The sequence below is a fragment of the Streptomyces sp. NPDC029836 genome, from assembly GCF_055574495.1.
The window spans coordinates 510082-566920 of the sequence record NZ_JBVHZI010000001.1 but is presented as its reverse complement, the minus strand read 5'-3'; the positions used below and the strand labels follow the sequence as shown (position 1 = coordinate 566920).

51 protein-coding genes and 1 tRNA gene (2 of these 52 running past the window's edge) are annotated in these 56839 nt (G+C 72.6%); 27 read left to right on the top strand and 25 right to left on the bottom strand.

The genetic code is table 11. The features are described 5' to 3' along the window. Together ACZ4XJ_RS02645 and ACZ4XJ_RS02640 are read left to right on the top strand one after the other, a co-directional pair. A protein-coding gene (locus tag ACZ4XJ_RS02645; protein ID WP_362876220.1) for an acyl-CoA dehydrogenase family protein crosses the window boundary here: on the top strand, positions 1 to 1142 show its 3' portion. Its footprint begins 49 nt before the window's first position; the window shows 1142 of its 1191 coding nt (coding positions 50-1191); the start codon falls outside the window, past its left edge; the stop codon is at positions 1140 to 1142. Then, positions 1139 to 2260: an acyl-CoA dehydrogenase family protein gene (locus ACZ4XJ_RS02640; RefSeq protein ID WP_362876221.1), complete on the top strand. Its 1122-nt coding sequence runs from the start codon at positions 1139 to 1141 to the stop codon at positions 2258 to 2260. The genes ACZ4XJ_RS02645 and ACZ4XJ_RS02640 overlap by 4 nt, the downstream gene beginning before the upstream one ends. A 356-nt stretch (positions 2261 to 2616) precedes the next feature. Here the strand turns inward: ACZ4XJ_RS02640 and ACZ4XJ_RS02635 are convergent, their stop codons facing one another. Next, positions 2617 to 3747, bottom strand: coding sequence for an NADH:flavin oxidoreductase (locus ACZ4XJ_RS02635; RefSeq protein WP_362876222.1), 1131 nt, complete (start codon positions 3745 to 3747; stop codon positions 2617 to 2619). A gap of 232 nt (positions 3748 to 3979) precedes the next feature. On the opposite strand from ACZ4XJ_RS02635, the gene ACZ4XJ_RS02630 reads away from it, so the two are divergent. Then, positions 3980 to 4462 carry a MarR family winged helix-turn-helix transcriptional regulator gene (locus ACZ4XJ_RS02630; RefSeq protein ID WP_362876311.1) on the top strand — a complete coding sequence of 161 codons (483 nt, stop codon included), beginning with the start codon at positions 3980 to 3982 and terminating at the stop codon, positions 4460 to 4462. A 90-nt stretch (positions 4463 to 4552) separates the two neighbouring features. On the opposite strand, the gene ACZ4XJ_RS02625 is transcribed toward ACZ4XJ_RS02630, so the two are convergent. Next, complete coding sequence (locus ACZ4XJ_RS02625) at positions 4553 to 4855, bottom strand: heavy metal-binding domain-containing protein (RefSeq protein ID WP_468495029.1); 303 nt, start codon at positions 4853 to 4855, stop codon at positions 4553 to 4555. A gap of 112 nt (positions 4856 to 4967) precedes the next feature. Between ACZ4XJ_RS02625 and ACZ4XJ_RS02620 the strand changes: the two genes are divergently transcribed. The 4 genes from ACZ4XJ_RS02620 (at position 4968) to ACZ4XJ_RS02605 (ending at position 7148) form a co-directional block, all read left to right on the top strand. Next, on the top strand, positions 4968 to 5156 hold the full coding sequence (locus tag ACZ4XJ_RS02620; RefSeq protein ID WP_468495028.1) for a hypothetical protein: 189 nt from the start codon (positions 4968 to 4970) through the stop codon (positions 5154 to 5156). Between the two features lie 16 nt (positions 5157 to 5172). Then, positions 5173 to 5739: a GNAT family N-acetyltransferase gene (locus ACZ4XJ_RS02615; RefSeq protein WP_468495027.1), complete on the top strand. Its 567-nt coding sequence runs from the start codon at positions 5173 to 5175 to the stop codon at positions 5737 to 5739. A gap of 59 nt (positions 5740 to 5798) precedes the next feature. Beyond that, complete coding sequence (locus tag ACZ4XJ_RS02610) at positions 5799 to 6170, top strand: tyrosinase family oxidase copper chaperone (RefSeq protein WP_362876224.1); 372 nt, start codon at positions 5799 to 5801, stop codon at positions 6168 to 6170. Between the two features lie 114 nt (positions 6171 to 6284). Further along, the gene (locus ACZ4XJ_RS02605) at positions 6285 to 7148 is read left to right on the top strand and encodes a tyrosinase family protein (protein WP_362876225.1); all 864 of its coding nucleotides are present in this window, start codon (positions 6285 to 6287) and stop codon (positions 7146 to 7148) included. Positions 7149 to 7227: 79 nt separating this feature from the next. Here the strand turns inward: ACZ4XJ_RS02605 and ACZ4XJ_RS02600 are convergent, their stop codons facing one another. Then, a complete protein-coding gene (locus ACZ4XJ_RS02600) occupies positions 7228 to 7518 on the bottom strand; it encodes a chaplin (protein ID WP_362876226.1) in 291 nt (96 codons plus the stop codon). A 95-nt stretch (positions 7519 to 7613) separates the two neighbouring features. Further along, positions 7614 to 7943 carry a hypothetical protein gene (locus ACZ4XJ_RS02595; protein ID WP_362876227.1) on the bottom strand — a complete coding sequence of 110 codons (330 nt, stop codon included), beginning with the start codon at positions 7941 to 7943 and terminating at the stop codon, positions 7614 to 7616. 245 nt (positions 7944 to 8188) lie between these two features. Here ACZ4XJ_RS02595 and ACZ4XJ_RS02590 point away from each other — a divergent pair, with 245 nt between their 5' ends. Beyond that, positions 8189 to 9658 (top strand): carboxylesterase/lipase family protein, encoded by a 1470-nt coding sequence (locus ACZ4XJ_RS02590; RefSeq protein WP_468495026.1) that lies wholly within the window; start codon positions 8189 to 8191, stop codon positions 9656 to 9658. Here ACZ4XJ_RS02590 and ACZ4XJ_RS02585 read toward each other — a convergent pair. Next, complete coding sequence (locus ACZ4XJ_RS02585) at positions 9636 to 10910, bottom strand: alpha/beta hydrolase (RefSeq protein ID WP_468495025.1); 1275 nt, start codon at positions 10908 to 10910, stop codon at positions 9636 to 9638. The two genes, ACZ4XJ_RS02590 and ACZ4XJ_RS02585, sit on opposite strands and share 23 nt — an antisense overlap. Before the next feature lie 231 nt (positions 10911 to 11141). After that, a complete protein-coding gene (locus ACZ4XJ_RS02580) occupies positions 11142 to 11828 on the bottom strand; it encodes a GNAT family N-acetyltransferase (RefSeq protein WP_362876229.1) in 687 nt (228 codons plus the stop codon). A 140-nt stretch (positions 11829 to 11968) separates the two neighbouring features. Between ACZ4XJ_RS02580 and ACZ4XJ_RS02575 the strand changes: the two genes are divergently transcribed. After that, a complete protein-coding gene (locus tag ACZ4XJ_RS02575) occupies positions 11969 to 12775 on the top strand; it encodes an alpha/beta fold hydrolase (RefSeq protein WP_468495024.1) in 807 nt (268 codons plus the stop codon). A gap of 246 nt (positions 12776 to 13021) precedes the next feature. Further along, positions 13022 to 13702, top strand: coding sequence for a (2Fe-2S)-binding protein (locus tag ACZ4XJ_RS02570; RefSeq protein WP_468495023.1), 681 nt, complete (start codon positions 13022 to 13024; stop codon positions 13700 to 13702). Between the two features lie 210 nt (positions 13703 to 13912). Here ACZ4XJ_RS02570 and ACZ4XJ_RS02565 read toward each other — a convergent pair whose 3' ends face one another. Then, positions 13913 to 15715 carry a S8 family peptidase gene (locus tag ACZ4XJ_RS02565; RefSeq protein ID WP_468495022.1) on the bottom strand — a complete coding sequence of 601 codons (1803 nt, stop codon included), beginning with the start codon at positions 15713 to 15715 and terminating at the stop codon, positions 13913 to 13915. Positions 15716 to 15970: 255 nt separating this feature from the next. After that, entirely contained in the window at positions 15971 to 17398 is a 1428-nt protein-coding gene (locus ACZ4XJ_RS02560; RefSeq protein ID WP_468495021.1) for a cation:dicarboxylate symporter family transporter, read from the bottom strand. A 104-nt stretch (positions 17399 to 17502) separates the two neighbouring features. Here ACZ4XJ_RS02560 and ACZ4XJ_RS02555 point away from each other — a divergent pair, with 104 nt between their 5' ends. Beyond that, positions 17503 to 19275: a sensor histidine kinase gene (locus ACZ4XJ_RS02555; protein ID WP_468495020.1), complete on the top strand. Its 1773-nt coding sequence runs from the start codon at positions 17503 to 17505 to the stop codon at positions 19273 to 19275. Continuing rightward, positions 19272 to 19976: a response regulator gene (locus tag ACZ4XJ_RS02550; protein WP_468495019.1), complete on the top strand. Its 705-nt coding sequence runs from the start codon at positions 19272 to 19274 to the stop codon at positions 19974 to 19976. The genes ACZ4XJ_RS02555 and ACZ4XJ_RS02550 overlap by 4 nt, the downstream gene beginning before the upstream one ends. Here the strand turns inward: ACZ4XJ_RS02550 and melC2 are convergent. Then, positions 19931 to 20779: a tyrosinase MelC2 gene (gene melC2, locus ACZ4XJ_RS02545; RefSeq protein ID WP_468495018.1), complete on the bottom strand. Its 849-nt coding sequence runs from the start codon at positions 20777 to 20779 to the stop codon at positions 19931 to 19933. The two genes, ACZ4XJ_RS02550 and melC2, sit on opposite strands and share 46 nt — an antisense overlap. Beyond that, a complete protein-coding gene (melC1, locus tag ACZ4XJ_RS02540; RefSeq protein ID WP_362876236.1) occupies positions 20776 to 21165 on the bottom strand; it encodes an apotyrosinase chaperone MelC1 in 390 nt (129 codons plus the stop codon). Before melC1 ends, melC2 begins: the two co-directional genes overlap by 4 nt. Positions 21166 to 21441: 276 nt before the next feature. Here melC1 and ACZ4XJ_RS02535 point away from each other — a divergent pair, with 276 nt between their 5' ends. Continuing rightward, the gene (locus ACZ4XJ_RS02535) at positions 21442 to 22833 is read left to right on the top strand and encodes a glutamate decarboxylase (RefSeq protein WP_362876237.1); all 1392 of its coding nucleotides are present in this window, start codon (positions 21442 to 21444) and stop codon (positions 22831 to 22833) included. 21 nt (positions 22834 to 22854) lie between these two features. Here ACZ4XJ_RS02535 and ACZ4XJ_RS02530 read toward each other — a convergent pair whose 3' ends face one another. The 3 genes from ACZ4XJ_RS02530 to ACZ4XJ_RS02520 form a co-directional block, all read right to left on the bottom strand. Next, complete coding sequence (locus ACZ4XJ_RS02530) at positions 22855 to 25347, bottom strand: helicase associated domain-containing protein (RefSeq protein WP_468495017.1); 2493 nt, start codon at positions 25345 to 25347, stop codon at positions 22855 to 22857. Positions 25348 to 25525: 178 nt separating this feature from the next. Continuing rightward, on the bottom strand, positions 25526 to 27208 hold the full coding sequence (locus tag ACZ4XJ_RS02525; RefSeq protein ID WP_468495016.1) for a sigma-70 family RNA polymerase sigma factor: 1683 nt from the start codon (positions 27206 to 27208) through the stop codon (positions 25526 to 25528). Positions 27209 to 27369: 161 nt separating this feature from the next. Then, positions 27370 to 28209 carry an IclR family transcriptional regulator gene (locus tag ACZ4XJ_RS02520; protein ID WP_468495015.1) on the bottom strand — a complete coding sequence of 280 codons (840 nt, stop codon included), beginning with the start codon at positions 28207 to 28209 and terminating at the stop codon, positions 27370 to 27372. Between the two features lie 88 nt (positions 28210 to 28297). On the opposite strand from ACZ4XJ_RS02520, the gene ACZ4XJ_RS02515 reads away from it, so the two are divergent. Continuing rightward, a complete protein-coding gene (locus tag ACZ4XJ_RS02515; protein ID WP_468495014.1) occupies positions 28298 to 28933 on the top strand; it encodes a bifunctional 4-hydroxy-2-oxoglutarate aldolase/2-dehydro-3-deoxy-phosphogluconate aldolase in 636 nt (211 codons plus the stop codon). Continuing rightward, positions 28903 to 29952: a PfkB family carbohydrate kinase gene (locus tag ACZ4XJ_RS02510; RefSeq protein ID WP_468495013.1), complete on the top strand. Its 1050-nt coding sequence runs from the start codon at positions 28903 to 28905 to the stop codon at positions 29950 to 29952. Before ACZ4XJ_RS02515 ends, ACZ4XJ_RS02510 begins: the two co-directional genes overlap by 31 nt. A gap of 601 nt (positions 29953 to 30553) precedes the next feature. On the opposite strand, the gene ACZ4XJ_RS02505 is transcribed toward ACZ4XJ_RS02510, so the two are convergent. Further along, a complete protein-coding gene (locus tag ACZ4XJ_RS02505; RefSeq protein ID WP_468495012.1) occupies positions 30554 to 31879 on the bottom strand; it encodes a glycoside hydrolase family 18 protein in 1326 nt (441 codons plus the stop codon). A 196-nt stretch (positions 31880 to 32075) separates the two neighbouring features. Between ACZ4XJ_RS02505 and ACZ4XJ_RS02500 the strand changes: the two genes are divergently transcribed. Then, on the top strand, positions 32076 to 33155 hold the full coding sequence (locus ACZ4XJ_RS02500; RefSeq protein WP_362876244.1) for an NAD(P)H-dependent amine dehydrogenase family protein: 1080 nt from the start codon (positions 32076 to 32078) through the stop codon (positions 33153 to 33155). After that, positions 33152 to 33631 carry a carboxymuconolactone decarboxylase family protein gene (locus ACZ4XJ_RS02495; protein WP_362876245.1) on the top strand — a complete coding sequence of 160 codons (480 nt, stop codon included), beginning with the start codon at positions 33152 to 33154 and terminating at the stop codon, positions 33629 to 33631. The genes ACZ4XJ_RS02500 and ACZ4XJ_RS02495 overlap by 4 nt, the downstream gene beginning before the upstream one ends. Before the next feature lie 72 nt (positions 33632 to 33703). Here the strand turns inward: ACZ4XJ_RS02495 and ACZ4XJ_RS02490 are convergent, their stop codons facing one another. Together ACZ4XJ_RS02490 and ACZ4XJ_RS02485 are read right to left on the bottom strand one after the other, a co-directional pair. Continuing rightward, on the bottom strand, positions 33704 to 35359 hold the full coding sequence (locus ACZ4XJ_RS02490) for a GMC oxidoreductase (RefSeq protein WP_468495011.1): 1656 nt from the start codon (positions 35357 to 35359) through the stop codon (positions 33704 to 33706). A 142-nt stretch (positions 35360 to 35501) separates the two neighbouring features. Then, positions 35502 to 35912: a hypothetical protein gene (locus tag ACZ4XJ_RS02485; RefSeq protein ID WP_468495010.1), complete on the bottom strand. Its 411-nt coding sequence runs from the start codon at positions 35910 to 35912 to the stop codon at positions 35502 to 35504. Between the two features lie 101 nt (positions 35913 to 36013). On the opposite strand from ACZ4XJ_RS02485, the gene ACZ4XJ_RS02480 reads away from it, so the two are divergent. From ACZ4XJ_RS02480 to ACZ4XJ_RS02470, 3 genes are all read left to right on the top strand, one after another. Next, complete coding sequence (locus ACZ4XJ_RS02480) at positions 36014 to 36751, top strand: ankyrin repeat domain-containing protein (RefSeq protein ID WP_468495009.1); 738 nt, start codon at positions 36014 to 36016, stop codon at positions 36749 to 36751. Positions 36752 to 36806: 55 nt separating this feature from the next. Further along, positions 36807 to 36883: transfer RNA gene (locus ACZ4XJ_RS02475), tRNA-Trp, on the top strand. A gap of 196 nt (positions 36884 to 37079) precedes the next feature. Then, on the top strand, positions 37080 to 37865 hold the full coding sequence (locus tag ACZ4XJ_RS02470) for a tRNA(His) guanylyltransferase Thg1 family protein (protein WP_468495008.1): 786 nt from the start codon (positions 37080 to 37082) through the stop codon (positions 37863 to 37865). A gap of 77 nt (positions 37866 to 37942) precedes the next feature. Here the strand turns inward: ACZ4XJ_RS02470 and ACZ4XJ_RS02465 are convergent, their stop codons facing one another. From ACZ4XJ_RS02465 to ACZ4XJ_RS02440, 6 genes are all read right to left on the bottom strand, one after another. Next, the gene (locus tag ACZ4XJ_RS02465) at positions 37943 to 38176 is read right to left on the bottom strand and encodes a hypothetical protein (RefSeq protein ID WP_362876250.1); all 234 of its coding nucleotides are present in this window, start codon (positions 38174 to 38176) and stop codon (positions 37943 to 37945) included. Between the two features lie 156 nt (positions 38177 to 38332). Further along, positions 38333 to 38713, bottom strand: a complete 381-nt coding sequence (locus ACZ4XJ_RS02460; protein WP_468495007.1) for a VOC family protein — start codon at positions 38711 to 38713, stop codon at positions 38333 to 38335. A gap of 319 nt (positions 38714 to 39032) precedes the next feature. Next, entirely contained in the window at positions 39033 to 41426 is a 2394-nt protein-coding gene (locus ACZ4XJ_RS02455) for a polysaccharide lyase 8 family protein (RefSeq protein WP_468495006.1), read from the bottom strand. A 61-nt stretch (positions 41427 to 41487) separates the two neighbouring features. Further along, positions 41488 to 42327 (bottom strand): sugar phosphate isomerase/epimerase family protein, encoded by an 840-nt coding sequence (locus tag ACZ4XJ_RS02450; RefSeq protein WP_468495005.1) that lies wholly within the window; start codon positions 42325 to 42327, stop codon positions 41488 to 41490. Next, positions 42324 to 43484 carry a dihydrodipicolinate synthase family protein gene (locus tag ACZ4XJ_RS02445; protein ID WP_468495004.1) on the bottom strand — a complete coding sequence of 387 codons (1161 nt, stop codon included), beginning with the start codon at positions 43482 to 43484 and terminating at the stop codon, positions 42324 to 42326. The genes ACZ4XJ_RS02450 and ACZ4XJ_RS02445 overlap by 4 nt, the downstream gene beginning before the upstream one ends. Then, complete coding sequence (locus ACZ4XJ_RS02440) at positions 43481 to 44605, bottom strand: Gfo/Idh/MocA family protein (protein WP_468495439.1); 1125 nt, start codon at positions 44603 to 44605, stop codon at positions 43481 to 43483. The genes ACZ4XJ_RS02445 and ACZ4XJ_RS02440 overlap by 4 nt, the downstream gene beginning before the upstream one ends. Positions 44606 to 44842: 237 nt before the next feature. Between ACZ4XJ_RS02440 and ACZ4XJ_RS02435 the strand changes: the two genes are divergently transcribed. Together ACZ4XJ_RS02435 and ACZ4XJ_RS02430 are read left to right on the top strand one after the other, a co-directional pair. Continuing rightward, positions 44843 to 45916, top strand: a complete 1074-nt coding sequence (locus ACZ4XJ_RS02435; RefSeq protein ID WP_468495003.1) for a LacI family DNA-binding transcriptional regulator — start codon at positions 44843 to 44845, stop codon at positions 45914 to 45916. Then, a complete protein-coding gene (locus ACZ4XJ_RS02430) occupies positions 45913 to 46710 on the top strand; it encodes a sugar phosphate isomerase/epimerase family protein (RefSeq protein WP_468495002.1) in 798 nt (265 codons plus the stop codon). Before ACZ4XJ_RS02435 ends, ACZ4XJ_RS02430 begins: the two co-directional genes overlap by 4 nt. Positions 46711 to 47163: 453 nt before the next feature. On the opposite strand, the gene ACZ4XJ_RS02425 is transcribed toward ACZ4XJ_RS02430, so the two are convergent. After that, positions 47164 to 48369 (bottom strand): LacI family DNA-binding transcriptional regulator, encoded by a 1206-nt coding sequence (locus ACZ4XJ_RS02425; protein ID WP_468495001.1) that lies wholly within the window; start codon positions 48367 to 48369, stop codon positions 47164 to 47166. 225 nt (positions 48370 to 48594) lie between these two features. Here ACZ4XJ_RS02425 and ACZ4XJ_RS02420 point away from each other — a divergent pair, with 225 nt between their 5' ends. The 5 genes from ACZ4XJ_RS02420 (at position 48595) to ACZ4XJ_RS02400 (ending at position 54840) form a co-directional block, all read left to right on the top strand. Continuing rightward, complete coding sequence (locus ACZ4XJ_RS02420; RefSeq protein ID WP_468495000.1) at positions 48595 to 50439, top strand: glycoside hydrolase family 35 protein; 1845 nt, start codon at positions 48595 to 48597, stop codon at positions 50437 to 50439. A 14-nt stretch (positions 50440 to 50453) separates the two neighbouring features. Continuing rightward, positions 50454 to 51512: a galactose-1-phosphate uridylyltransferase gene (gene galT / locus ACZ4XJ_RS02415; RefSeq protein ID WP_468494999.1), complete on the top strand. Its 1059-nt coding sequence runs from the start codon at positions 50454 to 50456 to the stop codon at positions 51510 to 51512. Further along, complete coding sequence (gene galK / locus ACZ4XJ_RS02410) at positions 51509 to 52666, top strand: galactokinase (RefSeq protein WP_468494998.1); 1158 nt, start codon at positions 51509 to 51511, stop codon at positions 52664 to 52666. Before galT ends, galK begins: the two co-directional genes overlap by 4 nt. A gap of 240 nt (positions 52667 to 52906) precedes the next feature. Continuing rightward, positions 52907 to 53854, top strand: a complete 948-nt coding sequence (locus ACZ4XJ_RS02405) for an aldo/keto reductase (protein ID WP_468494997.1) — start codon at positions 52907 to 52909, stop codon at positions 53852 to 53854. Further along, a complete protein-coding gene (locus ACZ4XJ_RS02400) occupies positions 53851 to 54840 on the top strand; it encodes a D-2-hydroxyacid dehydrogenase family protein (RefSeq protein ID WP_468494996.1) in 990 nt (329 codons plus the stop codon). The genes ACZ4XJ_RS02405 and ACZ4XJ_RS02400 overlap by 4 nt, the downstream gene beginning before the upstream one ends. Before the next feature lie 125 nt (positions 54841 to 54965). Here ACZ4XJ_RS02400 and ACZ4XJ_RS02395 read toward each other — a convergent pair whose 3' ends face one another. Next, positions 54966 to 55829, bottom strand: coding sequence for an ABC transporter permease (locus tag ACZ4XJ_RS02395; protein ID WP_383998386.1), 864 nt, complete (start codon positions 55827 to 55829; stop codon positions 54966 to 54968). Further along, on the bottom strand, positions 55826 to 56839 hold the final stretch of the coding sequence (locus ACZ4XJ_RS02390) for an alpha/beta fold hydrolase (RefSeq protein WP_468494995.1). It continues 1701 nt past the right edge of the window; 1014 of the gene's 2715 nt are visible here — the last part of the coding sequence; the start codon falls outside the window, past its right edge — the gene reads right to left on this strand; it ends in the stop codon at positions 55826 to 55828. Before ACZ4XJ_RS02390 ends, ACZ4XJ_RS02395 begins: the two co-directional genes overlap by 4 nt.

Here is a 56839-nt window from a genome sequence, read left to right as displayed (position 1 = left end):
CCGCCCATCCGCCGGCCGGCACCGAACCGACCGACTTCCTGCGCGCCCGCTTCGACGCGGGCCTCGCCTGGGTGCACTACCCCGAGGGCCTCGGCGGCCTCGGCGCTCCCCGCTCCCTCCAGGCCGCCGTGGACACCGTGCTGGAAGCCGCCGGAGCACCCGACAACGACCCGCGCCGCATCGGCATCGGCCTCGGCATGGCCGCGCCCACGATCCTGGCCTACGGCACCGACGAGCAGAAGGCCCGCTTCCTGCGCCCCCTGTGGACCGGCGAGGAGGTCTGGTGCCAGCTCTTCAGCGAGCCCGGCGCCGGCTCCGACCTCGCCGCGCTCGGCACCCGCGCCGTCCTCGACGAGGAACACGGCGAGTGGGTCGTCGACGGGCAGAAGGTATGGACGTCCAGCGCCCACACCGCCCGCTGGGCCATCCTGATCGCCCGCACCGACCCCACCGTGCCCAAGCACCGCGGCATCACCTACTTCCTGTGCGACATGCACGCCCCCGGCGTCGAGGTCCGGCCGCTGCGCCAGATCACCGGAGAAGCCGAGTTCAACGAGGTCTTCCTCACCGGTGCCCGCATCCCCGACGCCCACCGCCTCGGCGCCGTCGGCGACGGCTGGGCGGTCGCCCGCACCACCCTGATGAACGAACGCGTCTCCATCGGCGGCATGCGCATCCCCCGCGAAGGCGGCATGATCGCCCCCGTCGCGGCGGCCTGGCGCGAACGCCCCGCCCTGCGCACCCACGCCCTGCACCAACGGCTGCTCGACCTGTGGGTCGAGGCCGAAGTCGCCCGGCTCACCGGCGAACGACTGCGCCAGCAGCTCTCCGCCGGACAGCCCGGCCCCGAGGGCAGCGGCATGAAACTCACCTTCGCCCGCCTCAACCAGGAGATCAGCGGACTGGAGGTGGAACTCCTCGGCGAGGAAGGCCTCCTGTACGAGGACTGGACGATGCGCCGCCCCGAAACCGTCGACTTCACCGGCCGCGACGCCGGATACCGCTACCTGCGCGCCAAGGGCAACAGCATCGAGGGCGGCACCAGCGAAATCCTCCTCAACATCGTCGCCGAACGCGTCCTCGGCCTGCCCGCCGAGCCGCGCGACGACAAGGACCTCGCCTGGAAGGACCTCTCCCGATGACGGCCGAGCGCGCCCCCTTCGACCTGCTGTACTCCGAGACCGAGGAGGAACTCCGCTCCGCCGTACGGGCCCTGCTCGCCGACCGCTGCGACGCCGCGACCGTCCTCGCCCGCGCCGAGACCGGCCGCCCCCACGACCCGCACCTGTGGCGCACCCTCGCCACCGGGATCGGCGCCGCCGGACTCCTCGTCCCCGAAAAGCTCGGCGGCCAGGGCGCGAGCCACCGGGAGGCCGCCGTGGTCCTGGAGGAACTCGGGCGTTCCGTCGCCCCGCTCCCGTACCTCACCAGCTCCGTCCTCGCCACGGAGATCCTGCTCGGCTGCGACACCTCGACCCCCGAAGTGGCCGCGCTGCTCGGGGAACTCGCCGCCGGACGGCAGATCTGCGTACCGGCCCTGCCGCTGACCCTGGCCCCGGGCGCCCCGCTACCGAACCCCGCGCGGGACGCCGGGGGAGGGGCGCTGACCGGCACGGTCACCTCCGTCGCGGACGCCGGGGCCGCCGACGTCCTGCTGGTCATCGCCGACACCGGACTCCACGCCGTCCCCGCGGCCTCCGTCACCCTCACGGCGCCGGTCCCGCTGGACCTGACCCGTCCGCCGGCCGGCGTCACCCTCGACGGCTCGCCCGGTACCCGCCTCGCGGACCCCGCCACCGCCCGCGCGGCCATCGCCGGGGCCCTGCTCAGCGGAGCGGGGCTGCTCGCCTCCGAACAGCTCGGAATCGCCGAGTGGTGCCTGACGGAGACCGTCGGATACGTGCGGGGCCGCCACCAGTTCAACCGGCCCGTCGGCTCCTTCCAGGCCCTCAAGCACCGCCTCGCCCGACTGTGGCTCGACGTGGCCTCCGCCCGCGCGGCGGCCCGGGCCGCCGCCGACGCCCTCGCCACCGGAGCCCCGGACGCACCCCTCACCGTCGCCGTGGCGCAGGCCTACTGCTCGGGCGTCGCGGTCCGGGCCGCCGAGGAGTGCGTCCAGCTCCACGGGGGCATCGGCATGACCTGGGAGCACCCGGCCCACCTCTACCTGAAGCGGGCCAAGGCGGATTCGCTGACCCTGGGCACGGCCGGCCACCACCGGGGCCTCGTCGCGGACTTCGCCGAACTCCCGGCCCCGTAGACCCCGCGACGGGACCGTCTCCCCCGGGCGGGGGAGACGCCTCCCCCGCCCGGGGGGCGCGGCCCTCCCCGCTGGTAACCGACAGTGGGATTCCTGGCGGAGGAGGGGGAGTTCGGATGAAACCGTGGGACAGGACCGGTCGTATCGCGGCCTACGGGGCGGCACTGACACGGGAAGGGGGGTTATTCTCCGCCCGGCGCCGGGTTCCTGCCGGACACCGTGAGGTGCGCCGAGCCGGCGTGGCGAGGATGTCCGTCCATGGCGCGGACCGGCGGGCGAGCGCCCCGGGGCGTCGGCGGATCGACTTCGCGGGGCACTCGGAGGCGGCCGAGCGAACGGCTGCGGGCGCCTGCGGGCTACCGGCTGAGCGACTTGAGTGCTGCCGCGTCGTACGGCTTCAGTTCGTCGAAGCGGTTGCCGAGGACCTTCGCCGCCCACTGGGGGTCCTGGAGCAGGGCCCGGCCGACGGCGACCATGTCGAACTCGTCGCGTTCCATGCGGTCCAGCAGGTTGTCGATGTCGCCGAGCGCCGCGCCCTCGCCTGCGAAGGCGCGGAGGAAGTCGCCGTCGAGGCCGACCGAGCCGACGGTGATGGTCGGCAGGCCGGTGAGCTTCTTGGTCCAGCCCGCAAGGTTCAGGTCCGAGCCTTCGAACTCCGGGATCCAGTAGCGACGGGTGGACGCGTGGAACACATCGACGCCCGCCGCCGCCAGCGGTGCCAGGATCGCCTCCAGCTCCTCCGGGGTCTGCGCGAGGCGGGCGTCGTACGCCTCCTGCTTCCACTGCGAGTAGCGGAAGATCACCGGGAAGTCGGCGGGGACGCGCTCGCGGACCGCCGCGACGATCTCCGCGGCGAACTTCGTACGGGCCACCGCGTCGCCGCCGTACGCGTCGGTGCGGCGGTTGGTCCGCTCCCACAGGAACTGGTCGAGCAGGTAGCCGTGGGCGCCGTGCAGTTCGACGCCGTCGAAGCCGATCCGTGCGGCCTCCGCCGCGGCGTCGGCGAACGCGCCGATGACGTCGTCGAGGTCGGCGCGGGTCATCGCGTTGCCGGTCCCCTCGGTGCCGTCGACGCGGATGCCGGAGGGGCCGACGGCGGGCGCGTCGGCGTACGGGGCCTCGCCGTGCTTGCGGACCATGCCTATGTGCCACAGCTGGGGCACGATCGTGCCGCCCGCCTCGTGCACGGCCGCGGCGACCTTCGCCCACCCGGCCAGCTGGTCCTCGCCGTGGAAGCGCGGCACCCGGTCGCTCTGCCCGGCGGAATCGTGGCCGACGTAGGTTCCCTCGGTGACGATCAGGCCCACACCCGCGGCTGCGCGGCCGGCGTAGTACGCCTGCACGTCCTCGCCGGGCACACCGCCGGGGGAGAACATGCGCGTCATGGGAGCCATCGCGATGCGGTTGGGGACGGTCAGTCCGTTCAGCGTGACGGGCCGGGACAGGATCTCGGCGGCGCGGGAGGCGGTGGACGTGGTGACGGTCATGCGGGCCCTCCGGTGTGAAGCTGTGGCTCGTCGGGTGACAACGAGGAGAAGTGCATAGTACACACGTTATGTATCATGCATATTGACGCCGTGGCCCCGATCCCCCTCCGCCGGGAGTCGTCCGTGGCCGCCCTGCCAGGGTCAGGCGGGATACGGGTCCGCGATAATGGAGCACCGGAAGGAGCGAGGAGGTGTGGGAGGCGCAGTGCTGGAGAAATTGGAACGGGAGCTGATGCTGCTCTCGCGGCACCAAGTGCTGGCCCGGCGCGAGCGCGATCCCGAGCGCCTGGAGCGGTCGGCGTACCTGTTGCTCTGTCGGATCGACACCCAAGGCCCCATGTCCATCGGGCAGTTGGCGGAGGCCTTCGCACTCGACACGTCCACCGTGAACCGCCAGACGGCCGCCCTGCTGCGCTGCGGACTGGCCGAACGCGTCGCGGACCCGGACGGCGGCATGGCCCGCAAGCTGCGCATCACCGCCGAAGGCGAGCTCCGTCTCGCCGAGGACCGCGAGGTCAACCGCTCCTGCCTGGCCCGGGTCGTCGCCGACTGGTCCCCGGAGGAGGTGCGGGAGCTGGAGGACGTCCTGATTCGCCTCAACCGCAGCGCCGAGGCCCTCGAAGGACGGTACTGGCCGCGCGCGGAGGAAACGGAGCAGGACACCTCCGCGGCGGCACCGGGCCCACACCCTCCCCGGGACCGGCAACGGCCGTGACCTGCCCGAACAACCCCTTGGGGATGCCCCCGGCTCCGGTCCGCCGACAGCGGCCCTGACCACCTGCTAGGGGCGTCCGCGTACTCCCGCCTATTCCGGTTGAGCCCATTGGACGGCAGTGCCATAGGCGACGAAGTAAGTACTGTGCGAAGTGACCTGCGGGATGACGGAAACGCCGAGCACACCGTCCGCGTCAAGTTTGCGGGCTTCGCTCTGCATGCTCGCCACCGCTTCCATGACAGTGGGTTGCTGGTATCCGGCGACGATGCCGAGAGCGGTGTGCGGGTCCGGCGGTGCGGGCACGGTCACACTGTAGAAGCTACGGCTGTCTTCACGGGCAGCCCATTCCCGCTTCCACCCTTCCTCGATTTCCCTCTTCAGCTTTCTGTCCATCGAGCCATCCTCTCGCGCCCCGAACGCGCGATCGTGGGCAGGGTGGTGGCAACCGACTTGCGTCGTGAAGCGGTCCCGGAGCCGCTCGTCGCTCGATCGCACGTTCCCCCCGTTGCCGCTCCGCGAGGAGGTCTACGCGACCGCCGCCCTGGCCCGTGCGGCCGCCCATCCGGGCCTGCGCGAGGTCGGAGCCCCTGACACCGAGGGCAGCGTGGTCGGCGCCGGCCGGTTCTTCGTCCTCTGCGCGGCCGCCATCTTCCGGGACCTCCACCTGCCCCGCCTCCAGCGGACCCCGCGCTGATCCCTATCCTCACCGGATGACGCACCGCACGACGCACCACATGACGGCCGGCATCACCCGGCTCTCCGCCACGGCCCTGCGCGCCCACCGCGACGAACTCGCCGCCCTCCTCGTGGACGTCGTCGAGGGCGGTGCCTCCCTCGGGTTCCTCGCCGGACTGGACCACGTGGGCGCCGCCGCCTGGTGGGACTCCCTGGCGCCCTCCGTGGAGGAGGGCGCCCTCGCCCTGTGGGTCTCCCGAGGCGTGGACGGCGGCCTCGACGGCACCGTCTCCTGGTACCGCGAGTCCAAGCCCAACGGACGCCATCGTGCCGAACTGCGCAAGCTGATGGTCCACCCGGCCGCCCGCGGCCGCGGTACGGCCCGGGCGCTGCTCGCCGAGGCCGAGGCGCAGGCCGCCCTCGCCGGAGTGGTGCTGATGTTCCTCGACACCGAGACCGGCAGCGGCGCCGAGCGGGTCTACCGGTCCGCCGGCTGGACCGAGGCAGGCACCATCCCGGACTACGCCGCCGACCCCGAGGGACGGCTGCGTCCGACCACCCTCTTCTACAAGCACCCGAAGGACGACGACCCCGAGAGGTGACCTCGCCCGCCGCTCCGCGTTAGACCCCGTAACGCGGACCACCGAGCGAGGGAGACCGTATGTACGCAAGCCCCGGCGCCGCACCCTTCACCCGTCGCGCGTTCCTCCGTACGGCCTTCACCGCGGCCGTGCTCGCCGGGACGGCCGCGGCCGTGGCTCCCGTACTGCGGGCCCGGCGTCCCCGTCAGACGCTGACCCCGGCCCCGCTCGCCGAGGAGACGTACCGCGGCCGGCACATCGCGGTCGACCCGGTCTCGGCGTCGGTCCGCATCGACGGCCGGCCCCTGCACGTGATGCGCCGCGCCGACGGCAGCTACCTGAGCGGGATCAACCACTTCCAGTCCTACGGGACCCCGATGGAGCTGGCCCGCGCCGCCGTCGACGAACTCGGCACGACCCAGCTGGCCCTCGCGGCCCCGCACCACGGCTGACGGACAGCACGCGGGCGCCCGCGCGCGGGCGTCAACAAGTAGGCGTCGGCACGAGGGCATCGGCAACGGGAATCGGCATGCGGGAATCGGCATTCGGGAATCGGGAGGAGCCCCTTGTACACCCGGCAGAACCAGAAGAACCTGACCAGCGCCCAGAAGAAGCGCTTCACGGCGGCCGTACTGGAACTCAAGCGCAACGGCACCTACGACTCGCTCGTGCGCACCCACGACAAGTACTTCGTCCCGGACCGGGACCGCAAGCTCCGCGTGGGCCACATGTCCCCGTCGTTCTTCCCCTGGCACCGGCGTTACCTGCTTGAGTTCGAGCGGCAACTGCGAGCCGTCGACCCGGGAGTCTCCGTCCCGTACTGGGACTGGACGACCGACACCAGCCCCGTCTCGTCCCTCTGGGCGGACGACTTCCTCGGCGGCACCGGCCGGGAGAGCGACCGCCGGGTCATGACCGGCCCCTTCGCGTACGACCGGGGCAACTGGACGGTCACCGTCGGCGTCTCCGAGGCCCGTTTCCTCACCCGGAACCTCGGCCGCCCGGGGAATCCGATCGCCCTGCCGACACCGGCCGAGCTGCGGTGGGCGCTGGACGACCCCGCGTACGACACCTCGCCGTGGGACTCCACCGCCACCGCGGGCGGCTTCCGCAACAAGCTGGAGGGTTGGGCGGCGCCGAAGAGCGAGCGCTGGCGCAACCACAACAAGGTCCACCAGTGGATCGGCGGCCACATGACCGGCGGGACGGCTCCCAACGACCCGGCCTTCTGGCTGCACCACGCCTTCGTCGACCTGATCTGGGACCGCTGGCAGCAGCAGCATCCGGGCTCCGGCTACCTGCCGGCGGCCCCGCTTCCGCTGGGCGACTTCCAGCGCGGCCGGGTCATCGCGCTGGACGAGCCGATGCCGCCGTGGGACGTCACCCCGCGCGAGCTGCTCGGTCACCAGGGCACCTACCGCTACGAGTGAGGTCCGTGCGGGGTCGAGGCCCCGCACACGCGAAGGGCCCCCGGCGCAAGCCGGGGGCCCTTCGATCAGTGGGGCGCGATCAGCCGCCGTAGCCCTCGGTGTGGTGGTCACCGGTGCTGTGGGAGCCGCCCGAGGCGTTGACGCAGGTGTTGCCGAAGGCCGGGTTCAGCAGGCCGATCACGTTCACGGTGTTGCCGCAGACGTTGACGGGGACGTGAACCGGAACCTGGAGCAGGTTGCCCGACAGCACACCGGGGGAGCCGACCGCCGCACCCTGCGCTCCGGCATCGGCGACGGCCAGACCCGCACCGGCGACCACGGCGCTACCGGTGACGGCGGTGATGGCGAATGCCTTCGCGATACGCGACATCAAGATCTCCTCGTGAAACGTGGGGCGCCGCAAGTAATGCGGCATTTGACATGGCATACAACGCCGCGACCGCCGAGTGGTCACGGTTCAGGGGCCTACCCGGTGACCGGAAAACGGGCGGAAGCGAAGTACGGACGCACCTGAGTGACCGTTCCCGGCCTCAGTTCCGCCACCACGGCGCCCCGACAGCCGGGCTCGCGGTAGAGGATCGCGGTGCCCCGCGTCCGGTTCGTGACGGCCCGGGAGCCGCCGCCCTCGGCCGTCACGCAGCCCTTCGGCGCGGTCAGGCCGTGGACCTGGTCGTCCTGGCCGACGTACTGGAAGTCGGGACCGGCCGCCGTGGCGGGACCGGCCGCAGCCGCCACGGCCAGCAACAGGAGGGGAAGGAGCCCGTTGAGGGCGCGGGGCCTGAGGATCGCTCGCATGGCCGGTCAACCCGAAGGGCCCCCGGAGGGGTCACGCCTTGTCACCCGTTGGACGGCTGTGCGACCGTGCCGCAAGGTGTGATGGGCACACGGTGTGGTGGGCACAACGTGTGATGGGCACATGGTGGGATGTCCGGGTGGGGTCGTGCGCGCGGGTGTGACGTACACGGGACACCCCGGCCGCCCTCCCGCCGCCGCACGAAGCCACACCACCACCGGGGCCACGGCGAACGCGGGAGGGACGCATGAGCGCAGCGGGCGGGGGCCGGCCCCGGGTCGTCACCGGACACGGCACCGTCGAGGGTCGGTGGGAGGCCGGCGGGACCGCCGTCTTCCGGGGCATCCCCTACGCGGCTCCGCCCGTGGGCGCCCTGGGCTTCGCCCCGCCCGAGCCCCCGGCACGCTGGGACGGCGTACGGGACGCCGGCACGTTCGGGGCCACCGCGCCCAAGGTCCCCTACCCGCCCACGTTCGCGGCGCTGCTCCCCGATCCGGAGATCCCGGGCGAGGACTGCCTCAACCTCAACGTGTGGACCCCGGACCCCGCCCCCGGAGCCGGGCTGCCGGTCATGGTGTGGATTCACGGAGGCGCCCACACCCGGGGGTCCTCCGCCGTCCCCGTCTACGACGGCGCCGCCTTCGCCCGTGACGGGGTCGTCCTGGTCTCGGTCAACTTCCGGCTCGGCGTCCTCGGCTACGGGCTCTTCCCCGACGCCCCCGCCAACCGCGGCCTCCTCGATCAGATCGCCGCCCTGGAGTGGGTCCGGGACAACATCGCGGCGTTCGGCGGGGACCCGGCCCGGGTCACCCTCTTCGGCGAGTCCGCAGGTGCGATCAGCATCGGCGCCCTGCTCGGCGCCCCCCGGGCCGCCGGCCTCTTCGCCCGGGCCGTCCTGCAGAGCGGCGCCCCCGAGGCGACGCCCCACGAGAAGGTGCGCGCGATGGTGCGCCGGATGGCCTCGCTGCTCAAGGTGCCAGCCACCGCCACCGCCTTCGCGGCGGCCGGGACGCCCGCCCTGCTCGCCGCCCAGGCCGTGGTGCTGCGCCGCTCCTCACCCGTGCTGGGCGGCCCCGCCTTCGGTCTGGTCACCGACCCGGACACGCTCCCCGCCGACCCGCCGGCGGCGGCCGTCGCCTCGGACGTACCGCTCCTGCTGGGCTGGACCGCGCAGGAGCACCGCCTCTGGCTCGCGCCCACCGGTGGCATGCGGCTGCTGGACCGGCTCGGTCCGCCGGCCGTGTCCCTGGCGCGGCTGCGCAGCGGCAAGGACCGGGCCGCCGTACGGGCGCTGCGCGCCGCGCATCCCGGGCTCGGAGCGGCCGACCTGGCCGGGCAACTGCTCACCGACCGGATCCTGCGCGACCCCCTGCGGCTGCTCGCCGGGGCCCCGCGGCGGGCGCCGAGCCACCTGTACGAGTTCCGGTGGAGCAGCGGCGTACCGGGCCTCGGTGCCTGCCACGCCCTGGAGCTGGGCTTCGTCTTCGACACGCTCGGCGTCCCCGAGTCCTCCTGGCTCGCCGGGCCCGACGCCCCGCAGGCCCTGGCCGACGAGATGCACGCCGCTTGGGTCGCCTTCGCCGTCTCGGGGGACCCGGGCTGGGAACCCTGGGACGGCTCCGGCCCGCCGAAGGCGTTCGGCGGACCGGAGCGGGCGGAGCGGGGCGTGGCGGACGGGTCCCGGGGGACGTCCGCTACTCGACCGGGCCCTCCATGACCTGGCTGATGAACTGGATGGGGCCCTCGCCCATGTTCGGCACGTAGGTCTTGGCGTTGTGCTTGCCGCCCGGGATGACCTTCAGGCTGGTGTGGATGGGGCCCTTGCCGTAGGTGGCGACGAACTTCTGCACGTCGGGCAACGTCTTCTTGTTGCTCTCGCTGTCGCCGACCTGGAAGGCCAGGTAGACCTCCGGGCCCTTCTTGTCGATGAGCTGCTTGGCGAGCAGCTCGGGGTTGTTCTCGGCCTTCTCCTTGTCGTGGCCCTTCCACAGGGAGGAGTCCGGGACGATGTCCGGCCCGGAGGCGATCACGGCCTTGAACTTGTCGGGGTGCTTGAGGACGGCCTTGAGACCCGCGAACCCGCCGGTGGAGGAGCCCATGAAGGCCCAACCGTCACGGGACTTCACCGTGCGGAAGTTCTCCCGCATCAGGTCCGGGACGTCCTCGGTCAGCCAGCTGCCCATCTTGGGCTGGCCGGGGATGTCGGAGCCGTCCCAGTAGACGCCCTTGTCGTCCGGTCCCGGGTTCAGCACGGGCATCGCCAGGATGAAGGGCTTGCTCTTGCCCTCCGAGTACCACTTGCTGATGCTCGTCTGGAGGCCGAGGTCGGTGCCCATCCAGTAGTTGCTGGGGTAACCGGCGCCGCCGGGCAGGGCGATCATGACGGGGAAGCCGCTCTTCGCGAACTTCGGGTCGTCGTACTCCTTGGGCGCCCACACCCAGACCTTGCCGGTGAACCCGGACTTCTTGCCCGTCACCGTGGTGACCGCGACGTGCGTGCCGTCGCCCAGGGTCATCGAGTTCTTGAACTCGGCCGCCGGACCGGTGGGCATGGACATCTTCGAGTTCGCGGCGGCCTTGCCGTTGCCCTTGCCGTTCGGCCCGCCGAACGACACGGCCTTGCCCTTGTCGGTGAACGGGGGTATCTCGAAGTGGTTCATCACGAGCGCCGCGATGCCCGCGAGGGCCAGCACGGTGACGCCCGCGATCACCCAGCGCCGGACCCGCGACGGTCGGCGGGGCGGCTCCTCCTCGTACGGGGACCCGTAACCGCCGTACTGGTCCCGCTGCTCGTAGCCCTGCTGCCCGTAGCCCTGTTGCCCGTACGGCACCCGGGGTTGGCCGTAGGGAGGCGTGGACTGGGGCTGCCGGGCGTGCGGAGGCTGACCCCAGGGCTGCTGCGGCGGCTGGGGAGGCTGTCCCTGCGGCCGGTACGGCGGCTGGTGCGGCCCGTCGGGCGAGTACGACATGTGCGGTGGCTCTCCGGCTGTTGCTGCCCCGTCGGGGGGTGGACGCTTCCGTTCGAATGATGAACGAAAGATCCCCGAGGTTCCGCATTTTCCCTTCTCTTGACATTCCTTGGGGGAGGCCATTGCCAACGACCCCGCAGGCCGCCGGCGCGGGGCCGTGGACGACGGGGTCGGAGGTGCTCGGGGGTAACCGTACGGCGCACCGACGTGCGCCGTACGGCGGCAGGAACGCTACGCCGGGATCAGTGTCTTGCGGCGCCGCTTGCGGGGCGCGGCGCCCGCGATCCGCAGTTCGATGACCGACCGGACGGTGGGCCATTCCTCGTCGAGCACCGAGTAGAAGGCCGTACTGCGCACCGCGCCGTCCAGCCCCCGCGAGTGGGCCCGGCGGACCCCTTCGCAGGTGAAGCCGAGACGTTCCATCGCGGCCCGCGATCGACCGTTGCGGGCGTCGGCCCGCAGCGAGATCCGGCGCACGCCCCAGGTTTCGAAGGCGTGCCGGAGCATGAGCAGCTTCGCTTCGGTGTTGATCCCTGTTCCCTGCGCGCTCGGGGACAGCCAGGTGTTCCCGATCTCGGCCGCGTCGGGGATCGCGGTCGTCGGATCACCGAACGGAACCCCGGGGACGGCGGGCCACACCAGCGGACCCTGCCAGTAGTCGAGTTCGAGGAAGCGGGTCGAACCGACGACCCGCCCATCTGTGGCTCTGACCACGGCAAACGCCAGCGATCGACCCGCCGCCTGATCGGCGAGCGCGCGTTCGATGTACTCGTGGGACGCCTGCAACCCGTGCGGCACGGGAGTGAAGGCGTAAGTCGTACGATCCTCGGCCCCGGCCACGGCCAGGGCCTCGGTGTGGTGGAGGGCGAGGGGCTCGAGCCGCGCGGAGCGGCCGGCGAGGAGTACGGGTACGGGCACGGAGCCTTCGGTCCTTCTGGGCGGTGGGGTGGTTGCACAGTCTGCGCTCCTGACGTCGCCCCCCGCGCAAAACGCGAGTGAAAGGCAACGGGCTGTCAGGTGAACGCGAGTGGCTCAATGTAGCCCCTTAAAGTCCTCTCATGAACCCCCAATTCGGCAACGACGCGGCACTGGTTTTCGACGACTCGGGACCCCGTGACGGAGAGCCCGTGATCCTGATCCACGGGCACCCGTTCAACCGGTCGATGTGGGCCCCGCAGACGGCGGCCCTGACGGCCGCCGGCTACCGGGTGATCACGCCTGACCTGCGGGGATACGGGGAAAGTCCGGTCAGCCCCGGCAAGATCCTGCTCGCCGGGTTCGCGGACGACCTTGCCGCGCTGCTCGCCGGTCTCGGCATCGAACAGGCGGTCGTCGGCGGTGTGTCCATGGGCGGGCAGATCGCGCTGGAGGTCAGGTTGCGCCACCCGGGTCTGGTACGGGCTCTCGTGCTCTGCGACACCTCTCCCGTCCCCGAGACCGAGGACGGCAGGAAGTTCCGTCTGGAGCTCGCCGAGCGGCTCCTCGCGGAAGGCATGGAGCCGTATGCGAACGAGGTCATGGACAAGATGCTGGCGCCTTACAACGTGATCGGCCTGCCCGAGGCGGCCGCGCGGGTGAGGGCCATGATGTGCGCCACCGATCCCGAGGGTGCGGCGGCCGCGCTGCGCGGGCGGGCCGAGCGGCCCGACTACCGGCCCGTCCTGCGGTCCCTGCCCGCGACGGTCCCCTGCCTCCTGCTGGTGGGCGCGGACGACGTCTACACCCCGGTCGCGGAGGCCGAGGCCATGCGGGGGCTCGCTCCGCACGCCCGGCTCACCGTGATCGACCGGGCCGGTCACCTGCCGGGCGTGGAGCAACCCGATGCGGTCAACCGCGCGCTGCTGGAGTTCCTCGCCGACCGGTGAGCGAAGGCGCCCGCCCGCCCGATCCCGCTGCCGGCGCGCGCCTGCGGACCAAGGTCATTCGCCGTGCGCCCGGTGCCCAATGGCGCCCGGGCGCACGGGCGCGGCGTGTCAGCCTGACTGGAGGGCAAATCGGCGGGCAACACCCTGCACCTGGTGATGGAAGGCGGCCTCGACATGTCCGACTTCGAGGTCGCGGCCTGCTCCCCGGCCGGCTGAGCCGTCCGCCGCCCTGAGATCATCCGGGGCATGGACATGGACGACGCACTGCGGGAACTGGCCTCCGTGGGGCCGTTCTTCGCCGTGCCCCACGGCAAGGAAGCGCCCGGGCCCGGCTTCCGCCCGCTCACCGAGCTGTACGGGGAGCACCTCGGCCACTGGGTCGGCGAGGTGGGCCGCCGGATCGGCAGCGGCCCCGACCGGGTGGCGGCCTCGACCGCCCAGTTCGGGATCGCCTCCCGGTTGTGGTCGATAGGCCTGGGCTGCGCCGCGCTGGCGGGCCGGATACCGGACCTGGCCGTCGACCGGGTCCGCTGGCGGCTGCCCGCGACGGGCTCGCTGGAACTGTGGCTCCCGGACCCGGGCGAACGGCCCGCCGAGGCGCTGGGGGAGACCGTCCTCGGCAACCTGGACCAGCTGGAGAGGCCGCTGCGCGAGCGGTACGGGGTCTCGGCGAAGGTGTTGCGCGGCAACGCCGCCTCCGGACTCGTCGGAGCCCTGCGCGTCCTGCTCGACCGGGTCGAGGGCGGCCCTGTCGTCGACCTGGCCGGCGCCCTGTTCGCCGAGGGCGGGGCGCTGGCCGGCGCCGGCACCTTCCTCCACGAGGAGGGCCTGGGCGTGGCCTTCGTACGGCGCAGTTGCTGCCTCTACTACCAGGTCCCGGGCGGCGGCTTCTGCGGCGACTGCGTGCTGCGCACCCGGCGCGGGTGAACCCGGGCGCGCGCCGGCCCCGGACCGCCGGGCCCGGTCCGGGGCCGATCGGGGCCCGGCGACGCCACCGGGGCAAAACGACGCAGGCCACCGGGGCGCAGTGGCACTGCTCCCCGATGGCCCCGCAGCGACACTGCGACGTCGTCCTCGACTGGCTGGAGGACGTGGTGGGTACCTGAGGCCCCACCAGCCCCCCAGCCTCCCGACCTGCTAGAAGGTCAGGTTCCAGGAGTCGATCCTGCCGGTGTCGCCACCGGCGTTGTCGTTGACGCGCAGCTTCCAGGTGCCGTTCGCGACCTCGGAGGAGGCGTTGACGGTGTAGGTCTGGTTGATGTTGTCGGTGCTGCCGCCGGCGCGGTTGTGGACCGTGTAGACGGAGCCGTCGGGCGCGATCAGGTCCACCTTGAGGTCACCGATGTAGGTGTGGGCGATGTTCACGCCGACCTTGAGGGCGGCCGGCGCGTTGCCGGTCACCCCGCTGACGGTGACGGGGCTCTCGACCGTGGTGTTGTCACCGATGGCGACGTCGGTCGTGTTCTCGAAGAACTTGCCGGGCGGCGGGGTGGATCCGACCGCCTTCAGGGCGTCGACCTGGCCCTCGCCGAAGAAGCCGTTCTTGGCGGCGGTGCCCTTGCAGCGGCTGTCCGACGGGCAGGCGACGTCGTTGGCCTGGCCGGCCAGCTTGTCGCGCAGCTGCGCCGGGGTGATGCCCGGGTTGGTGCTCGCCAGCAGGGCCGCCACACCGGCGACGTGCGGGGAGGCCATCGAGGTACCGCTCATGCTGCCGTACTTGCCGCCCGGCAGGGTGCTGTAGATGCCGGTGGCGTCGCCGCCGGGGGCCGTCACGTCGACCACGTTCAGGCCGTAGTTGGAGTACGAGGCCTTCGCGGTGGTGCCCATCGCCGAAACCGTGACCACGCCCGGGAGCTCGGTCGGGATGTCCAGGCAGGCGTTGGTGATGGTGCGGGTGACCGGCGTCGAGTCGTTCGGGCTCTCGGTGTCGGTCGTCTTGTTGGCCAGGTCCAGGTTGCTGTTTCCGGCCGCCGCGACCTGGAGCGAGCCCTTGCCCTCCGCGTACTCCTGGGCGCGCTTGACGCCCTCGATGATCGCGGCCTGGTCGGCGTTGTCCGGGCAGTTGAACTGCCACGGGTCGGTGTAGTAACTGTTGTTGGTGACCTTGAAGCCGTGGTCACCGGCCCACATGAAGCCGCAGACGGTGTTCTCGGCGAAGAAGAGCGAGGAGCCCGGCTCCGCGATGCGCACCGAGGAGATCTTCACGCCCGGGGCGACACCGATGACGCCCTTGCCGTTCTTGGCGGCGGCGACCGTACCGGCCACGTGGGTGCCGTGGGTGCCCACGTCCCGCCAGGAGCCGCTGCGGGCGTCGGCCTTGCCGTACGCGCAGGACGCGGAGTCGGCCGCGTTGAAGTTGGGCGCCAGGTCCTGGTGCTGGTCGTCCACTCCGGTGTCCAGGATGCCGACCTTGACCGTGGCGGAACCGGTGGTGACGGCCCAGGCCTGGTCGGCCTTGATCTGCGTCATGTCGACGCGGACCGGCTCGCCGGCCGGGGTGCTGGACTGCGCCGGGTTGGCGGGCAGGGCCGGGTTGTAGGCGTCCGCCGGGACGTCCGACGTACGGGTGGCGCCGACCTGCTGGACACCGCTCACGCCGCGCAGGGTGGCCGCGAAGGAAGCGGAGGAGGAGTGGGCGACGATGACGCCGATGGCGTCGTAGTTCGCGAAGACCGTGCCGCCGTTGGCGGTCACGGCGTTGCGCACCGCCGTGCTGTCACCGGGAGCGGTGATCACCAGGTAGGAACGGGTGCCGGCAGCCCAGGTCGCACTCTGGGAAGCGGGCGCCGCGGACTTGGCCATGGCAGCGGGGGCGGACGGAGCGGGGGAGACCGGGTCGGTGCCCGCGAACGCGGCGGGGGCTCCGAAGACGAGGGCCGCGCCGAGTGCGGTGGCCAGCGCCAGGGTACGTCGAGGTCGGCTGGATATGTGGGGTATCAATGCGTCCTCCGATGACCCGGTGGCGCTGATGGCGCCTACCGGGCCGTACGAAACGAGTGGTGGACGCAAGATGTCAGACGCGCGGCCCCGTAGGGAAGTACCTTTTACCGCAGCAGATTTGGCAGGCCGATGGCTGAAAACAGCCGTCGGCCGGGCGGGGCACCGTGGGGGCGAGCCCTGCCCGGCCGACTTCGGGGGATTCGTACCGGACGTACCGGTCGTCGCCGCACGAATCCCTACCCGGCGGCGTGCCGGCTACGCCGGGACGCCGTCCTTGGTACCGGCCCGGGTGCCGTCGGCGGATGCGGTCCGGGTGCCGTCCCCGGGGGTGCCCGGGTGGTCGGACGCCGGTGCGGGCAGGGGGGCTTGCGCCGTGCCGGGCTCCGGGGCGGGGCCGTCGTCCACGAGCGTGGACTCGTCGAAGGGGGTTCGGCCGGCGAGGACCTCGCCGGCGCGCTCGCGGTCGAACTCCTTCGTCCACGTCCCGATCAGGACGGTCGCGATCGCGTTGCCCGCGAAGTTCGTCAGGGCCCGCGCCTCGCTCATGAAGCGGTCGATCCCGACGATGAGCCCCACTCCGTCGACCAGTTCCGGCCGGTGCGACTGGAGGCCGCCCGCGAGGGTGGCCAGGCCCGCTCCGGTGACCCCGGCGGCTCCCTTCGAGGCCACGATCATGAAGAGCAACAGGGAGATCTGCTCGCCCAGCGCGAGCGGCTTGCCCATGGCCTCGGCGACGAACAGCGAGGACATCGTCAGGTAGATCGCGGTCCCGTCCAGGTTGAAGGAGTACCCGGTCGGCACGGTGATCCCGGTGACCGGCCGGGACACGCCGAGGTGCTCCATCTTGGCGATCAGGCGCGGCAACGCCGACTCCGAGGAGGAGGTGGACAGGATCAGCAGGAACTCCCGACCCAGGTAGCGCAGGAGCGCGAAGACGCTGATGCCCGTACAGACCCGCAGCAGGGTGCCCAGCACGACGAAGACGAACAGGGCGCAGGTCAGGTAGAAACCGATCATGATCACGGCGAGGGACTTCAGCGCGTCGACGCCCGTCGCCCCGACCACCGCGGCGATCGCGCCGAAGGCGCCCACCGGGGCCACCCACATGATCATCGCGAGGATGCGGAAGACCAGCTTCTGTACGTGCCCGATGCCGCGCAGCAGCGGTTCGCCGGCCGTACCCATGGCCTGTAGGGCGAACCCGCAGAGCAGCGCCACCAGCAGCGTCTGGAGCACCTCGCCCCCGGTGAAGGCCGAGACCAGGGTGGTCGGGATGATCCCGAGCAGGAAGTCCGGGGTGCTCTCCGCCCCGCCCGCCTCGGCCTGGGCCTCGCCGGCGCTGCGCACCGCCTCGGTCAGGTGCAGGCCGCTGCCCGGCTCCAGCAGGTTGCCCACGAGCAGCCCGATGGCCAGTGCCACCGTGGACATGACCATGAAGTAGCCGAGGGCGAGGCCGCCCACCGCCCCCACCTTGGCGGCCTTGCGCACCGATCCGATGCCCAGCACGATCGTGCAGAAGATCACGGGCGAGATCATCATCTTGATGAGGTTCACGAAGCCGGTGCCCAGCGGCTTGAGCTCCACGGCCACGCCGGGCGCGGCGAAGCCGACGGCGATGCCGAGGAGCACCGCGGCGATCACCGCGATGTAGAGGTAGTGCGTCTTGTCGCGTCTGGCGGCCACGTCGCCTCCTGGTGGTGAGTGCGTTCCGGGAGACCATCGCCCAGCATGTGACCCCGGTCACCCTTGCGTTCATTGAGTTCACGGCCGGGTGCACACTGAGCGCCATGTTCCGCTTTCCCCGCCCGCCCCGTAGCCTCGCCGGCCAGCTGTTCGCGATGCAGGTCCTGCTGGTCGCCGTCGTCGTCGCCGGCTGCGCGGTCTTCGCCCACGCGGCCGCCCGCGGCCAGGCCGAGGACGCCGCCCGGCGGCAGGCCGGGGCCGTGGCCCGGGCCGTCGCCGACTCGCCGTCCGTCCAGGACGCCGTCGCCGCCCGCGGGACCGACCCCTCGGCCGCCCTGCAGCCCTACGCGGAGCGGGTGCGGGCCGACTCGGGCGTGGACTTCGTGACGATCATGGCCCCGGACGGCAGGCGCTGGACCCACCCCGACCCGCGCCGCATCGGCGAGCCCTTCCTCGGCAACACCGCCCCCGCGCTGCGCGGCGAAACCTTCAGCGAGACCTACACGGGCACCCTCGGCCCCTCGATCCGCGTGGTCACCCCGTTGACGGACCGGGACGGCCGGATCGTCGGACTGGTCAGCGCGGGCATCACCGTCCGCGCGGTCAGCGACCGGCTGGCGGCGCAGCTCGCCGCCCTGGCCGGGGTGGCGGCCGGGGCGCTGGCGCTGGGGGCCGTGGGTACGTACGTCGTGAACGCCCGGCTGCGTCGGCACACCCACGGCATGAACGCGGCCGAACTGAGCCGGATGTACGACTACCACCAGGCGGCCCTGCACGGGGTTCGGGAGGGGTTGCTGATGCTCGACGGGCAACGCAGGATCACCCTCATCAACGACGCGGGCCGCGAACTCCTTGGCTTGCACGGCGAGGTCACCGGTACGGGGCCCGCCGAACTGGGGCTGCCCGCCCCGCTGACGGGCGCCCTGCTCTCCGACCGGCCCCGGGTCGACGAGGTGCACCTGAGCGCGCAACGCGTGCTCGTCGTCAACAGCTCCCCGGTCGCCGGCGGTGGCCGCCGGGGTACGGTGGTGACCCTGCGCGACCACACCGAACTCCAGGCGCTGACCGGCGAGTTGGATCACGAGCGCGGTTTCACGCAGGCCCTGCGCGCCCAGGCGCACGAGGCGGCCAACCGGCTGCACACCGTGGTCTCCCTGATCGAACTGGGCCGCAGCGAGGAGGCGGTTGACTTCGCCACCGCCGAACTGGAGCTGGCCCAGGCCCTGACCGACGAGGTGATCACCGCCGTGGGCGAACCGGTCCTGGTGGCCCTGCTCCTGGGCAAGGCCGCGCAGGCGCACGAGCGCGGCATCGAGCTGGTCGTCACCCCGGACAGCGGGGCCGTCGACGGGGCGCCCGGGATCCCGGCCGCCCGGGACCTCGTCACGGTGCTCGGCAACCTGATCGACAACGCCGTCGACGCCCTCACCGGAGTCCCGGGAGGGCGGATCGCCGTCACCGTGCGCCGGGAGGCGGGCGGACTGCTCCTGCGGGTCGCCGACAACGGTCCGGGCCTGCCCGAGGGGGTGGACGTGTTCCGGCGCGGCTGGTCCGGCAAGGGTGAGGGGCGCGGGCTGGGCCTCGCGCTGGTCCGGCAAGTGGCGCACCGGCACGGGGGCGCCGCGGCCGCCGCGTCGGGCAGCTCCGGGTACGGAGCGGAGTTCACCGTACGGCTGCCCCTGGCGGCGGAACCGGAACTGGAAGCGGAGCCGGAACCGGAAGCGGAGCCGGAACCGGAAACGGGCGGCGAGGAACCCGTACGGGATCGGAAGCCGGCCGGCGCCCGGGGGCCGGATCCCGACCCGGACCGGCGGGCCCCCGGCGCTCCGACCGTTCGGATACCCGGTCAGCGGCGCGGTGGGGAGGGGACGGCGTGAGCGCCCCGCAGGTGCGGGTCCTCGTCGTCGAGGACGATCCGGTGGCGGCCGACGCGCACGCCCTCTACGTCGGCCGGGTGCCCGGCTTCACCGTCGCCGCAGTCGTGCACACCCTCGCCGACGCCACCCGGGCCCTGGAGCGCGTCCGGATCGACCTGCTGCTCCTCGACCTGACCCTGCCGGACGGCAACGGGCTGCGTTTCGCGCGCGGACTGCGGGCCTCCGGCCACCCGGCCGACGTGATCGCGGTGACCTCGGCGCGGGACCTCGCCGTGGTCCGCGAGAGCGTGTCCCTCGGCATCGTGCAGTACGTACTGAAGCCCTTCGCCTTCCCGACCCTGCGCGAACGACTGCTGCGCTACGCGGAGTTCCGCGCGGCGGCGGGCGAGGCGGCCGGACAGGACGACGTGGACCGGGCGCTCGCCGCACTGCGCGCGCCCGGTCCGGCGGAGTTGCCCAAGGGCCTCAGCGCCCCGACCCTGGACCGGGTCGCGGCGCTGCTGCGGGCGGCGCCCGAGGGGCTCACCGCCGCCGGGGCGGCCGAGGTGGCCGGGACGTCCCGGATCACCGCCCGGCGCTACCTGGAGCACCTGGTGGACACCGGTCGCGCGGACCGGGCCCCCCGGTACGGCCAGGTCGGCCGCCCCGAACTGCACTACCGCTGGCGGCCGGCCGCGACGGGCTCGGTGTCGAACGTGTAGAACTTCCGGTGGTCCAGCATGTCGGCCGGGGTCACGTCGTTCCACGGCCGCATGGTGTCGCGCAGGTCCACCACGTTGGGCGTGCCCGCGGCCGGGAGGTACGTGGACTGCGGGTGGCGGGTCTGCCAGTCGGCCCACAGCTTGTCGATGAAGGCGTGGTGCATCCAGAAGACGGGGTCGTTGGGGGAGACGCCGGTGGCCATCTGGCCGCCGACCCACACGTGCACCCGGTTGTGCAGGTTGGCGCCGCGCCAGCCCTCCAGGTTGTTGCGGAAACCGTTCGAGGAGCTGTTCCAGGGAGCCATGTCGTAGACGGGCATGGCCAGCACGGCGTCCACTTCGGCCTTGGTGGGCAGTTCGGCCACACCGCTGCCCAGGGCCCGGCGCAGGTAGTTGCGCCCGTCCACGCGGACGTTCACGTCCCACTTGCCGGTCGCGTACGCGAACGGTCCGTCGAGGACCTGTCCGTCGCGGGCCCGGCCGGTCCCGCCGAGGAAGTCGGCGGCCCAGAGGGAGGAACGGGTGGTGCGGTCGACGCTCCAGTCCCAGTACGGGATCGCCACGCTCGCGTCCACCGCCTGAAGAGCCGCCTCGAACTCCAGGAGGAAGCGGCGGTGCCAGGGCAGGAAGGAGGGGGAGCGGTGGCCCACCCGGTCGCCCGAGTCGGTGTCGCTCATGATGAACCCGTTGTGGGTGGTCACGAAGCGGTCGTAGCGGCCGGTGCGCTTGAGTTCGAGCAGCGCGTTGGTGAAGGCGCGCTTCTCTTCGGTGGTCAGCGTGGCCTGGTTCTTGCGGACGGTCATGCCGTGCCTCCCATCGGTGCGAACGGCGCGAGGACGGCGCCCTGGAGCTCGCGCACGGCGGCGCGGGCGAGCGTGGTCGGATCGGCGAAGGTCTCGTAGTGGTTGACCACGCTGATCCAGGTACCGTCGGCGTTGCGCATGACGTGCAGCTCGCGGCCGTCTATGAGGACGGTCGGCATGCCGGGGGAGTGGTGGCCGCCGTGATGGCCGCCCTGACCGGGGGTTATCCGGATGCGTCGGCCCTTGTACACCTCGTCGACCGTGCCGGCGGGGGTGGCGGCGCGGGAGTCGGTGGCGGCGGCGTGCGCGGTGGCGCCCGCGAGGCCGAGGGCGGTGAGTGCGCCGGCAGTGGTGCCCAAGGCCTGCCGACGGGTGATCTTGTTCATGGCCGAAGAACTATCAGGGCGGCGGGGGCAGTTGACCGCTATCCGGACATCGCTCGATAAGTTTCGTATAAAACGATTGCACCGATCTTCCCGTATTGATCGACCCCGGCGGCTCGGACGGGAAGATCTGCTGAACGAATGCTACTGAGCGGTAATTTTTGCGGCGAAGTCGGGTTCCTATGGAGGGGATCACACCGCAGAGTCGGCCGGAAGCGACGACGCGCACCCGCGTGGAGAGAGTCGGGTTCGTTGTGGTATCGGACGTATAGTCCGGATATGGCTCTTCATGAGACGAAGGACGCGCAATCCCGGGACGCCGACGTGGACGTGTTCGCGTCCGTCCTGAGCGGCCAGATCCTTCCCAAGTTCCGCATGCCCGACGAACCCTCGCCCTCCGAGGTGGTCTACTCCCTCCTCCACGACGAGCTGCTCCTCGACGGCAACGCCGCACAGAACCTGGCGACCTTCTGCACCACCTGGTCGGACGACGGCGTGCACCGCCTGATGAACGAGTGCCTCGACAAGAACATGATCGACAAGGACGAGTACCCTCAGACGGCCGAGATCGAGGCCCGCTGCGTCAACATCCTGGCCGACCTGTGGAACGCCCCCGCCGGCACCGCGGGCACCGGCTGCTCCACCACCGGCTCCAGCGAGGCGGCCATGCTCGGCGGCCTCGCCCTCAAGTGGCGCTGGCGGGCCCGCCGCCGCGCGGAGGGCAAGCCCGCGGACCGCCCCAACCTGGTGTGCGGCCCCGTACAGATCTGCTGGGAGAAGTTCGGCCGGTACTTCGACGTCGAACTCCGTCAAATCCCGCTGGAGCCCGGAGCCACCGGCCTGGTCCCGCACCAGCTCGCCGCGCACGTCGACGAGAACACCATCGGGGTCGTCGCCATCCTCGGCGTCACCTACACCTGCGACTACGAGCCCGTCGCCGCACTCTCCGCCGAACTCGACCGGATCCAGGCCGAGTACGGCTGGGACGTCCCGATCCACGTGGACGGCGCCAGCGGCGGCTTCGTCGCCCCCTTCCTCCACCCCGACGTGGTGTGGGACTTCCGGCTGCCGCGCGTGGCCTCCATCAACACCTCCGGCCACAAGTACGGCCTCGCCCCGCTCGGTGTCGGCTGGATCGTGTGGCGCACCGCCGACCTGCTGCCCGCCGACCTCGTCTTCGACGTGGACTACCTCGGCGGCGACATGCCGACCTTCGCCCTCAACTTCTCCCGACCCGGCGGCGAGGTCATCGCCCAGTACTACCTGTTCCTGCGCCTGGGCCGCGAAGGCTACCGACGCGTTCAGCAGGCCTGCGCCGACACCGCCCGCTACCTCGCCGGGCAGATCGCCGACATGGGCGCCTTCACCCTGCTCTACGACGGGGACGGCGCCCTGCCCGCCGTCTCCTACACCCTCACCGACCCGGCGGGCGCCGGGTTCACCCTCTACGACCTCTCCGACCGGCTGCGGATGCGCGGCTGGCAGGTGCCCTCGTACCCGCTGCCCGCCGATCGCCAGGACACCGTCATCCAACGCGTCCTGATCCGGCACGGGGTGACCCGCGACCAGATCGCCCTGCTGGTCGCCGACCTGCGCCGGGCCGTGGAACACCTCGGCGCCCACCCGCAGCCGGTGCCCACGACCGAACCCCGGTCCGGCTTCCACCACTGAGGCGCGGTCGGCCGGGCCCGATCAGGGGGACGCCGACCAGCGCATGCCGAGGGCGGTCAGGGCGGCCGTCCGGTCCGGGGTGAGGGTCCCGGCCCGGGCGCGCTGGTTCGCGATCCACGCGCCGAGCCGCACCTCGCGGTCGCCGACCGGCTCCACGTGCGCACGGGGCACCCGCAGGTGCCCTTCTCGGGCGTGGAACCGCCGGGCCGCCTCCAGGTGCTCGGCCCAGGCCGCCGCGTGGCTGCGGCGCGGCGGGGGGCGTTCCGCCGCGGCCGCGGGGGTCAGGCCCAGCGTGTGCTCCAGCAGCCACCGCTGCGCCCACACCAGCCGGTCCCAGCCCAGCCGCTGGGCCCGTACCCACTGGCCCAGGTCCTCGCCCTGGACCACCACGCGGCCGGGCTCCAGGGGCATCGCACCGCCCGCGTCCAGATGGGCCCGGGTCAACACGAAGGCCCGCTGCCAGCCGATGTCCCACGCCGGACACCAGGACGGGTCGATCTCCTCCAGGGCCTCCCGCCGCTCCCGCGCCAGCGCCCCGGGCCCCTCCCGGCGGGCGGCGGCCCGGTTGTTCTTGACCCACACCCCGACGGGCACCCCCCGCCAGGTCGCCTCCACGGGCGGCAGCAGGTGCCCGTGGTCGGCCGCCCAGGCCCGGGCCGCCGCGAGCCCCTCCTCGAAGGCCACGTCGAAGTGGTTCCACACCATGCCGAGTTCGTCGAGTTCCAACGTCCGGTCCCGCCCGAGCGCGCCCCTGCGGTACGTGCGCCGCGCGTCGGCGATCCACTGGCCCAGCGGGAACCCGACCAGGGCAGCCGGTAGCCCCTCGGCCGCCGGGACCTTGTACGCGAACGGCACCTTCAGGTTCCCCGCCGCGGCGGCGTAGACCCGCGCCGCCTCCGCACCCCGCCGCCACCGCGTGTGCTCCGGGTGCAGCACGCGCAGCCGGATGAACGCCGCCAGCAGCGCCGGGTCGTGCGGCGTGGAGAAGCTCAACAGGGCCGCGGCTCCGGGCCCCGGACTGACGCCCGGCCCCGCCGTCCCCGCGGGCGCGGGCGTCCGGCTGGGCGCCTGCGGTTGGGCCAGCGCCTCCACGAGCCGGGAGTCGTGCGCCCGCAACGCCTCCAGCAGCCGGGCGAGGTCACCGTAGGCGCGGGAGGTCAGCATCGAGTCGGGGCTCTCCCCGGGACCGAGCAGCACCGGCACCACCAGCGAGGCGACCTTCCCTTCGCCCGGCCGGATCCGCAGCGCCCGGCCGACGGCCTGCACCAGGTCCGGCATCGAGCCGCGCACGTCGGCCCAGAAGACGGAGTCGCACTCCTTGGTGTCCACCCCCTCACCCAGCACCCGGACGCTCCCGAGGAAGGCCTTGTCGGCGATCCGGTCGTCGGCGAACGCCTCCAGCACCCGTCGGCGGTGCCCCACCGCGTGCTGCCCGCTCAGCCAGTCCGCCCACACCGTCCGCGGGTACACGGGCAGCGGGGACCGGCTCGTCGCCCGCATCCGTGCCGCGACCGCGGGCAGCCCCGCCGCGAACGCCTCGGCCTCCTTCGTCAGGTGGTGGAAGACCAGCGTCCGCCGGAACCCCTGGGCGGCCGCCGCCTTGACCAGCGCCGCCTGCAGCGCCGCCAAACGCATCCCGCGCACCTCGTCCGAGCGGCCGTCCGGACCCAGCAGCATCGCGGAACGGAACCCCGGGTCCGAGACGTCCACGCACACGACGCGGTACGGGGCGCAGATCCCCCGGTCGATGGCCTCCGACAGCGACAGGGTGTGGCAGCGCGCGCCGAACGGGCCCAGCGGGTCGTCCTCCATCGACGCGACGAGGGTCCCCCCGCCGCGCGGGCCCGCACCGCCGAGCGGCTGCTCGGTGGGCTCGGTGTGCTCGGTGGGACCGCCGTCCTCGGCGTCCTCGGCGTCCTCGTGATCCTCGGCGTGCTCGCCGTCGCGCCACACCCGGGGTGTCGCCGTCATGTACAGCCGCCGGACGGACGCGATCCGGGTGTTGTCGTGCACCACCGCCCAGGGCTTGCCGATCCGTCCGGACGTCCGGTGGGCCTCGTCGACCACGATCAGGTCCCAGGACGGCAGGGCCGCCCGGTGCGCCCGCTCGATGGTGCCCAGGCCCAGCGAGGCGTACGTGGCGAACACGGTCACCCGCTGCGCCGGCCCGCTGGCCCACCGGGCCAGCTCGGCCGGTTCGGTGGTCGTGGGCAGGCCCACGTCCTCGCCGCGCAGCGAGCACACGGCGAAGGCCCGGCCGGTCCGGCCGCCCTCGCGCCAGGCGGTCACGGTCTGCACCAACAGGTCCAGGGAGGGCACCAGGACGAGCACCCGGGACGCCCGCAACTCCTCGGCGGAGCGCACCGCGACGAGGGACTTGCCGGACCCGGTGGCCATGATCACCTGGGTCCGCAGGCCCCGTTCAGGCACCCGGCCGTCCGCGGGCAGCTGAAGCGCGCGGACCACGGCGTCGACGGCTTCGCGCTGGTGGGGTCGCAGTTCCCGCCTCGCCACCGCTCTCACCCCGCCCGCTCTCATCTGCCCCTTCGGCTCCAGGCCCTATCTTGCCCGGATTCTGAGTCAAGGGGGTGAGGGAGCGCGGGTGGGCGGGGGGAGCGACGGGGTCGGGGCGGCCTCGGGGCGTCCCGGGACGGACTAGACGTGGCCCCGCGGCTGCCCGGCGGTCACAGCACTAGCGGGCACCGAAGTTCTGCGTCCACCACGGGCCGCCGGCGCCCGGCTGCATGCCCACGCCGAGGTCCTTGAAGGAGCAGTTGAGGATGTTCGCGCGGTGCCCCGGGCTCTTCATCCACGAGTCCATCACCGCCTGCGCGGTCTGCTGCCCCTTGGCGATGTTCTCGCCGTACGTCGACCAGCGGTAACCGGACGCCGTCGTCCGGGCCCCCGGGTCGGCCCCGTCGGGGTTGGTGTGGTCGAAGAAGTCGCGCCGGGCCATGTCCGCCGAGTGCGCCTGGGCGGCCGAGCGCAGCTGCGCGTCGTCCTTGAGCGGGCCGCAGCCGGCCGCGGCCCGCTCGGAGTTGACCAGGGCCAGGACCTGGCCGACGACCCCCTGCGGGGCGGGTGCCGGAGCCGGGGCGGCGGCCTTCGTGGTCGGCGGGTCGCTCCGGGTCGGCGAGGGCGCCGCCGAGGAGGACTTGACGACGGACGGCGACGGCGACGCGGACCGCGAAGCGGAGACCGACGGGGAGGGAGAGGCCGACGCGGAAGGGGAAGCGGAGGCCGACGCGGAGGGCAGCGGGGTCGCGCTGTCGGGCGCCGACAGGGCCGCCAGCGGGGAGGCCGGGGCCGCTCCGGTCGCCTCGGTGTCCCCCGCACGGGGGAGCGAGCCCAGGTAGACCAGCCCGCCGCCCGCCACACAGGCGGCGACGACCGCGCCGCCGATCGCCCGGCGTCGGTTCTGGCGCCGCTTGCGCAGCGCCCCGCGGCCGCTCGCCGCGTCACCGTGGCCGACGTCGCCGGCCTTGCGCCGCGCGGCGCGACCCGGCCCCGACACCACCGGGGTCAGCTGCGTCGCCGCGTCGGCGAATGAGGCCGCCGCGACCGGGGTCCAGCCGGCCGGGGCCGCGACCGCCGACCGCGCGCCCGCCAGCAGCGCCGCCGTGACGGGCACCAGGGCCAGCCCGGCCAGCAACCCCTCCGCGGGCACCAGTCCGTTCCACAGCCCCGAGCACCGCAGGCACTCGCGGGCGTGCCGGGCTATTCGCTTGCGCCACAGCGCCGAGGGCCGCCCGTCCCAACCGGCCGTCATCGCGCGCAACCCGTCGCACGGGGGCTGCGCGTCCAGGGCCCGCTCCACGACCCGGGCGGCCTCCAGTTGCGCCTTCATCCGCTGCACCCGCACCGCGGTGTGCTGCGGGGTCAGCTCCAGTGCCGAGGCGACGTCGGCCCGGGTCACCTCCCCGGCGCACTCCAGCCACCACAGGGACAGCAGCGCCCGGTCGTCGGGCTCCAACCAGCGCGTGGCCCGGGCGGTCTCGCGGCGCTGACCCGACAGGTGGAGCCGTACGACGGTCAGGTCGGCGAAGTCGGCGCCCGGGTCGGCGACGTCACCGGCCTCCTCCAGTCCGCTCGCGCCGGCCCCGTTGTCGCGGGCCTGCCAGTGCGCCCGGATCCGGTTCATCGTGATCGCGACCAGCCAGGAGCGGAAGCTCTCGTCCGACCGCAGTCCGCCCAGTCCGTCGAGCGCCCGCAGCATGGTGTCCTGCACGACGTCGTCCACGTCGCAGGACCCGTTCAGGGCCCGGCCGACGATGTTGTAGACGAGCGGCAGGTGGGCGCTGACGAGCTCGTCCTGCGCGCGGGGATCGCCCGCGCGGGCCGCTGCCACCAGTGCTGCCGTGTGCTGTGTGCTCATGTGAAAGTCCCTGTCCGTACCGGCGGTCGATGATGCCCAATAACGTGGAGACCGTCGAGAGGGGCCCCGATAACACTTATCCGGAAGAAGTTTCCGGCGCCACTTCACCGGGGCCCGGCGGCCGGCCCGGGCCGGTCACGACGGACGATCACGACAAGGGGTCACAACAGGGGGGTCAGTGCCCGCGCGGCGGTGCGCAGGGCCGGTGCGTACGTCTCGATCTCCTCGCGGGAGACCAGGAAGGTGACGGTGGTCACCGACACTCCGCCGACCGGGCGCCCGTCGGCGCCGAGGACGGCGGCGCCGACGCACCGGATCGTCGGCTCGTTCTCCTCGTCGTCCACGGCGAACCCGCGCTCCCGCACCGCCTCCAGCTCGGCCGCCATGGCCTTCGCGGTGGTCAACGTACGCGGCGTGCGCGCGGGCAGTCCGGTGGCGTCGAGGAGTTCCCGTCGCTCCCTCGGGGGGAGGTGGGCGAGGACGGCCTTGCCGATGGCCGTGGTGTGCAGCGGCACCCGCATGCCGATCCGGGAGGCGGTGCGGAACGGCTGGCCGCTCTCCAGCTTGTGGATGTAGGTGATGGTCTCGCCGCTGTGCAGGGCCAGGTGCACCGTCTGACCCGTGGCCTGCCGCAGGTCGTCCAGGATCTGCTGGACGCTCGCCGGCTCGCCGCCGCCGACCGCGGCGGACAGCCCGCGCAGTCGCGGGCCCACCCCGTAGCGGCCCTCGCCGTCGGAGCGTACGAAGCCCTGGTCGACCAGGGCCGCCAGGATGCGGAAGGTGCTCGACTTGGGGACCGCCGCCGCCGTCATGACGTCCGTCAGCCGGTGCGGGCCGCCGGGCGCGGCCACGGCCTCCAGGATCCGCAGCGACTTCTCCAGCGCCGACCCGGCCGCCGATGTTCGGCCGCCGGGGCGGGGGGAGGGACCGGCCGGGTTGCCCGGACCGGCCGGGCCGTTGTCGTGCGCCGGGTCCGCCGACCGTGCTCGCTCCGTTGACACGCGGGCTCCCTGGGTGTGTAAGGTCTGGACCACTGAGTTCCATTACACGATATGCAGTTCCGCTACGTGGAACAAATCGGGGGGTCCGATGTCCTGTCATCCGTACGCGGTGCTGGCCGCTCAGCGCCTGCTACCGGTGTTGCGCGACCCCGGCCCGGACGAGGCCGTCCGGCGCACCGGCGCCCTGCTCGCGGCGGGCTGCCGCGCCGTCGAGCTCACCACCTCCACCCCCGGCTGGGCGACTGCCGTAGCCCGCACCGCCCCGCTCACCGACGCGCACGGCCGCCCCGCCCTCATCGGCGTCGGCACCGTCACCAGCGCGGCCCAGGCGCGGGAGGCCCTCGCCGCCGGCGCCGGCTTCCTGATCTCCCCCTACCCGGCGCCCGAGGTGCGCGAGTTCGCCGCGCGGCACGACGCCGTGTTCATCGAAGGCGGCTTCACCCCCGGCGAGATCGCCACCGCCGCCCGCCACGCGGGAGCGGCCAAGGTCTTCCCGGCGCACGTGGGCGGCCCCGGGTTCATCCGCTCCCTCAAGGCCGTCCTCCCCGACGCGCTCCTCGTGCCGACCGGGGGCATCCGGCCCGGCGAGGTCCGGGAGTGGCTCGCCGCCGGAGCGAGCGCCGTCGGCATCGGCAACGGCCTGCCCGACGACCCGGCCGAACTGGCCGCCGTCTTCGCGGAACTCGCCGGACCGTGCTGCGCCGACTGCGCCCCGGAGCGCTGACCGTGTCCCCCTCCGCCGCCGCTTCGCCGTCCCCTTCGCCTTCGCCTTCCCCTTCGTCTTCGCCTCCTTACGACGTCCTCGTCCTCGGCGAGGTCCTGGTCGAGATCCACACCGACACCGCCCCGCGCGACGCCGTCGCCGGCACCCCGGCCCGCATCTCCTACTCCGGCGACGCGCTCAACGCCGCCGCCGCGGCCGCCGCCGCGGGCGCCCGTACCGCCCTGCTGGCCGTAGTCGGTGACGACGACCTCAGCGTGCCGCTGTTGCGCCGCGCCACCGACCTCGGCGTGGACGTCTCCCACGTCCGCCGGGCCCCCCGCCCCAACGGCGCGTACCTGCTCTGCGCCGACACCGAGGGCGAGCGCGAGTTCGTCTACTGGCGCACCGCGGGCGCCGGTTCCACCCTTGCCCCGTTCCACGTCGACTCCTGGCGCACCCTGCTGACCTCCGCCCGTTCCCTCATCACCAGCGGGATCACCGGCGCCCTCTCCCCGACCGCCCGCGAGGCCGTGCTGGACGCCGCCCGGACCGTCCACGCCGCCGGCGGGCACCTCACGTACGACCCCAACTACCGTGCCCGGCTCACCGGGCGGGACGAGGCCCGGGAGCTGCTGGCCCGGATCGCCCCGCTGACCGGGCTGCTCAAGACCTCCTGCCCCGGGGACGCCCTCGCCCTGGTGGACACCGCCGACCCGGCCACCGCGGCGGCCCGCTGCCGGGCCCTGGGCGCCCGCGCCGTGGCCGTGACCGCCGGCGCGGGCCGGCTGCTCCTGGACGACGGCACCGGGCCGGCCCACCACCCCGTCCCCGTCAACCCGCGCGCCGTCGACGCGACCGGCGCCGGGGACTGTTTCACGGGTACCGCCACCGCCCGCCTCGCCCTCGGTGACACCCTCGCCGACGCGGTGGCCTACGGCACGGCGGCCGCCTCCCTGTCGGTGTCCGGCCGAGGCGGCACCGGCCACGTCCCCGCCTTCACCGACACGGCAGCCCTGGCGGCGAGGCACCGGCGGGCCTAGTGCTGTGACCGGAGAGGTCCACCGGGTCGCGGCGCCCGGCGCGGCACCTCGCCGCGTTGTCGGGCCACGGAAGTTCGTCCAGTACGAGCCGCGGCCCTCCGCCTTGCGATGCACCGCACCGAACACCACGACCCGGCAAACCTTTCCGGCCACAGCACTGGAGGGTGTGGACCGCTTGCGGGGTGCCGAAGGCCGTCACCACCACGGCTTCGAGACCCCGCGCGGGGAGGTGGGCCATCGCCGCCTGCGCGGCCGAGCCGACCGCCGGGGGTTTCGCTGCTGCTCCGGGGAAGCGTCCGGAGCCCCTGTCGAGGGCGCTGCGCGGGCCGCGCGCCGGGGCCCGCCGCACGAGGTCGTGCCGCGTTCGCACCTCGAAGGCCGTTGTCCCGACGCGGAGTTCGACCTCGGGCCGCGTCGCCGGCCTCCGCTCGATGAGCAGGCCCGGGCCGGGACGCCCTTCGGGGAGGAGCCCCGCGCCCTCATGCGCGGAGGCCACGTGGTGGGCGCCGCCGGGCCGGTGTGGATTTCTCGGCCCGGCGGCGCCGGTCAGGGGGTCGGCCAGGGGGCCGGTCGGCGGCGATCCGCCGGCCGGCCCGGGCCGTCAGCGGCCGCGCAGGCCCCGGTCGACGGCCTTCGTCAGCTCACCGTCGGCGGTGTCTCCGTCCAGGGACCAGAACATCGCGCCGCCCAGGCCCTCCTCGCGGACGTACTCGGCCTTCTGGCGCAGCACCTGCGGGTCGTCGTACGTCCACAGGGTGGTGCCGTCGAACAGCCAGGCGTGGCCGCCGCGCCGGTCGCGGTGGACCTCGTAGGTCCCCGAATCCGCCAGCCGCTTCAAAACCTTGTAGTCCTCGTAGCCGGCCGCCCAGGTCGCCGGAGCCGGTCCGGTCGCGGGCTGTGCGATGCCGTCCCCGCCGCCGCGGACGCCGGTCCAGCCCTGCCCGTAGAACGGCATGCCGACCACCAGCTTGTGCGCGGGCGCACCCCGGTCCTTCCAGGCCCGCACCGTGCCGTCCACGCTGAAGTCCTTGCGGGCGTACAGCGCCGACTGCTGGGCGGTGTTCTTCTCGCCCGACACGTGGAAGTCGTAGCCCTGGAGGTTGACGAAGTCCAGGTCGCGCATGATCCGGCGGACGTCGAAGCCGGCGTCGATCTTCGCGGGGGCGGTCGGGACGAAGGCCGTCAGCTCGTACTTCCGCTTCTGGGCGCGACCGTAGGCGTCGAGCTGCGTACGGAACTCCTTGACCAGCTCGGTGAAGTTGCGCTTGTCCTCGGGTCGGAACACGGTGCCGGTGTTCGCCTCGGACCCGGGCCACTCCCAGTCCAGGTCGATTCCGTCGAAGACCCCCGCGGCGGCTCCGGCCCCACCCCGAGCGCCGTCCTGCGGCAGGTTCCCCTTCACGTACAGGTCGATGCAGGACTCCACGAAGGCCTTGCGGGAGGCCGGGGTGAGGGAGGCGTCCGAGAAGTGGGTGGACCAGCTCCAACCGCCCAGCGAGATCAGCACCTTGAGGTTCGGGTGCTTGGCCTTCAGCTCCTTGAGCTGGTTGAAGTTGCCCGCGAGGGGCTGCTCGGAGGTGTCGGCCACCCCGTCGACGGAGTTCGCGGCGTCCAGCGGTCGCGCGTAGTCCGCCCAGGCATCCGCCTGACCGGGCACGTTGCCGGTGAAGCACTTCCCCTCGGCACTGACGTTGCCGAAGGCGTAGTTGATGTGCGTGAGCTTGCTCGCGGTCCCGTTCGCGTCGAGGTCCTGGACCTGGAAGTCGCGTCCGTAGACGCCCCATTGGGTGAAGTACCCGACCTTCTTGTACGTGCGGCCGTGACCGGCGCTGTCGTCCTGCGCGCCGGTGGCGGCGGGTGCGAAGGCGGTCAGCAGGGAGAGGGAGCAGGCGGCGACGGCGAGCCTGCCGATCGTGCTGCGGCGCATGGGCTTCCTTTGCGGATCCGGGGAGTGGTGGTCCTGAGCCGTGCGTAACGCGTGCGCTGTGCAATCCGGAAACTATTGGTCTGGACCATCTGGGTCAAGGGGCTGTCCACCTCGGATTACGCCCGCCGGGGGGTCCGTCCCAAATTCATCGTTCACGGCCCTGGGCACCTCATGAGCTCCTCGCTACCCTCCGCGCATGATTTCCACGGTGGTCTGGGGCACGGGCAACGTAGGCCGCGCGGCGATCCGCGCCGTCGAAGCCCACCCGGCGCTCGAACTCACGGCAGTGCTCGTCCACAACCCCGACAAGGTCGGCCGCGACGCGGGCGAACTCGCCGGACTCGACCACCCGTTGGGGGTGGCCGCGACCGACGACGTCGACGCGGTCCTTGCCGCCCGACCCGCCGCCGTCGTGTACGCGGCGTCCGGCGACGTCCGCCCCGACGACGCGCTCGCCGACCTGGTGCGCGCCATATCCGCCGGCGCGGCCGTCGTCAGCCCCGCCCTCTACCCGCTCTACGACCACCGCAACGCCCCACCGGAGTTCCGCGACCCGGTGCTCGCCGCTGTCGCGGAGGGCGGCGGATCCCTCTTCGCCTCCGGAGTCGACCCCGGCTGGGGCAACGACGTCCTGCCGCTGCTCCTGAGCGGCCTCGGCACCACCATCGACGTGATCCGCTGCCAGGAGATCTTCGACTACTCCACGTACGACCAACCGGACTCGGTCCGCTACCTCGTCGGCATGGGCCAACCGATGGACTTCGAGCCCATGATGCTCATGCCCTCGGTCCCCACCATGGTCTGGGGAGGGCAGGTCCGCATGATGGCCCGCGCCCTCGGGGTCGAACTCGACGAGATCCGCGAGACCTCCGACCGCCGCGCACTCGACACCACCGTCACCACCCGCACCATGGGTGACTTCGAAGCCGGCACCCAGGGCGCCATCCGCTTCGAGGTCCAGGGCATCGTCGAGGGCGAACCCCGCATCGTCATCGAACACGTCACCCGCATCCACGCCTCGTGCGCCCCCGACTGGCCCACGCCGCCCGACGGCGCCGGAGCCCACCGCGTGATCATCGAAGGACGCCCCCGCATCGAGGTCACCATCGAGGCGACCGACGAGGGAGAGAACCGCTCCGCGGGCGGCAACGCCACCGCCGTCGGCCGGCTGGTCGGAGCCATCGACTGGCTCGTGGCCGCCGAACCCGGACTCTACGACGCGCTCGACATCCCGCTGCGTCCCGCAGTCGGCAAACTCGGAAGGAAGCAGCCGTGAACATCGACATCCCCGAGGGGCAGCACCCCATCGAGTACGTATGGGGGGACATGGTGCCCGGCATCGGCATGGCCGCCGCCAACTTCTCCCTCTCCGTCTACGCCCACACCACCCTGGGCCTAAGGGAGTTCGAGGCGGCCCGGCTGCGCATCGCGCAGATCAACGGGTGCGTCTTCTGCCTCGACTGGCGCACCGACCGGGACGGCGAGAAGGTCGAGGAGGAGTTCGCCGACGCCGTCACCGACTGGCGCACCACCAAGGCCTTCGACGACCGCACCCGGCTGGCCGCCGAGTACGCGGAACGCTACGCCCTGGACCACCACGGCCTGGACGAGGACTTCTGGGAGCGGATGACCGCGCACTACAGCCAGTTGGAGATCGTCGAGTTGAGCATGAGCATCGGCTCCTGGCTCGCCTTCGGGCGTCTGAACCACGTGCTCGGGCTCGACAGCGTCTGCATGCTGCCGGGCAGCTGAGCCGGGACGGGGGGGGACACGGTGCGGGGCCGGCCGGAGAGTCCGGCCGGCCCCGTCGTCGTCGGGCCCCCGCTAGAGGTCCGTGGCGATGATCTTCTCGATGTTGCGCTCGGCGAGCGCCGTGATCGTCACGAACGGGTTGACGCTGGTGTTGCCGGGGATCAGCGCTCCGTCGATCACGTACAGGCCGGGGTGTCCGTGCAGGCGACCGTAGTTGTCGGTCGCCCTGTTCAACACCGCACCGCCGAGCGGGTGGTAGGTGAGGTGGTCGCCCCAGATCTTGTTCAGGCCGAAGAGGTCGGTCCGATAGATCGTGCCCTCCTTCGAGTTGATCTTGTCGAAGATGCTCTTCGCCATGTCGATGGACGGCTGCTTCCAGGCGGTCTGCCAGTTCAGGCCGACCTTCTGGGCGGCGGCGTCCCAGGTGAACTCGGCGCGGTGCGGGTTCTTCGTGATCGACAGGTAGAACGAGGCGTACGTCTCGATCCCGGTCGGCAGCGGTGCCACTTCGGCGAAGGCGCCGCCGGCGTCCCAGTTGTCGATGCCCCCGCAGGGGATGGAGGACTGGACCTTCCCCGTCGCGTCCCACATGTGGTTGGCGCGGCCGCACATGACGTTGCCGTTGTCGCCCCAGCCCTTGCCGATCTCGTTGTTGAGGTTCGGCAGCGCCCCGGTGGCCTTGAGCTTCACGAGCAGCTTGCTCGTACCGACGCTGCCGGCCGCGAAGAACACCTTGTCGGCGACGACGGTCTTGGTGGCGATCGTGGCCCCGGTGGTGTCCAGTTGCTCGATGACGACCGTGTAGCCGCCACCGGCCGAGGGGGAGACGGTGGTGACCCGGTGCAGGGGCGAGATGCTGACCTTGCCGGTGGCGCGGGCAGCGGCGATGTACGTCTGCTGGAGGGACTTCTTGCCGGCGTTGTTGCCGTAGAGGATCTCACCGGCCACCGCGGACTTGGGGACGGTGCCGGCCACCTCCTTCTTCATGTAGTCCCAGTCGTAGACGTCCGGTACGAACACGAAGGGGAATCCGGAGCGCTGGGCGTGCTTGCGGCCGACGCGGGAGAACTGGTAACAGTCCACCGTCTCGAACCAGTTGGGGTCGATGAGACCCACCCCGAGGCCGGCATTGGCCCGCGGGTAGTAGGTGTTGTACATCTCGTCGGCGTTCACGGACGGCAGGATCGAGGCGAAGTTCTGCCGCTTGGGGGTCACCGCCATGCCACCGTTGACGAGCGAGCCGCCGCCGACTCCGCGACCCTGGTAGACGATGATCCCGCCCATCTCCTCGGCGTCCAGGATGCCCGTGTACTTCGGGACGTCCTTGTCGATCGGGAAGCCGAGGAAGTTGCTGAGCGGGGCCTTCGTCCGGGTGCGCAGCCAGTAGGAACGGTAGTCCGGCTTGGTGGTGTTGGCGAAGATCTTCCCGTCGGTGCCCGGGGTGTCCCACGCCATGCCCATCTCGATCATGTGTACGTCGACACCCGCCTGGGCGAGGCGCAGCGCGGCGACGGAGCCGCCGTACCCGGTGCCGATCACCAAGGCGGGGACGCGGGCCCCGGACTCGATGGGAGCGTTCGCGACGGCGGCTCCCGCGGCGGCCCTGGCGGGGGCCGGGGTCGCGTTGACCGTCAGGGCCATGGCTCCCAGAATAGAACCAGTTCCAGCGATAAATCCGCGTCGGGAAACACCGCTGGAAACCTTGCTGTTCAGGCCTTTGTCACTCATGTGACGTTCCTCACTCTCGACGGAGTGAGAACAAGTTCTACTGTCGGGTGGCTGGTAAGTCACTACATACGGCGAGGTAACTTGTGCCTGATTCCGGTTGCCGGCGGCCCGGGGAGCCGGGGGTGGGGGGCAGGGCCGGGAGTCAGGTAAGGCTCCAGTGGCCGACGTCGTCGGCGAGTCCGGCGTCGAGTGCGAACCGCACCGCGGCCGGGTGGGCGTCCGCGGGCAGGCGGAAGGTGACGAAGCCACCGGCCAAGTCGCCCGGGGCGAGCCGCAGCGCGGCGGGGAACGGCCTGCCGACCGTGGTCGGCTCGTCCGTACCGGTGAACCGGTGGCCGCCGGCGTCCAGCAAGTGGGTGGCGGGCGCGGGGGAGTCCTCGTAGGCGACCGTGCCGGTGTTCCCCAGCCGCAGCGCGACCACCACCAGCTTCCCGGCCCCGCCCTCGATGGTGGCGCCGTCCGCCGAGGGTGCCGCCGGGTCGACGACCCGGGTGAGGGTGACATCGAGCCGCGCGCGCGGGTTCGGGCCTCGGTAGGGGGTCGGGTGGTGCACGGCGGGACCTCACTCCCCCCTGACCCCTTCCGTCCCGCCATCCTCCGCGTCCGTGCCTCCTGCCACCGGCCCGGCCGCGCGGGAGTCCGTAAGCTGGGCGGATGCAGGTACTGGACGCGGACGATCCGCAGGCGATCGCCGTCACGGCCGCCATCCGCAGCGGAGACCTCCCGGCACTGCGACGGCTGTTGGAGTCGCACCCCGGGCTCGCGACCGCCCGGATCGTCCGGCGCGGCGAGGCCGCGGGGGAGCGCGGCCTGCTGCACATCGCGACCGACTGGCCCGGCCATCACCCGCGCACCGCCGAGGTCATCCGTACCCTCGTGGCGGCCGGCACGGACCCGGCGGCGCGGTTCGTGGGCGCCCACGAGGAGACCCCGCTGCACTGGGCCGCGAGCAACGACGACGTTCCCGCCCTCGACGCCCTCGTCGAAGCCGGCGCCGACATCGAGGCCCGGGGCGGCGTCATCGGCGGCGGCACCCCGCTCGCCGACGCCCGGGCGTTCGGGCAGTGGCGGGCAGCCGACCGGCTCCTGGCGCTCGGCGCCCGCCCCGACCTCCACGACGCGGCGACCCTGGGGCTGCTCGACCGCGTCACCGCCCTGCTCGCGGCCTCACCCACGCCCCCGGAAGAGATCACGAGCGCCTTCTGGGGGGCCTGCCACGGTGGCCACCTGTCCACGGCGCGGTACCTGCTGTCCCAAGGCGCGGACATCAACTGGATCGGCCACGACGACCTGACTCCCCTCGACGTGGCTCTGACCAGTGCGGACACCTCCTTGGGCGACTGGCTCCGTACGCGGGGCGCTGTCACCCGGGCCGAAGTTTCATCCAGTTGAGCCCCTGAAACATGTGGATCTTCGAGCGACGCCGTGTCATGGTTGGTCTCGCCGAAGGGGTGTAGCTCAGCCGGCCAGAGCAACGGTCTCCAAAACCGTAGGTCGCAGGTTCGACTCCTGCCGCCCCTGCCACACGTGAACGATGTCGTAGCAAGCAGCACGGACGAGCGCCCGCACGGGGAAAACCTCCCCGTCCGGGCGTTCGTCGTTCGCCGTTCCGCCCGGTCCGCGCCCCTCGTGCTTTCCGGGGCCTCGGCGGGCGGTGAGTGCGCGGGCTTCGGGCGGCGGGCGCCGATAGCCTGGCCGCTCACCGACCCGGGGGATCACGATGAGCGACACCACCGCGCTGGGCGACCGCATGAAGCGGTACGAAGCCGCACACAGGACGGTCCTGCCGCGCTCCACCTACACGATCCTGCGCCTCGACGGCCGCGCCTTCCACAACTACCTGCGGGATGCCGTCAAACCGTTCGACATGGCGTTCGTGGAGGACATGGCCGCCGTGACCGAAGCGCTCTGCGCGGAGGCGGCGGGCGCCGCCATCGCCTACACGCAGTCCGACGAGATCAGCCTGCTCCTCACCGACTTCGCCACGCCCGCCACCGAACCGTGGTTCGGCGGGGTGGTGGCCAAGCAACTGTCCGTCGCGGCGTCCCTGGCCACGGCCGTCCTCAACGAGCGACGCCCGGGCCGTCGGGCGCTCTTCGACGCGCGCGTGTTCACCATGGCGGACCCGGTGGAGGTGGCGCACTACTTCCTGTGGCGGCAGCGGGACGCCGTCCGCAACAGCATCGCCATGGCGGCGCAGGCCCACTTCCCGCACGAGCGTCTCCACCGGGTGTCCACCGGCGAGATGAAGGGACTCCTGCGGTCGGAGAAGGGAGTGCACTGGAACGAATACCCCGACGCCTGCACACGCGGCCAGGTCGCGACCAGGCTCACCGGTGAGCGGATGGTCGAGTACGTCGACAAGCGCACCCGGGAGACCATGCGGACCACAGCGGTCCGCTCGTGGTGGGAGGTGTCCGGAGCGCCGCGGTTCACGGTCGAGCCCACGGGGTGGCTGGCCGGGATGATTCCCGACCTGCCGGCCCTTTCCGTGACGGGCCGGTAGAGCGGTGGGGCCCGCCGCCGCAGGATGCGGTGACGGGCACCGGCGGGCCGCCGCACGGCATGCGGCGGCCCGCCGGGTTACCGAGGGGACGGGGTCTGCTGCGTCACCTCGTCACGGATGAGGTAGCGGTGCTGCTCGTAGACGAGACGGGCGTCGTCGCTGGGAAGCGGATCGCTCCGCAGGCCGCAGGCGCAGGTCACGGTGGTGAGTCCGGACAGGGGCTGGTGTGCCCGGCCGAGGCTTTCCGGGTAAGTGTCGCCCTGGTGGTTTTCGAGGCGGAGACGATGACGGGAGGCAGGGGGCTTGCTCATGCACCCATCATCGCTGCTGGGACGCCCGGGCACCGGCTGCGGCTCGATCGTGCACGCCGAGCGGCGGCACCCCGTCCCCCTTCCCGGGCGGGGCCGGACCGGTCCGCGCCGGGGGCCGAGCCCGGCAGGGGGGACGGCGCTCAGTCCCTCGACTGCTCAGCCGCCGTACGGACGGGTGATGATTTCCATCCCGTGCCCGGAGGGGTCCGGGAAGTAGACCCCGCGGCCCCCGTCGTTGTGGTTGATCTCGCCCGGCTGTTTGCCGTGCGGATCGGCGAAGTACGGAATGCCCGCAGCTCGGATCTTCTCGAAGGCGGCGTCGAACTCCTCTTCCGAGATCAGGAACGCGTAGTGCTGCGGCACGATGGATTCGGCGGGGATGGTCGCGAAGTCCAGGCTGACCCCGTTCCCGGTGGCCACGACGATGAACGGGCCCCATTCGGCGCCGACTTCGAGACCGAGGACGTGTGCCAGGAACGTGGCGGACTCCCGGTTGTCACGGGAGTGGATGATCGTGTGATTGAGCTGAACCGACATGGGTGAATGCCTCCGGAAGGCATGTCACGGACACCTCCATGCCTCACCCGGTCGGTGACCGACACGCGATGCCGTCGGACACGACCCTAAACAGCACCTGCGCGGGAAGTCCAGGGGTATCGCTCCGTCGGCCCCTCGCTCCCGGACGGGCTCCCACCCCGCGCAACCGGGGCCGACACCGCGAAAGGACAGGCTCCGAGGGTGGGGCGAAGGCCAAGCTGCCCCCGTACCGATGACTGCCAAATGCTACGCGAATTGCCCCCTCCCCCTCCCCGCACGGCTCGCCCGCGCCCTTCCCGGCCCGTGTCCGCGGACCTCGTCACCCCAGCCGGACCACCACCTCCTGGGATGACCCCGCCGTCCCGACGAGGCTCCCGAACTCGATCCGCAGCTGAGTTCCCCCGACCGCCGAGACCACGCTCTCCGGCCGGGACAACACCGTCGCTACAGCCCGGCGCCAGACCAGGGTCAGCGTCCCCAGGGTCCGGGTCGGGTCCGCGACGGACAGGGAGGCGGTGCCGTCACCCCTCAACCGCACCGTGACCGAACAGGGGCCGCTCGCTTCCAGCGGCCCGACGGCGCCGGCCTGCCAGAAGTTGACGCCGGTGAAGCCGAGCGAAGCAACGGACACCCCCTGGCCCGTCGCGGAGTTGGCGAGCAGGGTCAACCATGACGACGCGGCGGCCCGTGCCGCCGTCTGCGTCGTGCTCGCTCCGGGGAGCACTTGGTAGAGGTACCCGGCGTCGACCGGGTCCCTGCCGTGGTCGTACCAGAGGGTGGCGTAACGCCGGGTGAGGGCAGTGGTCGCTCCGCCGCGGTTGATGTCGTTCCACCGCCCGGTGCGTTCTTCCCGCAGGGCCTTGAACGGGCCGGGGCCCTGCAGGACGTACCCGCCGAAGCCCGCCAGATGGGCCCAGCCCGGGGCGGTGAAGGTGGCCGACCAGCCGGACCGGGCCGGCTGGACGCTGCCACCGATGGTCAGGGCGTGGGTGCCCGTCACTCCCAGGTTGCGGTTGTCGACCACCGACTCCACGGGGACCCCGTCCGAGGCGCGGATGCCCGCCCCCAGACAGACGACCGTGTCCGCGAGGAAGAACCAGGACTTGCGGGCTTCGAGCGTGCTTCCCAGGCCCCGCAGGTGCTGACCCACCGCCGCGAACTCCCCGTCGGTGCTCCCGCCCACCCAGGCGGCGTCCGGCCGGGACGCGCCCCAGTCGCCTCCCGCCCCGTCGGCCAGGACGGTGCGGGCCACCGTCGTGCCCGGCAGCCGGCGCGGGTCCACCGTGGGCCAGAACGCGTCGGAATACTGGCCGTTGCCGTACGTGGAGCCCCACCAGGAGAGCATCCCGCTTCCGGTGTGCCAGCCGCGCAGGTGCTCGCCGTTGCCCGTCTCGTAGTGGGTGATCCGCCGGGACGCCATGGACAGGGAAGCGGCCCAGCCCGGCCGCCGGTGGGTGGCCCGGTCCATGGAGGCGAAGAGCCGGTGCCCGACCGGCTCGGGCGCCGGAGCCACCGCGGGGTCGGCCCGGAGGTCGGCGAGCCGGGCGAGGGCGGACAGCCCGAGCGTCCGGTCCGCCAGCGGGGGGCTGTAGTAGGAGCGAGCCGCCCACCCCTTCACCAGCCCGCGCCACCGGATGCGCTCGGCGGCGCTCGCCCCCTCGGCTAGCAGCAGGATGCCGGCCAGCACCGCGTGCCCCCGGGTGTGGTCGTCCTGCTGGACCTGGCGGGCGTCCGAGACGAGCAGCCCCCGACTGACGGCCCGCCCCGACACGGCGTCCATGACCAATCCGTTGAAGAGGAAGGGAGCCCAGGCCCGCTCCACGGCATCCAGAACGGTCTGCGCCCGGGGATCCGTGATCTGCCACGGGGTGTTCTTCAGGAGCGCGAACAGCATGCCCAATCCGCCGAGGAACACCGCGCCGTACGTCCCCGTATAGGGCACCCACGTGTGCTGCACGAACGAGCCGTCCCGGTACAGCCCGTCCCCCGTGGTCACGTACGGGAACACGGGGGAGAGCGCGTCGCGGGCAAGGGCCGTCTTCGCGTCCTCCTGCCCGACCACCCCGCGCACGGCCAGCACCCGGCACAGGTCCACCCGGTTCGCGCCCGTACTCGTACCGCTGTACGAGGCGACGGCGGAGTCCGGTACGAAATGATCGACGGCCGCGCAGAAGCGGCCCAGCCGGTCCGCACCCAGCTGCTCGTACAGCAGGACGCACAGGTCGAGGAGGGCCTGGGGAGCGCCGATCTGCCAGCAGTACCAGTTGCCGTACCGCACCTGGCCCGCGTGGTAGACCTCCGCGTGCAGATGGTCCAATCCCGCCAGCAGGGAGGCGAGCACCCCGGCGTCTCCGGTGAGACCCGTTCCGGGACGCAGAAAGCCCTCCGCCATCGTCCGGAGCCGGTAGTAGCTCTGCATCATCCGCTCGGGATCCGTGGCGAACGCGAGATCCGGCCAGAGCGACCCGGGCGACGGGGCCATGGCGGCGGCCCATCCGCCGACCTGTTCGCCGAGCTCGGCGAGCCGTGAACGGAACGGCTCTTCCGTGACCGGGAACCCGCCGCCCAGGACCAGGTCGCGCCAGACCGCACGCATCGCCTCGTGAACATCGGCCGCGGGATCGGCACCCGCTCGTTCGGCGGGTCCGCCGAACACCAGCGCACCCCCGCCCGCCGCAGCAAGGAAGGAACGCCTGCTCCACACCCTTTTCACCGCAACCTCCTCATCCGGTCCCTACCGTTCTCCGATGTCACCGCGCATGCCGCTGCCCGCCCTACTCGACGTGTCGCCGGTAGCGGTCGACCACCTCCTCAAGCACCTCGGAACCCTCCCGCGCCCACAGACCCGGATGGAAGATCTCCACCTCCACCGGACCCCGGTATCCCGCCGCGTCGGCCAGCTCCCGGAATCCCCGCAGGTCGACGCAGCCGTCGCCCAACTGCCCCCGACCGAGCAACACCCCCTCGGGGAGCGGGGTCACCCAGTCGGCCACCTGCACCGACACGATCCGGCCGCCGGCACCGGCCCGCCGCAGCTCGCCCGGCAGCCTCTCGTCCCACCACAGGTGGTAGGAGTCGGCGACGACCCCGACCCGTTCGGCGGGAAACTGCTCGGCGATGTCGAGGGCCTGGCCCAGGGTGGAGACCACGCAGCGGTCCGCCGCGAACATCGGGTGCAGCGGCTCGATCCCGAGTCGCACGCCGAACCCGGCGGCCCAGGGGACCAGATCGTCGAGCACGTCCACGATGCGTTGCCGCGCCCCCACCAGGTCCCGCTCACCCGGGGGCAGACCACCCGCGACCAGGACCAGGACATCGGCCCCCACCTCGGCCGCTTCCTCCACCGCTCGCCGGTTGTCCTGGAGCGCCGCCGCCCGGCCCGCAGGATCGGCGGCGGTGAAGAAGCCGCCCCGGCACAGCGAGCTGACGCGCAGCCCCGCCCCCGAAACGAGCTTCGCCGTTTCCCGCACGCCGAACTCGCGCACCGGTTCCCGCCACAGCCCCACCGCGGCCACCCCCGCCGCCGTGCACCCGGCGACCAGATCGGGCAGCGACCACTGGCGGATCGTCTCCTGGTTGAGGCTGAGCCGCGCCGGAGCCGTCGCGCCCTTCACGAGGACACCCCGTGCAGGCGGAGGAGCCGGCGCATCCGGTCCTCGGCGAGTCCTGGATCGGGGAACAGGCCGAGTCGGTCGGCCAGTTCGTACGCGGTCGCCAGGTGGGGGAGGGAGCGGGCCGCGTGCAACCCGGCCACCATCGTGAAGTGTTCCTGGTGTCCGGCCAGCCAGGCCAGGAGGACCACCCCCGTTTTGTAGTAGCGGGTGGGCGGTGCGAACAGGTGCCGGGCCAGGGCGACCGTCGGGTCCAGCAGTTCGCGGAAGCGCGCCGAATCCCCTTCGTCGAGGGCGATCGCGGCCCTGGCGGCGATCGGGGCGAGGGGATCGAAGACCCCCAGCAGGGCGTCGCTGGCCAGCCGCCCGTCACCGGCGATGAGTTCGGGATAGTGGTGGTCGTCCCCGGTGTAGCAGCGGACCCCGGCCGGCAGCCGCCGTCGGATCTCCACCTCCCGTTCCGCGTCCAGCAGGGAGACCTTGATGCCGTCGACCTTCTCCGGGCACGCGGAGACGACCTTCAGGAAGACCTCCACGGCCGCGTCCATGTCCTCGTGGCCCCAGTAGCCGGCCAGCTCGGGGTCGAACATCGGCCCCAGCCAGTGCAGCACGACGGGTTGGGCGCTCTGGCGGACCAGTTCGGCGTACACCTGGAGGTAGTCCTCGGGGCCGCGGGCAGTCTCGGCCAGGGCTCGCGACGCCATGAGGACGGCCCGGGCGCCGCAGGCCTCGGTGTGGGCGAGCTGTTCCTCGTAAGCACTGGTGATCGCGGCCAGGGAGTGCGGTTTCCCCGGCGGGAGCTGGTCTGTTCCCGTCCCGCAGACGATCCGCCCTCCCACGGCGCGGGCCTCGGCCCCCGAGCGGCGGATCAGTTCCGCCGCCACCGGCCAGTCGAGTCCCATTCCGCGCTGGGCGGTGTCCATGGCCTCCGCGACTCCGAGTCCCTGCTCCCACAGCCGACGCCGGAACGCCAGCGTGCTGTCCCAGTCGACCACCGCTCGGCTGTCGGCCGACGCGGCGAGCGGGTCCGCCACCACGTGGGCCGCGGCGTGGAACACACGGGAACGGGCGGGTCCGGCGACCAGGGGTGGTAGCGGAACGGTGCTGGGCAGATGCAGCCGCAACCGACCGTCGGCAGAAGGGAGCCGGATGCCGTTCACAGCGTCACCGTCGGCACCGTGAGCCGGCGACCTTCGGCCGAGGACCGCAACCCCACCTGGGCCAGTTGCACTCCGCGGGCCCCCGCGAGCAGATCCCACCGCCAGGGCTCGTCCCGTACGACGTGACGGAGGAAGAGCTCCCACTGGGCCTTGAAGCCGTTGTCCGGTGGGCTGTTGTCCGGCACCTCCTGCCACTGGGCGCGGAAGGCCTCGGCCTGGGGCAGGTCCGGATTCCACACCGGCTTGGGCGTCGCGACGCGGTGCTGGATCCGGCAGCCGCGCAGGCCCGCGACAGCCGATCCGTGCGTTCCGTCGACTTGGAACTCCACCAGTTCGTCACGGTGCACCCGTACCGCCCAGGAAGAGTTGATCTGGGCGACGGCGCCACCCTCCAACTCGAAGATGCCGTAGGCGGCGTCCTCCGCAGTGGCCTCGTACGGTTTGCCCTCCTCGTCCCAACGGCGCGCGATGTGGGTCCGGGCGAGGGCTTGCACGGTTCGCACCGGGCCGAAGAGCTCGTGCAGCAGGTAGTCCCAATGGGGGAACATGTCGGCCACGATCCCCCCACCGTCCTGCGCCCGGTAGTTCCACGACGGGCGCTGCGCGGACTGCCAGTCCCCCTCGAACACCCAGTAGCCGAACTCACCCCGCACGGACAGGATCTCACCGAAGAAGCCGCCCTCGATCAGGCGCTTCAGCTTCAGCAGGCCCGGCAGGAAGAGCTTGTCCTGGACCACGCCGTGCTTGACCCCGGCTGCCTCGGCGAGCCGGGCCAGCTCCAGCGCCGACTCGAAGGTGAGCGCCGTCGGCTTCTCGCAGTAGACGTGCTTCCCGGCGGCGATGGCCCGGCGGACCGCCGGCTCGCGGGCGCCGGTCACCTGGGCGTCGAAGTAGATCTCCACCGTCGGATCCGCGAGTACGGAATCCAGGTCGGTGCTGATGTCCTCCAGGCCGTGCCGCTCGGCAATGGCCCGCAGTGCCGACTCCCGGCGACCGACCAGGACGGGCTCCGGCCAGATCACCGACCCGTCACCGAGATCGAGCCCACCCTGCTCGCGCAGTGCGAGCAGGGACCGGACCAGATGCTGGCGGTATCCCATCCGCCCGGTCACGCCGTTCATCGCGATCTTGATCGTCCTGCGGTTCACGGTCCCTCCATTTGTTCGGCCGAGTTCACATCAACATCGGCGCCAGTGTAGAAAGCGCTTTCTCTCGCATCAGGCTAGGACGCTCGTGCAATGCCTGACAACACTCGTTCGAGTGATAGAAAGCGCTTGCTGAATCCGCCAATATGGAGATCCACACCGAATGAGACGATGACCGAGGGCAGCCCGTGAGGGCAGAAGGAGAGGTGCGGCATGGCGGTCACCCTTGCCGAGGTCGCGGCGCACGCAGGTGTATCGCCGGCCACGGTCTCGCGGGTACTGAACGGCGGCTACCCGGTGGCGGGCGGCACCCGAACCAGGGTGGAGCAGGCCGTCGAGGAGCTGGGCTACATCGCCAACGGCCCCGCCCGGGCGCTGGCCGCGGCCACCTCGGACCTGATCGGCGTCCTTGTGCACGATGTCGCCGACACCTTCTTCGGGATCCTTGCCGGCTCCCTCCAACGCGCCCTGGACCCGGCCGGTCGTGCGGAGCCACGCCGACTGGCCGTGGTGTGCAACACCGAGGGCGCCCCCGCCGCTGAAATCGCCTACCTCACCCTGTTGGAAGGGCAGCGGGCCGGCGGCGTCGTCCTCACCGGCGGGGCCGTCGAGCATCCGGACCACACCGCTGCCCTCGCCGCGCGGGTCTCGCGGCTAGCGGCCGCGGGAACGCCCGTGGTCCTCTGCGGCCGGCCACCGCTGCCCGTTGACGCGGGGCTGCCCCTGGCCACCGTCGTCTTCGACGACCGGGGAGGAGCCTTTCGCCTCGCCGAGCACCTCCTCGCCCTCGGCCATCGGCGCATCGCCTATGTGGCCGGTCCGCCCGGGTTGAGCACTTCCCGCGAGCGCCTCGCCGGACACCGGGACGCACTGGCACGCCACGATCCGACCCTGCCCGATACCTGCGCCCGGATCACCCTGCACGCCGGATTCGAACGATCCGCCGGCTATGACGCAGCCCAGGAACTGCTCCGCCGTGCTGAGCCCTTCACCGCCGTCGCCGCAGCCAACGACGCCGTAGCCACGGGTGTGGTCGCCGCGCTGCGCGAAGCGGGGCTGCGCATCCCCGAGGACGTATCGGTCGCGGGCTTCGACGATCTGCCGTTCTGCGTGGACACCGCGCCCGCGCTCACCACGGTCCGTGTGCCGCTGCGCGAGGCCGGGGCGCTGGCCGCGAACCTGGTGACCGGCCGCAGGTCCCCGCCCCCGGGCGGCATCACCACTCTGCCCACCGAACTCATGGTGCGAGGCTCCACGGCCCCGCCGCCCGAGGGGAGCCGGCCGTGAAGTACGCCTTCTCGACGCTGGGGCTGCCCGGAACCCCTCTCGTGCGTAGCGCGGCGCTGGCGGCCGAGCACCGGTACGACGGCCTCGAACTCCGCGCCCACCCCGAGGAGCCGCTGCACGCGGGGAGCTCGCGCGGTGACCGGGCTGCCGGCTTGAGGGCGGTGACCGCGGCCGATGTGAGGGTCCTCGGGGTCGCCGGTTACGCCCGGGTGGCGGCGGCCGGGGAGGACGAGCCGGTCCTCGCCGAGATCAGGGACCTGGTCCAGCTCGCTGTCGATCTTGAAGCCCCGTACGTGCGCGTCTTTCCCGGTGGGGAAGGCCTGCCACCGCACCGATCCGATGCCAACGCCGTGCGCCGGCTCCGGGAGGCGGTCCCGTTCGCCGATCGGCACGGCGTGCGAATCCTGTTGGAGACCCACGACTCCCATCGCAGCACGACGGCCACGGCCCGGGTCCTGCACGAGGTGGGTCATCCCGCCGCGGGTGCCTTGTGGGACGTACTGCACACCTGGCTTGAGGGAGAGGCGGCGCAACGGTCGCGAAGACAACTCGGCGGACACCTGGGCTACGTCCAGGTGAAGGACGTGGCCTCGGCGCAGGACCTCACCCCGCTCGGTCTCGGCGCCGGAGTCCTCCCCCTGGCCGAAGCGGTGGCAGCAGCACCGCCGGCGGGCTGGCTGTGCTGGGAGTACGAGCGACGCTGGTACCCCCACGCCGCCGACCTCGCCGGCCTGCTCGAACAGGGACGGTCCTACCTGGAGCATCTGGTGACTGCGGGGCAACAAGCCGAGTAGGAGAGGGCCGGCACGGGTCTGCGGCACAGCGGCTACCGAGACGGGGCGGTACGTAGCGAGCCCTCGACCCGCGTTCCTCGACCGGGGTCACGACGGCCGGTCCAGCTCACCGGCAAGGGCGCCCACGCCAACCTGAGGAAGCCACGTGAGGCCTCCGGGGATGGCCATGGGCCCCCACCTGCCATGCACGAGACTACGAACGGCTCGTCCAACACTCCCAGACACTGATCACCGGAGCCACTGCCGCCCTCATGAAGCCGTAACCGGCCCCAGGGCCCGAAAGGGGCCTCAACCGGCCGCCGCGCATCGTGATGCACACGACCTACGTGATCACCTGGCCCCCGGGTTCCGATCGCATCGGCCTTCCAGCGAGGTGCGTCGACTGACAGCCGCACCCGCCGCCTACACACGGAGGTGCCCGAAGTCGATCTGAGCAGCTGCGGGTCCGTACACCTAGGTGGTGCGAATGTTCAGGTGGGGGAGGAGTTCCACGTGTTGGCGGGGGGTTTCGTGTGCGGCGGTCGTGAGGCGTTCCAGGAGCAGGGTCGCGGCCCGTGCACCGACCTCGTGCTTGGGCGGGGCGACCGCCGACAGCGGTACGTCGGCCAGTCCGGCCACTTCGTCGTCGTAGGTGATCACGGCCAGGTCCTGCGGTACGCGGATGCCTCGGGCCTGGAGGCGGGGGATCAGCATGATGGCGTCGGTGTCGCTGTGGATCAGGGCCGCGGTCACTCCGCCTGAGGTCACCGCGTCGCACAGGTAGTCCAGGGTGCGGGCGAAGCGGTCGGCCACCGAGAGGCCGGCGTCGCTCGCAGACCCGGACCCCGCCGGCCCGAACCCCGCGACCCCCGACCCCGCGACCCCGGACCCCGCCGCCCCCGACCCCGCCGCCCCCGACCCCGCCGCCCCGGGCCACGGCGGGGGTGGCTTCAGGCCCAGGGCGTTCACGGCCGCTTCGAATCCGGAGCGCAGGCGCGCGGTCGTCGGGGTTTCCTGGCTGGCGAGGGCGATCCGGCGGTGCCCCTGCCCCGCCAAGTGCTGGACGGCCTGCGCGGCCCCGTGGGCGTGGTCGGACATCACCCGGTCCAGCCCCGCCGCCGGGTGTCCCGGCGGGGCCGCGCGTTCGACCAGTACGGTCGGTACGTCGAGCTCCGCCGTCCAGGCGCCCTCGCCCGGAGCGGCCGATCCGGCGGCCCAGTTCGGGGTCAGGAGCAGTCCGTCCGCACCGGTGGACAGCAGGCGGTCGGCCTGGGTGCGGTCCTCGCCCGGGAGATAGCGCGTCAGTCCGACGGTGAGGCGCGCGCCCCGCGCCTCGACGACCTCGCGCGCACCGCGTACCACCTCGGCGTAGTAGTACTCCGTGGTGGGGACCACCATTCCGATCACCAGGCCCGCCCCGGGGCCCGCCGGGGACCGGCCGGACGCGGTAGCGCCCGGGTCGCGGGAGAGGGAGGGAGCGACGGGCCGTATGCCCTCGATCCGGCTGATCACGCCGTGCATCCGCTGGATCTCGCCCCGGGCGGCCATCGCCTCGATGTCCCGGCGCAGGGTGACGGGCGAAACACCGAGCTCCTGGGCCAGGTCGGCCACCCGTACGCTGCCGCGGGCCCGTACCAGCGCGAGCACCTGAGCCTGACGCTGGTCCACATGTGGTCTCACGAGGTCCCCCTGAAGTCCGGCGGGTCCGGGCCGTGCCGGGCCGTGCCGGCCGGCAGCCCTGCGGGCGGGCTCCGCGGCCCGTCCGCGCGGTCATCATAGGCAATCGAATCGATCGTTTCGATTGATTGCGTTCAACCGGTCATTGACTGCGCGGACGGGCCGTTCATATATTCGGCTTGCAGCCCCGCACCTCACGGCATTTCGACCTTTTCCGGGAGCCAGCGCATGCTCACGCACGACCAGGACGGATTCCGCCGGGCAGGCCGGCCCCACCGCATCGTCTCGGGTGCCCTGCACTACTTCCGGGTCCATCCCGACCTGTGGGAGGACCGGCTGCGTCGGCTGCGGGCCATGGGGGCCAACACCGTGGACACGTACGCCCCCTGGAACTTCCACGAAACCGGCCCGGGCAAGGGCGACTTCACCGGATGGCGCGACGTCGGCCGGTTCCTGCGCATAGCCCAGGACCTCGGGCTCGACGCGGTCGTCCGGCCCGGACCCTACATCTGCGCCGAATGGGACTTCGGAGGTCTGCCCGCCCGTCTCCTGGCCATCGACGGGTTGCACCTGCGGTGCTCCGACCCTCGATTCCAGGCCGAGGTGGACGGCTGGTTCGACCTCGTCGTACCCGAACTGCTGCCCCACCTCGCGAGCCGCGGGGGCCCGGTGGTCGCCGTGCAGATCGAGAACGAGTACGGCTCGTACGGCAACGACGCGCGCTACCGCGCCCACATCGACCGCGCCCTGACGGACCGCGGCATCGACTGCCTGCTCTTCACCGCGGACGGCCCCGAGGACGCCATGCTCCAGGGCGGCACCGTCCCCGGCCGGCTCGCGACCGCCACCTTCGGAGCCCGGCCCGCGGAACGCTTCGACGTCCTGCGCCGCTACCAGCGCACCGGCCCGCTGACCGCCATGGAGTTCTGGATCGGCTGGTTCGACCACTGGGGCGACGGGCACCACGTCCGCGACGCCCGGGAAGCCGCCGAATCCCTCGACGAACTCCTCGCCACCGGCGCCTCCGTCAACCTCTACATGGCCCACGGCGGCACCAACTTCGGCTTCCGGGCGGGCGCCAACCACACCGGGTCGAGGCCCGCGGACCCCGGCTACCAGCCCACCGTCACGAGCTACGACTACGACGCCCCGATCGGCGAAGCCGGCGAACTCACCCCCAAGTTCCATGCCTTCCGCGAGGTCATCGGCAAGTACCTCCCCCTGCCCGACGGCCCGCTGCCCGCCCCGCCGCCCCGGATGGCCCCGGCCCGCGCGATCCCGGCCGGCGTCGCCCCGCTGCTCGGCGCGCTCGGGACCCTCGGAGGCGAACCGGTCCTGCGTCCCGCACCCGAGTCCATGGAGAAGCTCGGCCAGGACCACGGCCTGATCCACTACCGGACCACCATCACCGGGCCGCGCCCCGCCATGCCAGTCAGGATCGACGGGCTCGGTGACCACGCGTACCTCTTCGCCGACGGCCGACTACTGGGTGCCCTCGACCGCAACGCCCCCGACGAGGGCCTCGACCTGCCCGTCGGCGAGGAGGGCGTCGTGCTCGACATCCTGGTCCGGGCCCTGGGGCGGGTGAACTACGGGCCGCTGCTCGACGATCGCAAGGGCATCTGGCGCGGCGTGCGCCACGGCCACCAGCACCTGTTCGAGTGGGAGATCACCCCGCTCCCGCTCACCGACCTGAGCGGCCTCGACTGGTCCAGACCGACGGACACCGGGACCGCCCCGGCCCCCCTGACCGACCCCGCCGGGCCCACGGCTCAGGAGCCCCCGGCGCAGGAGCCCACCTTCCGCCGGTTCTCCCACACCCCCGACGCACCCCCGGCGGACGGCTTCGTGGACCTCTCCGGATGGGGCACCGGCCTGGTCTGGCTGAACGGATTCCTCCTCGGCCACTACGACACCCCGCGCGGCCCGCAGCGCACCCTTTACGCCCCCGCCCCCCTGTGGCACGCCGCCGGGAACGAGATCGTGGTCCTGGAAATGGAACGCCCCGGCGCCGAACTCCGACTGAGCGACCGACCCGACCTGGGCCGCCCCACCGCCATCACCCCCCAGTGAGGGAAGATCGGTACGTGAATCGTACGAGCACCCGACTCGCCGACGGCCGCGAGATCTTCTACTACGACACGGACAAGGATCCGGACGGGGACCAAGCCCCCGTCCGCACCGTTCCCGACACCCGCCCCCTCGGAGCCGCCACCGTCCCCACCTCCGAGGTGCGCCGCGACCCGCTCCTCGGGGACGCCGTCGTCATCGCCTCCCACCGTCAGGGCCGCACCCACCTGCCGCCCGCCGACGACTGCCCGCTGTGCCCCTCCACCGCCGCGCACGCGAGCGAGGTCCCGGCCCCGGACTACGAGGTGGCCGTCTTCGAGAACCGCTTCCCCTCCCTCGCCGGCGACACCGGCCGCTGCGAGGTCATCTGCTTCACCCCCGACCACCGCACCTCCTTCGCCGAACTGGACGAGTCCCGCGCCGCACTGGTCCTCGCCGCCTGGACCGACCGCACCGCCGAACTCGCCGCACGCGAAGGCGTCCGGCAGGTCTACTGCTTCGAGAACCGGGGCACCGAGATCGGCGTCACCCTCGCCCACCCCCACGGCCAGATCTACGCCTTCCCGTTCGTCACCCCGCGCACCGGCCGCATGCTCGCCACCGTCGCCGCGCACCGGGCCCGCACCGGCGGCAACCTCTTCGAGGAGGTCCTCGCGGCCGAGCGCGCCGAGGGCACCCGCGTCGTCCTCGAAGGGGAGCACTGGACGGCCTTCGTCCCGTACGCCGCCCGCTGGCCCTACGAGGTCCACCTCCATCCGCACGACCGGGTACCCGACCTCCCGGCCCTCGGCGACGCGGCCCGCGCCGAACTCCCCGGGCTCTACCTGGAACTGCTGCGCCGCTTCGACCGGTTGTTCGCACTGCCCGGTCCGACCCCGTACATCTCCGCCTGGCACCAGGCGCCCACCGGTGAGGGACGCGAGGACTTCGCGCTCCACCTGGAGCTGTTCACCGTCCGGCGCACCGCGGACAAGCTGAAGTACCTCGCGGGGACCGAGTCCGGAATGGAGGCCTACATGAACGACGTCCGGCCCGAGGACGCGGCCGCCCGGCTGCGGGAGGTGGCGAGTCCGTGAACCGCGCGGCCCAGGGGTTCCAGGACCTGTACGGGAGCCCGCCCGAGGGCGTGTGGGCCGCGCCCGGCCGGGTCAACCTGATCGGCGAACACACCGACTACAACGACGGGTTCGCGCTGCCCTTCGCGCTCCCGCAGCGCACGGAGGTGGCCGCGGCCCGCCGCACCGACCGCAAGCTCCGACTGCACTCCGCCGACGTGCCCTCCGGCGTCGTCACCCTGGACCTCACCGACCTGACCCCCGGCGGCACCCCCCGCGGCCCGGCCGGCTGGACGGCGTACCCGGCAGGCGTGGCGTGGGCGCTGCTGGAGGCGGGCCTTCCGGTCGGCGGGGCGGACCTGTACGTGCGCTCCGACGTGCCGACCGGGGCCGGCCTGTCCTCATCCGCGGCCCTGGAAGTGGCCACCGCGATGGCCCTCACCGAGCTGTACGGGATCCCGCTGCCCGGCGCGGAGCTGGCGACCTTGGCCCGGCGCGCCGAGAACGCGTACGTCGGCGTGCCCTGCGGGGTCATGGACCAGATGGCCTCGGCCTGCTCCTCCGCGGGGCACGCCCTGCACCTCGACACCCGCACCCTCGAACAACGTCACATCCCCTTCGACTGCGCCGCGTCGGGGCTGCGGCTGCTCGTCATCGACACCCGGGTCAAGCACGACCTCGCCGACGGCGCCTACGCGGCGCGCCGCAGCTCCTGCCATCGGGCCGCCGCCGCGCTGGGGCTGCCCGCGCTGCGCGACCTGGCGTACGCGGACCTGCCGGAGGCGCTGTCCCGGCTCACCGACCCGATCGGGCGCCGCCGCGTCCGGCACATCGTCACCGAGAACGAACGCGTCCTGCGGGTCGAGGCGGAGCTGCGCGCCGGCCGGCTGCGCGCCGCCGGGCCGCTGCTCACCGAGGGCCACGCCTCGCTGCGCGACGACTACGAGGTGTCCTGCCCGGAGCTCGATCTGGCGGTGGCCACGGCCAACGCGGCCGGCGCGTACGGAGCCCGGATGACGGGCGGCGGCTTCGGGGGCTCGGCCCTCGCCCTGATCGACGCGGAGGCCGAGGCGGAGGTGACCCGAGCCGTCGAGGGCGCGTTCGCCGCCGCCGGGTTCACCGCTCCGCACGTGACCCGGGCCGTGCCCGCCGCCGGCGCGGCCCGGATCCTCTAAGGGCGTGTTGTGAAGGTCCCGCCCGGCCCCTCGGGCGCTCGGCGCCACTTTCGCAACACGCCCCGGGCGTACCGAAGAGCGCGGGGGCGGGCACCGGCCGGGGTCACACGCCCGCCGGCCCACGCCCGCCGGACGCGCGACACGGAGCGTTCACACGACCCCGTACCGCCGCCCCATCGGCGGGCCTAGAGTGATCACTTGCCGCACAAGGCACCGGACGATCGCGGAGGAGCGAACCACGTGCAGTACAACCCCCTGGGCCGTTCAGGACTTCAGGTCTCCACCGTCGGCCTCGGCTGCAACAACTTCGGCGGCCGGCTCGACGCCCGGGCCACCCGCGCCGTCGTCGACGCCGCCCTCGACGCCGGGATCACCCTCCTGGACACCGCCGACATCTACGGCGGCAGCGGCGGCTCCGAGAGCCACCTCGGCCAAGCCCTCAAGGGCCGCCGCGACCAGGTCGTCCTCGCCACCAAGTTCGGCTACGACGGCGTCGACATGGGGTACGGGGCCGCCGCCGGAGCCCGCGGCGGCCGCGCCTACGTCCGGCGCGCCGTCGAAGCCTCGCTGCGCCGCCTGGAGACCGACCACATCGACCTCTACCAGCTGCACAGCCCCGATCCGGCCACCCCGATCGCCGAAACCCTCGCCGCCCTCACCGAGCTCGTCACCGAGGGCAAGATCCGCTACATCGGGCACTCCAACCTCAGCGGCTGGCAGCTCGCCGAAGCCGCCCACGTCGCCCGCGAGACGGGCGCGACGCCCTTCGTGTCGGCACAGAACGAATGGTCGCTGCTCCAACGCTCCGCGGAACGCGAACTCGTGCCGGCCGCCCTGCACTACGGAGTGGGCGTCCTGCCCTACTTCCCGCTCGCCAACGGCCTGCTCACCGGCAAGATCCGGCGCGGCGCGGCCGTCCCGGGGGGCTCCCGCCTCGAAGGGCGCGACGCCTACCTCACCGAGGAGCGCCTCGACACCGTCGAGGCGCTCGCCGCGATCGCCGAGAAGTACGACCGCACCGTGCTGGAACTCGCCATCGGCTGGCTCTCGGCCCAGCCCGGCTGCGCCTCCGTCATCGCGGGCGCCACCTCCGCGGAGCAGGTGCGCGCCAACGCGGCCGTCGCCGACCGGCCGCTGGAAGCGGAACTCCTGGCGGAGATCGACGCCGTCGCCGGGGACGTCGCGTGACGGACACCCGCGCCGCGGCGGCGCCCCTGCGCTGCGCCGTCCTGGACGACTTCCAGGGCGCGGCCACCACCCTCGCGGACTGGTCCGAGGTCACCGCCCGCGGCGTCGAGGTGGTCACGTACGCCGACCACCTCGACGACGAGGACGAACTGGCCGTCCGGCTGGCCGACTTCGACGTCGTGGTCACCCTCCGCGAACGCGTGCCCTTCCCGGCGAGCCTCCTGGAGCGGCTGCCGCGCCTCAAACTGCTCGTCGCGAGCGGCATGCGCAACTCGGTCATCGACTACGAGGCCGCCGCGCGCACCGGCCTGACCGTATGCGGCACCGCCAGCTCCTCCACCCCGCCCGTCGAGCTGAGCTGGGCGCTGCTCCTCGGTCTTGCCCGGGGGATCGCCGTGGAGAGCGCGGCCCTGCGCTCCGGCGAGGGGCCCTGGCAGCGGACCGTCGGCGCCGACCTGCACGGCCGGCGACTCGGCCTGCTCGGTCTCGGCAAGATCGGCAGCCGGGTCGCCCGGATCGGCCTCGCCTTCGGGATGGAGGTGTCGGCCTGGAGCGCCAACCTCACGAAGGAACGCGCCGACGAGGTGGGCGTGAGCCTCGCCGGGTCCCTGGAGGAACTCCTCGCGGACGCCGACTTCGTCTCCGTCCACCTGGCGCTCGGCGACCGCAGCCGGGGCCTGATCGGGGCCGCCGAACTCGCCCTGATGCGACCGCACGCGTACCTGGTCAACACCTCGCGCAGCGCCATCGTCGAGCAGGACGCGCTCCTCGACGCGCTGCGCGAGGGGCGCATCGCCGGCGCGGCCCTGGACGTCTTCGACACCGAACCGCTGCCCGCGGCGGACCCGGTGCGCAGCGCGCCGAACCTCCTGGCCACGCCGCACCTGGGCTACGTCACGCGGGCCAACTACGCCACGTACTACGGCGAAGCCGTCGAGGACGTCCTCGCCTTCCTCGACGGCTCACCCGTACGCGTCCTCCCGTAGCGGAGCCGGGCCGGACACCCGGCCGCAACCCGCGGCAGGAGCCCCGAACGCCCGAGGGCCCCGCACCCGCCTGTCGGCACGGTGCGGGGCCCTCGGGCGGGTCCGCGAAGCGGATCCCGGCCGCCTCAGGACACGATGTCCTTGCGGGAGAACCCCCGGAAGGCGAGCGCGAACAGCACCACCGCGTACGACACCGACACCGCCGCACCCTTGATCATCCCGCCCCACTCCAGTTGCGGCTGCAGGGCGTCCGCCCAGGCGAACTGCCAGTGGGCGGGCAGGAACTCGCGCCACGAGCCGAGGGCGGTGACGGCGTCCAGCACGTTCCCGACGATCGTCAGGCCGACGGCTCCGCCCACCGCGCCCAGCGGCGCGTCCGTCCGCGTCGACAACCAGAACGCCAGCCCGGCCGTGACCAGTTGCGAGACGAAGACGAACGCCACGGCCAGCGCGATCCGCGGCAGCGTGTCCGCGGCCGCCAACGCCCCGCCCGTCGGCAGCTTCAGCGGCCCCCAGCCGTACGCGGCCGTGCCCGCGACGAGCGCCACCACCGGCAGCAGCACGATCGCCGCCAGGCTGAACCCGAGCGCCACCACCAGCTTGCTCCACAGCAGCCGGGCCCGGGGGACCGGCGAGGCCAGCAGGTAGCGCAGCGAGGACCAACCGGCCTCCGAGGCCACCGTGTCCCCGCAGAACAGCGCGACGGGCACCACCAGGAGGAAACCGGCCGACACGAACAGGCAGGTGACCGCGAAGTTCGCGCCCGACTCCGTCGCCGTGTCGATGAGGCTGATCCGGCCGTTGCCGCCGCCCGGCCCGTCGTCGCCGCCACCCACCGCGAACGCGATGATCATGATGAACGGCAGTGCGGCCAGCACCCCGGCCATCACCAGCGTCCGCCGCCGGCGCCACTGCCGCAGCGCCTCCACCCGCAGCGGCAGGGTGTGGTTCGCCCGGTAGCCCGGCGCGGTCTCCTGTACGGCGCTCACGCCGCACCTCCGATCAGGGTGAGGAACGCGTCTTCGAGCCGTCGGTGCGGCCCCACCGCCGACACCGGGACGTCCAGCCGTACGAGTTCGGCGATCAGCCCGGCGGCGCTCACGCCGTCGAGCCGGACGAGGAGCCCCTCGTCGGCGGGCAGCACGGAACCGACCCCTTCCAGGGCGGCGACCTTCTCCACGGTCACCGCGTCCACCGGCCCCTCCAACGCGACCAGCAGCGTGTCGCCGCCGCCGGTGATCTCGGAGACCTCGCCCACCCGCACGAGCCGGCCCCGGTCCATCACGACCAGGTGCGTGCAGGTCTGCTCGACCTCCGACAGCAGGTGGCTGGAGACGATGACCGTCCGCCCGGCGGCGGCGTAGCGGATCATCACGTCCCGCATCTCACGGATCTGCGGCGGGTCCAGACCGTTGGTCGGTTCGTCGAGGATCAGCAGGTCCGGCATGCCGAGCATGGCCTGCGCGATGGCGAGCCGCTGGCGCATGCCCTGCGAGTACGTGCGCACCGCGCGCTCCAACGCGTCACCGAGCCCGGCGATCTCCAACGCCTCCGCCAGGTGCGCGTCCTCGGCGGGACGGCCCGTGGCCTGCCAGTACAGCTCCAGGTTGGCCCGGCCGGTCAGGTGCGGGAGGAAACCGGCACCTTCCACGAACGCCCCGACCCGCGACAGCACCGGCGCCCCGGGCCGGATGAGGTGCCCGAAGACCCGGATCTCCCCGGCGTCCGGCGAGATCAACCCCATCAGCATCCGCAGCGTGGTGGTCTTCCCGGCGCCGTTGGGCCCGAGCAGGCCGAGCACCTGCCCCTTCTCGACCCGGAAGGACAGGTCCCGCACCGCGTACCGGTCCGCGGCCTTGGCGTAGCGCTTCGTCAGCCCGGTGATGTCCAGGGGTACGTCGGCCAGCGCGGGTTCGGGCTGCGCTTCTCCCACCCGGCTCCCGCCGCGACCCCCGCCGGTGCGCCGGATCCCGAGGAGCGCCGCGGCCAGCGCCACCGC

Coding starts and splice junctions, on each gene's coding strand:
- ACZ4XJ_RS02615 (WP_468495027.1), top strand. CDS start 5,173: ATGACGCACCGCACGACGCACCACATGACGGCCGGCATCACCCGGCTC.
- ACZ4XJ_RS02590 (WP_468495026.1), top strand. CDS start 8,189: ATGAGCGCAGCGGGCGGGGGCCGGCCCCGGGTCGTCACCGGACACGGC.
- melC1 (WP_362876236.1), bottom strand. CDS start 21,165: ATGAACAAGATCACCCGTCGGCAGGCCTTGGGCACCACTGCCGGCGCA.
- ACZ4XJ_RS02525 (WP_468495016.1), bottom strand. CDS start 27,208: ATGAGCACACAGCACACGGCAGCACTGGTGGCAGCGGCCCGCGCGGGC.
- ACZ4XJ_RS02470 (WP_468495008.1), top strand. CDS start 37,080: ATGAGCGACACCACCGCGCTGGGCGACCGCATGAAGCGGTACGAAGCC.
- ACZ4XJ_RS02625 (WP_468495029.1), bottom strand. CDS start 4,855: ATGGACAGAAAGCTGAAGAGGGAAATCGAGGAAGGGTGGAAGCGGGAA.
- ACZ4XJ_RS02610 (WP_362876224.1), top strand. CDS start 5,799: ATGTACGCAAGCCCCGGCGCCGCACCCTTCACCCGTCGCGCGTTCCTC.
- ACZ4XJ_RS02435 (WP_468495003.1), top strand. CDS start 44,843: ATGGCGGTCACCCTTGCCGAGGTCGCGGCGCACGCAGGTGTATCGCCG.
- ACZ4XJ_RS02585 (WP_468495025.1), bottom strand. CDS start 10,910: ATGTCGTACTCGCCCGACGGGCCGCACCAGCCGCCGTACCGGCCGCAG.
- ACZ4XJ_RS02600 (WP_362876226.1), bottom strand. CDS start 7,518: ATGTCGCGTATCGCGAAGGCATTCGCCATCACCGCCGTCACCGGTAGC.
- ACZ4XJ_RS02570 (WP_468495023.1), top strand. CDS start 13,022: ATGGACATGGACGACGCACTGCGGGAACTGGCCTCCGTGGGGCCGTTC.
- ACZ4XJ_RS02420 (WP_468495000.1), top strand. CDS start 48,595: ATGCTCACGCACGACCAGGACGGATTCCGCCGGGCAGGCCGGCCCCAC.
- ACZ4XJ_RS02555 (WP_468495020.1), top strand. CDS start 17,503: ATGTTCCGCTTTCCCCGCCCGCCCCGTAGCCTCGCCGGCCAGCTGTTC.
- ACZ4XJ_RS02630 (WP_362876311.1), top strand. CDS start 3,980: ATGCTGCTCTCGCGGCACCAAGTGCTGGCCCGGCGCGAGCGCGATCCC.
- ACZ4XJ_RS02500 (WP_362876244.1), top strand. CDS start 32,076: ATGATTTCCACGGTGGTCTGGGGCACGGGCAACGTAGGCCGCGCGGCG.
- ACZ4XJ_RS02595 (WP_362876227.1), bottom strand. CDS start 7,943: ATGCGAGCGATCCTCAGGCCCCGCGCCCTCAACGGGCTCCTTCCCCTC.
- ACZ4XJ_RS02480 (WP_468495009.1), top strand. CDS start 36,014: ATGCAGGTACTGGACGCGGACGATCCGCAGGCGATCGCCGTCACGGCC.
- ACZ4XJ_RS02635 (WP_362876222.1), bottom strand. CDS start 3,747: ATGACCGTCACCACGTCCACCGCCTCCCGCGCCGCCGAGATCCTGTCC.
- ACZ4XJ_RS02515 (WP_468495014.1), top strand. CDS start 28,298: ATGTCCTGTCATCCGTACGCGGTGCTGGCCGCTCAGCGCCTGCTACCG.
- ACZ4XJ_RS02465 (WP_362876250.1), bottom strand. CDS start 38,176: ATGAGCAAGCCCCCTGCCTCCCGTCATCGTCTCCGCCTCGAAAACCAC.
- ACZ4XJ_RS02505 (WP_468495012.1), bottom strand. CDS start 31,879: ATGCGCCGCAGCACGATCGGCAGGCTCGCCGTCGCCGCCTGCTCCCTC.
- melC2 (WP_468495018.1), bottom strand. CDS start 20,779: ATGACCGTCCGCAAGAACCAGGCCACGCTGACCACCGAAGAGAAGCGC.
- ACZ4XJ_RS02490 (WP_468495011.1), bottom strand. CDS start 35,359: ATGAGTGACAAAGGCCTGAACAGCAAGGTTTCCAGCGGTGTTTCCCGA.
- ACZ4XJ_RS02640 (WP_362876221.1), top strand. CDS start 1,139: ATGACGGCCGAGCGCGCCCCCTTCGACCTGCTGTACTCCGAGACCGAG.
- ACZ4XJ_RS02575 (WP_468495024.1), top strand. CDS start 11,969: ATGAACCCCCAATTCGGCAACGACGCGGCACTGGTTTTCGACGACTCG.
- ACZ4XJ_RS02535 (WP_362876237.1), top strand. CDS start 21,442: ATGGCTCTTCATGAGACGAAGGACGCGCAATCCCGGGACGCCGACGTG.
- ACZ4XJ_RS02440 (WP_468495439.1), bottom strand. CDS start 44,605: ATGAACGGCGTGACCGGGCGGATGGGATACCGCCAGCATCTGGTCCGG.
- ACZ4XJ_RS02460 (WP_468495007.1), bottom strand. CDS start 38,713: ATGTCGGTTCAGCTCAATCACACGATCATCCACTCCCGTGACAACCGG.